Source organism: Mesorhizobium sp. P2_F7 (assembly GCF_056403695.1).
Genome location: NZ_JBFUFA010000004.1, coordinates 640,838 through 696,525, shown reverse-complemented (window position 1 = coordinate 696,525; position 55,688 = coordinate 640,838). Strand labels below are relative to the sequence as shown.

General features: G+C 61.5%; 58 protein-coding genes, 1 tRNA gene and 1 pseudogene (1 of these 60 cut by a window edge). 16 read left to right on the top strand and 44 right to left on the bottom strand.

Annotated elements, in window-relative coordinates:
* The 3 genes from AC1DZ8_RS17545 to AC1DZ8_RS17535 form a co-directional block, all read left to right on the top strand.
* A protein-coding gene (locus AC1DZ8_RS17545) for a GNAT family N-acetyltransferase (RefSeq protein WP_477304261.1) crosses the window boundary here: on the top strand, positions 1-544 show its 3' end. It extends 671 nt beyond the left edge of the window; the window shows 544 of its 1,215 coding nt (coding positions 672-1,215); its start codon lies off the left edge, out of view; it ends in the stop codon at positions 542-544.
* A gap of 98 nt (positions 545-642) precedes the next feature.
* The gene (locus AC1DZ8_RS17540; RefSeq protein WP_477304259.1) at positions 643-1,074 is read left to right on the top strand and encodes an HIT family protein; all 432 of its coding nucleotides are present in this window, start codon (positions 643-645) and stop codon (positions 1,072-1,074) included.
* A 104-nt stretch (positions 1,075-1,178) separates the two neighbouring features.
* A complete protein-coding gene (locus AC1DZ8_RS17535; RefSeq protein ID WP_477304257.1) occupies positions 1,179-2,288 on the top strand; it encodes a phosphatase PAP2 family protein in 1,110 nt (369 codons plus the stop codon).
* Positions 2,289-2,387: 99 nt separating this feature from the next.
* Here AC1DZ8_RS17535 and clpA read toward each other — a convergent pair whose 3' ends face one another.
* The 4 genes from clpA to AC1DZ8_RS17515 form a co-directional block, all read right to left on the bottom strand.
* Positions 2,388-4,856, bottom strand: a complete 2,469-nt coding sequence (gene clpA, locus AC1DZ8_RS17530) for an ATP-dependent Clp protease ATP-binding subunit ClpA (protein ID WP_477304255.1) — start codon at positions 4,854-4,856, stop codon at positions 2,388-2,390.
* A gap of 6 nt (positions 4,857-4,862) precedes the next feature.
* Entirely contained in the window at positions 4,863-5,189 is a 327-nt protein-coding gene (gene clpS / locus AC1DZ8_RS17525; protein ID WP_023671012.1) for an ATP-dependent Clp protease adapter ClpS, read from the bottom strand.
* A gap of 276 nt (positions 5,190-5,465) precedes the next feature.
* Positions 5,466-5,795: a phasin family protein gene (locus AC1DZ8_RS17520; protein WP_112561625.1), complete on the bottom strand. Its 330-nt coding sequence runs from the start codon at positions 5,793-5,795 to the stop codon at positions 5,466-5,468.
* Position 5,796: 1 nt separating this feature from the next.
* Positions 5,797-6,069 carry a hypothetical protein gene (locus AC1DZ8_RS17515; RefSeq protein WP_477304253.1) on the bottom strand — a complete coding sequence of 91 codons (273 nt, stop codon included), beginning with the start codon at positions 6,067-6,069 and terminating at the stop codon, positions 5,797-5,799.
* A gap of 68 nt (positions 6,070-6,137) precedes the next feature.
* On the opposite strand from AC1DZ8_RS17515, the gene AC1DZ8_RS17510 reads away from it, so the two are divergent.
* A complete protein-coding gene (locus AC1DZ8_RS17510) occupies positions 6,138-7,517 on the top strand; it encodes an SPOR domain-containing protein (protein ID WP_477304251.1) in 1,380 nt (459 codons plus the stop codon).
* Positions 7,518-7,564: 47 nt separating this feature from the next.
* On the opposite strand, the gene AC1DZ8_RS17505 is transcribed toward AC1DZ8_RS17510, so the two are convergent.
* The 4 genes from AC1DZ8_RS17505 to AC1DZ8_RS17490 form a co-directional block, all read right to left on the bottom strand.
* Positions 7,565-8,263 (bottom strand): DnaJ domain-containing protein, encoded by a 699-nt coding sequence (locus tag AC1DZ8_RS17505; protein WP_477304249.1) that lies wholly within the window; start codon positions 8,261-8,263, stop codon positions 7,565-7,567.
* Positions 8,263-8,994 carry a VWA domain-containing protein gene (locus AC1DZ8_RS17500; RefSeq protein WP_477304247.1) on the bottom strand — a complete coding sequence of 244 codons (732 nt, stop codon included), beginning with the start codon at positions 8,992-8,994 and terminating at the stop codon, positions 8,263-8,265. Before AC1DZ8_RS17500 ends, AC1DZ8_RS17505 begins: the two co-directional genes overlap by 1 nt.
* 103 nt (positions 8,995-9,097) lie before the next feature.
* Positions 9,098-9,535 carry a DUF1489 family protein gene (locus AC1DZ8_RS17495; protein WP_477304245.1) on the bottom strand — a complete coding sequence of 146 codons (438 nt, stop codon included), beginning with the start codon at positions 9,533-9,535 and terminating at the stop codon, positions 9,098-9,100.
* 78 nt (positions 9,536-9,613) lie between these two features.
* The gene (locus AC1DZ8_RS17490; protein WP_477304243.1) at positions 9,614-11,017 is read right to left on the bottom strand and encodes an L-serine ammonia-lyase; all 1,404 of its coding nucleotides are present in this window, start codon (positions 11,015-11,017) and stop codon (positions 9,614-9,616) included.
* Between the two features lie 206 nt (positions 11,018-11,223).
* Between AC1DZ8_RS17490 and AC1DZ8_RS17485 the strand changes: the two genes are divergently transcribed.
* Positions 11,224-11,919, top strand: a complete 696-nt coding sequence (locus AC1DZ8_RS17485) for a cysteine hydrolase family protein (protein WP_477304241.1) — start codon at positions 11,224-11,226, stop codon at positions 11,917-11,919.
* A 44-nt stretch (positions 11,920-11,963) separates the two neighbouring features.
* The gene (locus AC1DZ8_RS17480; protein WP_477304239.1) at positions 11,964-12,707 is read left to right on the top strand and encodes a DUF599 domain-containing protein; all 744 of its coding nucleotides are present in this window, start codon (positions 11,964-11,966) and stop codon (positions 12,705-12,707) included.
* On the opposite strand, the gene AC1DZ8_RS17475 is transcribed toward AC1DZ8_RS17480, so the two are convergent.
* Entirely contained in the window at positions 12,656-13,453 is a 798-nt protein-coding gene (locus tag AC1DZ8_RS17475; protein WP_477304237.1) for a YdcF family protein, read from the bottom strand. The genes AC1DZ8_RS17480 and AC1DZ8_RS17475 overlap by 52 nt on opposite strands.
* On the opposite strand from AC1DZ8_RS17475, the gene AC1DZ8_RS17470 reads away from it, so the two are divergent.
* Entirely contained in the window at positions 13,452-13,613 is a 162-nt protein-coding gene (locus AC1DZ8_RS17470) for a hypothetical protein (RefSeq protein ID WP_477304235.1), read from the top strand. The two genes, AC1DZ8_RS17475 and AC1DZ8_RS17470, sit on opposite strands and share 2 nt — an antisense overlap.
* A gap of 496 nt (positions 13,614-14,109) precedes the next feature.
* On the opposite strand, the gene AC1DZ8_RS17465 is transcribed toward AC1DZ8_RS17470, so the two are convergent.
* The 8 genes from AC1DZ8_RS17465 to AC1DZ8_RS17430 form a co-directional block, all read right to left on the bottom strand.
* On the bottom strand, positions 14,110-14,649 hold the full coding sequence (locus AC1DZ8_RS17465) for a hypothetical protein (protein ID WP_477304233.1): 540 nt from the start codon (positions 14,647-14,649) through the stop codon (positions 14,110-14,112).
* Between the two features lies 1 nt (position 14,650).
* Entirely contained in the window at positions 14,651-16,216 is a 1,566-nt protein-coding gene (locus AC1DZ8_RS17460) for an amidase (RefSeq protein WP_477304231.1), read from the bottom strand.
* Positions 16,216-16,671 carry a GNAT family N-acetyltransferase gene (locus AC1DZ8_RS17455; protein WP_477304229.1) on the bottom strand — a complete coding sequence of 152 codons (456 nt, stop codon included), beginning with the start codon at positions 16,669-16,671 and terminating at the stop codon, positions 16,216-16,218. Before AC1DZ8_RS17455 ends, AC1DZ8_RS17460 begins: the two co-directional genes overlap by 1 nt.
* A 7-nt stretch (positions 16,672-16,678) precedes the next feature.
* Complete coding sequence (gene gatC, locus AC1DZ8_RS17450; RefSeq protein ID WP_112618355.1) at positions 16,679-16,966, bottom strand: Asp-tRNA(Asn)/Glu-tRNA(Gln) amidotransferase subunit GatC; 288 nt, start codon at positions 16,964-16,966, stop codon at positions 16,679-16,681.
* A 95-nt stretch (positions 16,967-17,061) separates the two neighbouring features.
* Positions 17,062-17,631 carry a hypothetical protein gene (locus AC1DZ8_RS17445; protein WP_477401285.1) on the bottom strand — a complete coding sequence of 190 codons (570 nt, stop codon included), beginning with the start codon at positions 17,629-17,631 and terminating at the stop codon, positions 17,062-17,064.
* Positions 17,632-17,740: 109 nt separating this feature from the next.
* Positions 17,741-18,550 carry a radical SAM protein gene (locus AC1DZ8_RS17440; protein WP_477304225.1) on the bottom strand — a complete coding sequence of 270 codons (810 nt, stop codon included), beginning with the start codon at positions 18,548-18,550 and terminating at the stop codon, positions 17,741-17,743.
* Between the two features lie 238 nt (positions 18,551-18,788).
* Positions 18,789-19,154 carry a hypothetical protein gene (locus tag AC1DZ8_RS17435; protein WP_477304223.1) on the bottom strand — a complete coding sequence of 122 codons (366 nt, stop codon included), beginning with the start codon at positions 19,152-19,154 and terminating at the stop codon, positions 18,789-18,791.
* A gap of 43 nt (positions 19,155-19,197) precedes the next feature.
* Positions 19,198-19,905 carry a metal-dependent hydrolase gene (locus AC1DZ8_RS17430; RefSeq protein WP_477304221.1) on the bottom strand — a complete coding sequence of 236 codons (708 nt, stop codon included), beginning with the start codon at positions 19,903-19,905 and terminating at the stop codon, positions 19,198-19,200.
* 133 nt (positions 19,906-20,038) lie between these two features.
* Between AC1DZ8_RS17430 and ruvX the strand changes: the two genes are divergently transcribed.
* On the top strand, positions 20,039-20,545 hold the full coding sequence (ruvX, locus tag AC1DZ8_RS17425) for a Holliday junction resolvase RuvX (RefSeq protein ID WP_477304219.1): 507 nt from the start codon (positions 20,039-20,041) through the stop codon (positions 20,543-20,545).
* On the opposite strand, the gene AC1DZ8_RS17420 is transcribed toward ruvX, so the two are convergent.
* The 3 genes from AC1DZ8_RS17420 to AC1DZ8_RS17410 all read right to left on the bottom strand — a co-directional run bounded on the left by AC1DZ8_RS17420 (position 20,463) and on the right by AC1DZ8_RS17410 (position 23,149).
* Positions 20,463-20,804, bottom strand: coding sequence for a DUF6105 family protein (locus AC1DZ8_RS17420; protein WP_477304217.1), 342 nt, complete (start codon positions 20,802-20,804; stop codon positions 20,463-20,465). The two genes, ruvX and AC1DZ8_RS17420, sit on opposite strands and share 83 nt — an antisense overlap.
* Positions 20,804-21,391, bottom strand: a complete 588-nt coding sequence (locus AC1DZ8_RS17415) for a hypothetical protein (RefSeq protein ID WP_477401282.1) — start codon at positions 21,389-21,391, stop codon at positions 20,804-20,806. The genes AC1DZ8_RS17420 and AC1DZ8_RS17415 overlap by 1 nt, the downstream gene beginning before the upstream one ends.
* A 129-nt stretch (positions 21,392-21,520) precedes the next feature.
* Complete coding sequence (locus AC1DZ8_RS17410; RefSeq protein WP_477401281.1) at positions 21,521-23,149, bottom strand: DNA alkylation response protein; 1,629 nt, start codon at positions 23,147-23,149, stop codon at positions 21,521-21,523.
* Between the two features lie 158 nt (positions 23,150-23,307).
* Here AC1DZ8_RS17410 and AC1DZ8_RS17405 point away from each other — a divergent pair, with 158 nt between their 5' ends.
* From AC1DZ8_RS17405 to dprA, 4 genes are read left to right on the top strand one after another with little or no spacing between them, the layout of a single operon-like run.
* Positions 23,308-24,270 (top strand): aspartate carbamoyltransferase catalytic subunit, encoded by a 963-nt coding sequence (locus tag AC1DZ8_RS17405; RefSeq protein ID WP_477304211.1) that lies wholly within the window; start codon positions 23,308-23,310, stop codon positions 24,268-24,270.
* On the top strand, positions 24,267-25,553 hold the full coding sequence (locus tag AC1DZ8_RS17400; RefSeq protein WP_477304209.1) for a dihydroorotase: 1,287 nt from the start codon (positions 24,267-24,269) through the stop codon (positions 25,551-25,553). The genes AC1DZ8_RS17405 and AC1DZ8_RS17400 overlap by 4 nt, the downstream gene beginning before the upstream one ends.
* A 56-nt stretch (positions 25,554-25,609) precedes the next feature.
* On the top strand, positions 25,610-26,215 hold the full coding sequence (plsY, locus tag AC1DZ8_RS17395; protein ID WP_477304207.1) for a glycerol-3-phosphate 1-O-acyltransferase PlsY: 606 nt from the start codon (positions 25,610-25,612) through the stop codon (positions 26,213-26,215).
* The gene (gene dprA, locus AC1DZ8_RS17390) at positions 26,212-27,339 is read left to right on the top strand and encodes a DNA-processing protein DprA (protein WP_477304205.1); all 1,128 of its coding nucleotides are present in this window, start codon (positions 26,212-26,214) and stop codon (positions 27,337-27,339) included. The genes plsY and dprA overlap by 4 nt, the downstream gene beginning before the upstream one ends.
* Before the next feature lie 136 nt (positions 27,340-27,475).
* Here the strand turns inward: dprA and AC1DZ8_RS17385 are convergent, their stop codons facing one another.
* Positions 27,476-28,246, bottom strand: coding sequence for a hypothetical protein (locus AC1DZ8_RS17385; protein WP_477304203.1), 771 nt, complete (start codon positions 28,244-28,246; stop codon positions 27,476-27,478).
* 187 nt (positions 28,247-28,433) lie between these two features.
* On the opposite strand from AC1DZ8_RS17385, the gene AC1DZ8_RS17380 reads away from it, so the two are divergent.
* Complete coding sequence (locus AC1DZ8_RS17380; RefSeq protein ID WP_477304201.1) at positions 28,434-29,744, top strand: glycosyltransferase family 4 protein; 1,311 nt, start codon at positions 28,434-28,436, stop codon at positions 29,742-29,744.
* Between the two features lie 109 nt (positions 29,745-29,853).
* Here the strand turns inward: AC1DZ8_RS17380 and AC1DZ8_RS17375 are convergent, their stop codons facing one another.
* Both AC1DZ8_RS17375 and AC1DZ8_RS17370 read right to left on the bottom strand, forming a co-directional pair.
* Positions 29,854-30,519: an FkbM family methyltransferase gene (locus tag AC1DZ8_RS17375; RefSeq protein ID WP_477304199.1), complete on the bottom strand. Its 666-nt coding sequence runs from the start codon at positions 30,517-30,519 to the stop codon at positions 29,854-29,856.
* 88 nt (positions 30,520-30,607) lie between these two features.
* Positions 30,608-31,750 (bottom strand): hypothetical protein, encoded by a 1,143-nt coding sequence (locus tag AC1DZ8_RS17370; protein WP_477401277.1) that lies wholly within the window; start codon positions 31,748-31,750, stop codon positions 30,608-30,610.
* Positions 31,751-32,421: 671 nt separating this feature from the next.
* On the opposite strand from AC1DZ8_RS17370, the gene AC1DZ8_RS17365 reads away from it, so the two are divergent.
* A complete protein-coding gene (locus AC1DZ8_RS17365; protein ID WP_477304196.1) occupies positions 32,422-32,613 on the top strand; it encodes a hypothetical protein in 192 nt (63 codons plus the stop codon).
* A gap of 211 nt (positions 32,614-32,824) precedes the next feature.
* Here AC1DZ8_RS17365 and AC1DZ8_RS17360 read toward each other — a convergent pair whose 3' ends face one another.
* The 3 genes from AC1DZ8_RS17360 to AC1DZ8_RS17350 form a co-directional block, all read right to left on the bottom strand.
* The gene (locus AC1DZ8_RS17360; protein ID WP_477304194.1) at positions 32,825-33,067 is read right to left on the bottom strand and encodes a hypothetical protein; all 243 of its coding nucleotides are present in this window, start codon (positions 33,065-33,067) and stop codon (positions 32,825-32,827) included.
* 181 nt (positions 33,068-33,248) lie between these two features.
* Positions 33,249-34,634, bottom strand: coding sequence for a hypothetical protein (locus AC1DZ8_RS17355; protein ID WP_477304192.1), 1,386 nt, complete (start codon positions 34,632-34,634; stop codon positions 33,249-33,251).
* A gap of 1,499 nt (positions 34,635-36,133) precedes the next feature.
* Complete coding sequence (locus AC1DZ8_RS17350; protein ID WP_477304190.1) at positions 36,134-36,880, bottom strand: hypothetical protein; 747 nt, start codon at positions 36,878-36,880, stop codon at positions 36,134-36,136.
* A 366-nt stretch (positions 36,881-37,246) separates the two neighbouring features.
* On the opposite strand from AC1DZ8_RS17350, the pseudogene AC1DZ8_RS17345 reads away from it, so the two are divergent.
* Positions 37,247-37,470, top strand: a pseudogene (locus AC1DZ8_RS17345) (DUF768 domain-containing protein).
* Between the two features lie 145 nt (positions 37,471-37,615).
* Here the strand turns inward: AC1DZ8_RS17345 and AC1DZ8_RS17340 are convergent.
* Together AC1DZ8_RS17340 and AC1DZ8_RS17335 are read right to left on the bottom strand one after the other, a co-directional pair.
* Positions 37,616-37,786: a hypothetical protein gene (locus AC1DZ8_RS17340; RefSeq protein ID WP_477304188.1), complete on the bottom strand. Its 171-nt coding sequence runs from the start codon at positions 37,784-37,786 to the stop codon at positions 37,616-37,618.
* A 388-nt stretch (positions 37,787-38,174) separates the two neighbouring features.
* Positions 38,175-38,250 (bottom strand) — tRNA-Lys (locus AC1DZ8_RS17335).
* Between the two features lie 327 nt (positions 38,251-38,577).
* On the opposite strand from AC1DZ8_RS17335, the gene AC1DZ8_RS17330 reads away from it, so the two are divergent.
* Entirely contained in the window at positions 38,578-39,045 is a 468-nt protein-coding gene (locus AC1DZ8_RS17330) for a BA14K family protein (protein ID WP_477304186.1), read from the top strand.
* A gap of 69 nt (positions 39,046-39,114) precedes the next feature.
* Here AC1DZ8_RS17330 and glpK read toward each other — a convergent pair whose 3' ends face one another.
* The 16 genes from glpK to AC1DZ8_RS17250 form a co-directional block, all read right to left on the bottom strand.
* Complete coding sequence (glpK, locus tag AC1DZ8_RS17325) at positions 39,115-40,608, bottom strand: glycerol kinase GlpK (RefSeq protein ID WP_477304184.1); 1,494 nt, start codon at positions 40,606-40,608, stop codon at positions 39,115-39,117.
* Between the two features lie 89 nt (positions 40,609-40,697).
* On the bottom strand, positions 40,698-42,425 hold the full coding sequence (locus tag AC1DZ8_RS17320) for an ABC transporter substrate-binding protein (RefSeq protein ID WP_477401274.1): 1,728 nt from the start codon (positions 42,423-42,425) through the stop codon (positions 40,698-40,700).
* A gap of 77 nt (positions 42,426-42,502) precedes the next feature.
* Positions 42,503-42,790 (bottom strand): DUF2160 domain-containing protein, encoded by a 288-nt coding sequence (locus AC1DZ8_RS17315; RefSeq protein WP_477401272.1) that lies wholly within the window; start codon positions 42,788-42,790, stop codon positions 42,503-42,505.
* Positions 42,791-42,792: 2 nt separating this feature from the next.
* Positions 42,793-43,707, bottom strand: coding sequence for a carbohydrate ABC transporter permease (locus AC1DZ8_RS17310; protein ID WP_477304178.1), 915 nt, complete (start codon positions 43,705-43,707; stop codon positions 42,793-42,795).
* 1 nt (position 43,708) lies between these two features.
* Positions 43,709-44,575: a carbohydrate ABC transporter permease gene (locus tag AC1DZ8_RS17305; RefSeq protein WP_454574966.1), complete on the bottom strand. Its 867-nt coding sequence runs from the start codon at positions 44,573-44,575 to the stop codon at positions 43,709-43,711.
* Positions 44,576-45,652, bottom strand: coding sequence for an ABC transporter ATP-binding protein (locus tag AC1DZ8_RS17300; RefSeq protein WP_477284358.1), 1,077 nt, complete (start codon positions 45,650-45,652; stop codon positions 44,576-44,578).
* 10 nt (positions 45,653-45,662) lie between these two features.
* Positions 45,663-46,742, bottom strand: coding sequence for an ABC transporter ATP-binding protein (locus tag AC1DZ8_RS17295; RefSeq protein WP_477304173.1), 1,080 nt, complete (start codon positions 46,740-46,742; stop codon positions 45,663-45,665).
* A 38-nt stretch (positions 46,743-46,780) separates the two neighbouring features.
* Entirely contained in the window at positions 46,781-48,307 is a 1,527-nt protein-coding gene (glpD, locus tag AC1DZ8_RS17290) for a glycerol-3-phosphate dehydrogenase (RefSeq protein WP_477304171.1), read from the bottom strand.
* Between the two features lie 138 nt (positions 48,308-48,445).
* Positions 48,446-49,213, bottom strand: coding sequence for a DeoR/GlpR family DNA-binding transcription regulator (locus AC1DZ8_RS17285; RefSeq protein WP_023670971.1), 768 nt, complete (start codon positions 49,211-49,213; stop codon positions 48,446-48,448).
* Positions 49,214-49,328: 115 nt separating this feature from the next.
* On the bottom strand, positions 49,329-49,727 hold the full coding sequence (locus AC1DZ8_RS17280; RefSeq protein ID WP_477304169.1) for a hypothetical protein: 399 nt from the start codon (positions 49,725-49,727) through the stop codon (positions 49,329-49,331).
* A gap of 62 nt (positions 49,728-49,789) precedes the next feature.
* Positions 49,790-51,205: a pyridoxal phosphate-dependent decarboxylase family protein gene (locus AC1DZ8_RS17275; RefSeq protein WP_477304167.1), complete on the bottom strand. Its 1,416-nt coding sequence runs from the start codon at positions 51,203-51,205 to the stop codon at positions 49,790-49,792.
* A gap of 92 nt (positions 51,206-51,297) precedes the next feature.
* Positions 51,298-52,029 carry a proteasome-type protease gene (locus AC1DZ8_RS17270; RefSeq protein WP_477304165.1) on the bottom strand — a complete coding sequence of 244 codons (732 nt, stop codon included), beginning with the start codon at positions 52,027-52,029 and terminating at the stop codon, positions 51,298-51,300.
* Positions 52,030-52,061: 32 nt separating this feature from the next.
* Positions 52,062-52,856, bottom strand: coding sequence for a transglutaminase family protein (locus AC1DZ8_RS17265; RefSeq protein ID WP_477304354.1), 795 nt, complete (start codon positions 52,854-52,856; stop codon positions 52,062-52,064).
* Position 52,857: 1 nt separating this feature from the next.
* Positions 52,858-53,799, bottom strand: coding sequence for an alpha-E domain-containing protein (locus AC1DZ8_RS17260; RefSeq protein ID WP_352586879.1), 942 nt, complete (start codon positions 53,797-53,799; stop codon positions 52,858-52,860).
* Between the two features lie 21 nt (positions 53,800-53,820).
* Positions 53,821-55,233, bottom strand: a complete 1,413-nt coding sequence (locus AC1DZ8_RS17255; protein ID WP_477304164.1) for a circularly permuted type 2 ATP-grasp protein — start codon at positions 55,231-55,233, stop codon at positions 53,821-53,823.
* Positions 55,234-55,406: 173 nt separating this feature from the next.
* Positions 55,407-55,643, bottom strand: a complete 237-nt coding sequence (locus AC1DZ8_RS17250) for an Lrp/AsnC ligand binding domain-containing protein (protein ID WP_477284376.1) — start codon at positions 55,641-55,643, stop codon at positions 55,407-55,409.
* Positions 55,644-55,688: the final 45 nt, after the last annotated feature.

Sequence of the window (55,688 nt, the reverse complement as noted above, 5' to 3'; positions counted from 1 at the left end):
GGCGCTGGCAAACGATATCTCGATCGACCGGCTGACCGGCAAGGACCTGACCGAAAAGGCCTGGGACGATTTCTTTGCCTTCTACATGGACACCGGCAGCCGCAAATGGGGCCGGCCCTATCTCAACCGCAAGTTCTTCTCGCTGATCGGCGAGCGCATGGCCGACGACATTCTGCTGGTGATGGCCAAGCGCAATGGCCGCTATATCGCCGGCGCCATCAACTTCATCGGCTCCGACGCGCTTTACGGGCGCAATTGGGGCTGCATCGAGGACCACCCCTTCCTGCATTTCGAAGTCTGCTATCATCAGGCCATCGACTTCGCCATCGAGCGCAAGCTGAAGGTGGTCGAGGCCGGTGCGCAGGGCGAGCACAAGCTGGCGCGCGGCTACCGTCCGGTGACCATGCATTCGGCTCATTACATTTCGCATCCCGGCCTGCGCAACGCGGTGGCCGATTATCTCCGGCGTGAGCGGCGCGAGGTCGAGCGGATGGGCGAAATTCTGGAAGAGCACACGCCGTTCCGCAAGGATCTCGAGGAGTAGCGGTCTGTCGCGCCCAAGTGCGGCTCGATCCGGTCTGACCGACTTGCCGGTTTGGGGAGGCTTCGCTACACGGGGAGGCACAATTCCGGAGCACCGCCATGGCTGACGCCAGCTACGACCCCACCAATATCTTCGCAAAGATCCTGCGCGGCGAAATCCCCTCGCACCGCGTCTACGAGGATGACGCGGTGGTCGCCTTCATGGATGTGATGCCGCAAGGGCCCGGGCACACGCTGGTGGTGCCGAAGGCGCCGTCGCGCAACCTGCTCGATGCCGATCCGGCGACGCTCGGTCCGCTGTTCACGATCGTCCAGAAGGTCGCGCTGGCGGTCAAAAAAGCGTTCGGCGCCGACGGCGTCACCATCCTGCAATTCAACGAACCGGCCTCCGGCCAGACTGTCTATCACCTGCATGTCCATGTCATCCCGCGCTTCGACGGCGTCGCCTTGAAGCCACATACGGGACAGATGGAGAAGCCCGAAGTGCTGGCTGAAAACGCGGGCAAGATCCGGGCCGCGCTGAACGATTGAAGGCGGGGCGCGCCCCGAGGCGAGGCGCTCAGGCAGAATCCCCTACGTCGGTTAGGAAATATCAAACCACCCCGTGGTAGCGTGCCGTACCGAGGTGCGTTTGGGTGTTCAAAATCGTGGAAAATTCGGTCGCGACATCAGGGCCGTTGGCAAAAGCAGCTGCCGGGCGGGTCTTTCTGAGCATCTTGGCGGACGCATACCGGCGACACCGCCTGCTGCACGTGATGGCGATCGTTTCCTTGCTTCTGGCAGCCGCGGTCGGCCTGCGTACCGGAAACATGCCGGATTTCAGCGTGCTGGAAGACTATGCCCTATACCTTCTCTTCGCTTTCTGGATCGGCGGCTGTGCCTTCGCACTCGGCAGTTTTTTTCACCTTGCGCTCATCAAGCGGGATCGCGAACCGCTCGGCACTTTTCTGAGATCGATGGTTGGCTTCTTCGGCAACGCCGAGCGCAACGCCAACAGCCTGAATGGTCTGGCCGCCAGCATTGCGCTCATATCCGCTTTCGGTGTGTTGAAAGGCGCGATCGCGATCCTTTCGCCATTCGCATGGGACCACGCATTGGCTCAGGCCGACCGGGTGCTGCATTTCGGTCGAGCGCCCCATGAATGGCTATGGTTTATCGTCCAGTCGCCGCTCGCCGTAAGAGCGTTCAACCTGGCTTACAATTCTTGGTTCGTCGTCCTTATCGCCTCGGTCTTCATCGCCTGTATCACGCGCAAGGACACGAAGCTGCGCCACCAGTTCCTGATGAGCTTCATGCTCGTATGGATACTGGCGGGTTTCTTCCTGGCGATGGGCCTGTCTTCGGCAGGGCCGTGCTTTTACGAGCGACTGGGGCTGGGCAGCGACTACCATCCCCTGATGCAAGCGCTCGCTGCTGGCGATCGCATCTATCCGATCTGGGCGCTGAGCACGCAGGACATGTTGTGGAGCGGCTATATCGGGGCGACCAAAGGCAGTATCGGCATATCCGCCTTCCCGTCCATGCATGTGGCGATGGCGGTGCTTTTCGCGCTTTATGCAACGCGCCGCTCGCGGTTGGTCGGCTTGTTGATGTGGGCATTCGCCGCAATCATCATGGTCGGTTCGGTCATCCTTGGCTGGCACTACGCCGTGGATGGCTATGCGAGCGTGCTGATCTCGATCGCCATCTGGAAGGCGTGCGGGCATTTCCTGGCACGCTTTGCACCCGACGGCGTCGCCGCCTGACCTGAAAGCATCCGACCTGAAAGCAGCCGCCCTGCTTCGGCAAACCGGCCAGCCATGAAAAAAGGCCCCGTCACCGGGGCCTTTTCATTGGCGAACTTGTTAGCCCTTGCGTGGCAATTGCGGCACCAGGCTGCGCTTGCCGCCATCCTTGCCTTTGGGCTCAGGCTTTTGCGCCACAGCCTTCTTGGCGACCGGCTTCTTGGCCACCGCCTTGCGGGCGGCTTTCGGCGCCTCTTCGGGCTCCTGCTTCGGCTGCACTGGCGCTTCGTCGGCCAGCGATTCGAGCTTCAGGCCGGTTTCGCCGGTTTCCCTCTTCTCGACGGTGACGCGCACCGTGCCGCCCTTCTTGAGCTTGCCGAACAGCACCTCGTCGGCCAACGGCTTCTTGATGTGCTCCTGGATGACCCGGCCGAGCGGCCGCGCACCCATGCGCTCATCATAACCCTTGTCGGCGAGCCAGGCGATCGCGTCCGGCGACAGGTCGAAGGTGACGCCGCGCTCGGAGAGCTGCGCCTCGAGCTGCATGACGAACTTCTGCACCACCTGATGGATGACCGGCACCGGCAGCGAGCCGAACGGGATGATCGCATCGAGACGGTTGCGGAATTCCGGCGTGAACAGCCGGTTGATCGCCTCGACATCGTCGCCTTCGCGCTTGGTCGACCCGAAACCGATCGCCGCGCGCTGCGCATCGGATGCGCCCGCATTGGTGGTCATGATCAGGATGACATTGCGGAAGTCGATCTGCTTGCCGTTGTGGTCGGTCAGCTTGCCGTGGTCCATGACCTGCAACAGGATGTTGAACAGGTCGGGATGCGCCTTCTCGACTTCGTCCAGCAAAAGCACGCAGTGCGGATGCTGGTCGACGCCGTCGGTCAACAGGCCGCCCTGGTCGAAGCCGACATAGCCGGGAGGCGCGCCGATCAGCCGCGAAACGGTGTGGCGTTCCATATATTCCGACATGTCGAAGCGGATCAGTTCGACGCCGAGCGACGCCGCCAACTGCTTGGCGACTTCGGTTTTGCCGACGCCGGTCGGACCCGAGAACAGGTAGGAGCCGATCGGCTTTTCCGGTTCGCGAAGGCCGGCGCGTGCCAGCTTGATCGCCGAGGTCAGCGCGGTGATCGCGGTGTCCTGGCCATAGACGACGCGCTTCAGCTCGACATCGAGACCCTGCAGCACCTTCTCGTCGTCGGCCGAAACCGTCTTCGGCGGGATGCGAGCCATAGTGGCGATCGTGGCTTCGATCTCCTTGATGCCAATGGTCTTCTTGCGCTTGGCTTCCGGCACCAGCATCTGCGAGGCGCCAGTCTCGTCGATCACGTCGATCGCCTTGTCCGGCAGCTTGCGGTCGTTGATGTAGCGCGCCGACAGCTCCACCGAGGCCTTGATCGCCTCGTTGGTGAACTTCACCTTGTGGAACTCCTCATAATAGGGCTTGAGGCCCTTCATGATCTCGATGGCGTCCTCGATGGTCGGCTCGTTGACGTCAATCTTCTGGAAGCGCCGCACCAGGGCGCGGTCCTTCTCGAAGAACTGGCGGAACTCCTTGTAGGTGGTCGAGCCGATACAGCGGATGGCGCCCGAAGACAAAGCAGGCTTCAACAGGTTCGACGCATCCATGGCGCCGCCCGAGGTGGCGCCGGCACCGATGACGGTGTGGATCTCGTCGATGAACAGCACGGCGCCCGGATAGTCCTCGAGCTCCTTGACGACCTGCTTCAGCCGCTCTTCGAAATCGCCGCGATAGCGGGTGCCGGCCAAAAGCGTGCCCATGTCGAGCGCGAAGATGGTGGCGTCCTGCAGCACTTCGGGAACGTCGCCTTCGACAATGCGCTTGGCAAGGCCTTCGGCAATCGCCGTCTTGCCGACGCCGGGATCGCCGACATAGAGCGGGTTGTTCTTGGAGCGGCGGCACAGCACCTGGATGGTGCGGTTGATCTCGCTCTCGCGGCCGATCAGCGGATCGATCTTGCCGGCCTTGGCCTTGTTGTTGAGGTTGACGCAATAAGCGGTCAGCGCATCCTGCTGCTGCTTCTTCTTGCCGCCTTCCTCTTGCGGCTCGGCGCCGTTCTGGCCGCCCTGCTCGTCATCGGCGCCGCGCGGCGAGCGCGTCTCCGATGCGCCGGGGCGCTTGGCGATGCCGTGCGAGATGTAGTTGACCGCGTCGTAACGGGTCATCTGCTGTTCCTGCAGGAAATAGGCGGCATGGCTCTCGCGCTCGGCAAAGATGGCGACGAGCACGTTGGCGCCGGACACTTCCTCGCGGCCGGATGACTGCACATGGATCACGGCGCGTTGGATGACGCGCTGGAAGCCGGCGGTCGGCTTGGAATCCTCATCGTAACCGGTGACGAGGTTGTCGAGCTCGGTGTCGATATAGGTCAGAACGGTGTGCTTCAGCTCGTCGAGATCGACGTTGCAGGCGCGCATGACGGCGGCCGCCTCGGTGTCGTCGATGAGCGCGAGCAGCAGATGTTCAAGGGTTGCATATTCATGGTGCCGCTCATTGGCGAGCGTCAGCGCCTGGTGAAGCGCCTTTTCCAGGCCTTGGGAGAAAGCCGGCATGTTACCTCACTTCTTCTCCATCACGCATTGCAGCGGATGCTGATTCTGTCGGGCGAAATCCATGACCTGGGACACTTTGGTCTCGGCCACCTCGAATGTATAGACCCCGCACTCGCCCACTCCATGATTGTGAACATGAAGCATGATGCGTGTGGCGGCTTCGCGGTCCTTTTGAAAAAAACGCTCCAGGACGTGAACCACGAACTCCATGGGCGTGTAGTCGTCGTTGAGGATAAGGACCCGATAAAGGCTAGGCTTCTTGGTCTTGGTTTTCGTGCGCGTAATGACAGCCGTGCCGCGACCGGCCTCATTGCCGTCGCCGTCACTTTGCATCCGCACCACGCTTGCCGTGGCAGTCAAACCTGAAGTCACGTAATCCTGCCTCTTTCGAATCCCCATGCGAGTTCGACATGTAGGTGTTCGATGGACGATTTTAAGCCCTTCTTGTTAGCTGACAATATGGCTAGGTGGGCAAACCGAGGCGATTTTCAAAATCGTGAACCACTAAGGCCCCAGAATTGAAAACGGCATGAAAAAACCCGGCCGCGCATCCGCGACCGGGTCTGTTTTGCAAGCCCGAAAGGCCGTGCTTGGTATTTTGAGGCGAAATTACTTCGCCTTGGCGACAATCGATTCGAAGGGCTTGTAGGCCTCCTTGGCGAGCTCGGCATAGAGATCGCCGAACTTGGTCGCCTCGGCGACGAAGCTCTCATAGCTCTGCTTGGCGAAGTCGGACTGGATCTCGATCGCCTTTTCCAGCGACTTGGCGGAGATCAGCTTTTCGACCGCGGCGCTTCCGGCTTCGAAGCTCTTCTTGGTGTATTCGCCAGCTTCGGTGGCGATCGCCTGCGCGCCCTTGGAGAGCGAAGCGAAGCTCTTCAATCCGGTGTCGGCAAACTCTTTGCCGTATTTCGAGAAGTCCTCATAGGTCTGGGTCATTTCACGTCTCCCTTGGCGGTTTTAGAGCACCCCTTGCCTGAGCGCAGTTGTGCAATGCAGGAGAATATATTGTGCGCTGCACAAAAGTCAAGATTTCCGCGGCATCGGGCCGCGCTGCGCCGGCAAACGCTAAAATTCGAATAAAGAAAGGCTCAAGCCCGAGGAAAATGGTGAACGCGCCGGTTACCATAAACGGATTGGTAACGCAGGCCGCGATAGTTTGACGGCAAGTGAGGTCGGATCCCTTTGCCGCCTCCAGGGCAATGAGTTTCAAAGGAACTATCAGTGCGTCAGGCGTTGTCGGTCTTCGGTTCAAAATCCGCATCTTCCCTCAAAACGATCATGATCCTCGCTTTGGCGATGACATTCGTCGTTGCGGATGTCGCATCGTCGATGGCCGCCAGATCGTCGGCGATCGTCGTCGATGCCAAGACCGGCAAGGTGCTTTATTCGTCCGATGCCAATGGCCGGCGCTACCCGGCGTCGCTGACCAAAATGATGACGCTCTATCTGACCTTCGAGGCCCTGGCGAAGGGCAGGATCAGCAAGAACACGCCGGTGCCGTTTTCGGCAAAAGCAGCGGCCGAACCCCCGACCAAGCTCGGCGTCAAGGCCGGCGGAGCGGTTTCAGTCGAGACCGCCATCTTGTCGATGGTGACCAAGTCGGCCAATGATTCGGCGACCGCGCTCGGCGAACTGCTCGGCGGCAGCGAGAGCAATTTCGCCCGCATGATGACGGCCAAGGCGCGGCAGCTTGGCATGGACGGCACGGTGTTTCGCAATGCCAACGGCCTGCCCGATCCCGGCCAGTTCACCACCGCCCATGACATGGCGATGCTCGGCATCGCGCTCAGGGAACATTATCCGCAGTATTACGGCTATTTCTCGCAGCGCTCCTTTCTCTATGGGCGCCAGCGCATCAATGGTCACAACCGGCTGCTCGGCCGCATCAAGGGCGTCGACGGCATCAAGACCGGCTACACCCGCGCCTCGGGCTTCAACCTCGTCTCGTCGGTTTCCGACGGCAACCGCCGCCTTGTCGCCGTCGTCATGGGCGGCACTTCGGGCCGCAGCCGCGACAACCAGATGGCCGGGCTGATCAACGCCTACATGCCGCGTGCATCGACCCGCGGCGGCGGCGCTTTGATCGCCAAGGCCGGTGGCGACAATCCGATCAAGGCGCTGGCCAAGGTTTTCCTGCCCAAGCACGACGCACCGACGCCGGACGACAAGCCGGTGGTTGAAGACGATGCCGTGGCGTCCAATGACGACCCGACCTCTGCTGACGCGCAGCCTTCTGACGAACAGACGGTGGCCGCGGTCGAAGAGCCCGCCCCCGTCGTCAAGACCAGAAAGGTCAAGACCGTCATCGTAACGGCGCCCAAGGTCGAAACGGCGCAAATGGTTGCGGCCTACGCCGAGCCCACGCCAGCATCCCCTCCGGCAGTCGATCCGGTCAACACGGCCTCGGTGCCGTCGGGTTGGGCAGTGCAGGTCGCGTCTTCGCCCAAGCAGTCCGAAGCCCAGGCTTTCCTCGACAAGACCGCCAAGCAGGCGCCGAAGATACTTGCATCTGCCTCCGGTTTTACGGTCGCTTTCGACAAGGATGGCGAGACCTATTACCGCGCCCGCTTCGGCGGTTTCGGTTCGAAGGATGCCGCCTGGAATGCCTGCAACGCTTTGAAGAAGAAGAAAATTACCTGCTACGCCGTCCAACAGTAGGACGGCGTCGAGGACCATCTCCCGGAAATTTACTGCGTCGAAGGAGACTAGTTGTGATTGGAGAGCAAGACGTCCTTGGCTTCGTTGATCCGCGCCGCCAGGAAAGACGTGCCGCCGATGTCGGGGTGCAGGCGCTGCATCAGGCGGCGGTGCGCCTTGCGGACATCCGCCGCGGCGGCCCCCGCTTCAAGACCAAGGACCTTGTAGGCCTCCTCCTTAGTCATGGCGCCCGCACCTGGCGCAACACCCAGCCCTTCGCCACCGTTCGCCTCAGCGTCTTTGCGCCAGACGGGAAAACGGCCGTCAAGATACGTCTCTAGGAGTTGGCGGCTCTCCGGATCGCCGGGGAGCTCGCGGTAAAGCTGCTGCAGTTCGGCCAGGCCCATCGCGCCCAGCATCTTGCCTTCATGGCGGCCGGCCAGAACCAGGCCTTCAAGCCCACCTGTATCGTGATCCAGCTCCATCTCCAGTGCGGCGGTGCGCACCGTCGAGCGCTTGCCGGGCGCCAGCCCGACCGTGGGCCGCTTCATCCGCACCGAACCATACCAGGCAAGGGCCGCGGCCAGGATGAGACCGGCAATGCCTTCGCGGCCGACCACCAGCACCGCGAGGCCAAACAGCGCCAGAAGCACCGGGCCGAGCGTGCGCATGCCGCTTGCCAGTTTTTGCGGGTCGGCGCGGACGAAGATCGTCGCCGCGCCTAGCAGCACCAGAAACAGTGCAACAAGTGCAATGATAGCGCCCATCAATTCCCGCCGCCCTTGAGATGCTCGATCAACAGCCGGTCTCCCGGCCGGTCCCTTGCCACGAGCGCCTTCAATCCACCGGTCGCATAGACGGCGACGGCTGAAAGCAGTCCGGCCAGGGTCGCGGCAGCCCGCCGATCGAACCGGAACCAAGCCCCTTTGGACAGCCGCGCGATCTCCTTGAACGCTTTTTCTGCGCCGGAATCATGACCTTCCTGGAAGACGAAGACGGGAACGCCGTGCAGGCCGAGGCTGCCGGCCTTCTGCGCCAGGTCGTCGATATCCTCTTCCATGGCGTCGCCGATATAGACCAGCGCATTGACCTTGGCCGTCGCCGTTTCCTTCAGCGCATGCGCCAGCACCTTGCCGATCTGGGTGTGGCCGGCGCGGCAGTTGATCCGGGTCATCAATTGGTTCAGGGCATTGGTGTCGGCCACGAAGGCCGATGACCGGCATTCGCCCAGCCCGCGAAAATAAGCCAGTTGGACGCTGAGGGCTCCGGCCTTGCCGACGGCATCGAACATTTCGCCTTGCAGCTTGGTGGCGAGATCCCAGGTCGGCTGGCGGCTCATCGTCGCGTCGAGCGCCAGGATCAGCCGCCCGGAGCCGGTCGCGGACGCGGCAAGCGACCGCGCCTGGCGGATAAAGGCGTCGATCTCGCCGGCATTGGATTGAGGCTTGACCGGCGCAGGATTGGCCCTCGCGGGCACGGGCTGCTTCTTGTCGCTCATGAAATTCAAGATGTGGCGTTGCCGGCCCGCTTGCAAGTCCAGCTTTGGACAAGATGAAGGGCCAGCGATCAGTGCTGTGGGAGAAGCGGCCGTGCCCCTGGCCTTACAACAAGCCCAGATCGGCGAGTTCACGCTTCAGCTTTGGCGGCATCTCGACCATTCCGGCCTTGCCCTTGCCAATATCGGCCGGCGCATCCGACGGTTTCAGGTAGCGCCAGCCCTGGAATGCGCGGCGTGGCTGCCAGTTGGTACGAACGACTTCGAGGCCGAGCATCAGGCGGCAGCGGCCGATGCCCTCGTCATCGGTGAAGGGACGGATATCGGTAATTAGCTGACGGCACTGGACGCTGCCCTTGATCACCCAATAGAGCGAACCGCCATCGGTGACCTCGGTGCCGCGCGTCGGCACCATGCGGGTGGTGTGCCAGTGCTCGGCCGGCTCGCCGGCACGGCGTCGCTCGTCGACCCGAAAGGCGATCCACTCTTCGAGATCCTCGACGCTGTCGCAACCGACGCAGAGTTTTAGGAGATTGAGTGCCATCGCTTAAGGTTTAGTCCGGCGCGCGGTTGCGTCAACGGCCCTGCCCGACTTCTCCACAGTGCCAGCGGCGTTGAGCGTTCAACATTCCACGACATTGACAGCCAACCCGCCAAGGCTGGTTTCCTTGTACTTCTCGTTCATGTCGAGGCCGGTCTGGCGCATGGTTTCGATCGCCGCGTCGAGCGGCACGAAGTGGACGCCGTCGCCCTTGATGGCGAGCGAGGCGGCTGTCACCGCCTTGACGGCCCCGAGTGCGTTGCGCTCGATGCAGGGCACCTGGACGAGGCCACCGACCGGATCGCAGGTCATGCCGAGATGATGCTCGAGCGCGATCTCGGCCGCGTTCTCGACCTGCTCGGGCGTGCCGCCCATGACGGCGCAGAGGCCAGCCGCGGCCATCGCCGAGGCCGAACCGACCTCGCCCTGGCAACCGACTTCGGCGCCGGAGATCGACGCGTTGGTCTTGATGATGCCGCCGACAGCTGCCGCCGTCAGCAGGAAGTCGCGAATGCTCGGCTGGTCGGCTTCCGGGTGAAAATGCAGCCAGTAGCGCAGCACCGCCGGCAGCGTGCCGGCCGCTCCATTGGTCGGCGCGGTGACGACGCGCCCGCCGGCGGCGTTTTCCTCGTTCACCGCCATGGCATAGATCGACAGCCAGTCATTGGCGAGCAAAGGGTTGGGCTTGTTCTGCTGCCACTGCTCCTGCAGCTTGTCGTGCAGCATGCGGGCACGGCGTCGTACTTTCAGCCCGCCCGGCATGATGCCGTCCTGCGACAGGCCGCGGTCGATGCAGCCCTTCATGGCGCCCCAGATGGCATCGAGGCCGCTGTCGAGCTCCTCGCGCGACATATGCGACTCCTCATTGACGCGCTTCATGTCGGCAATGGAAAGCCCGCTTTTGCCGGCCATCTTGAGCATCTCGACAGCGTTCTTGAAGGGGTAAGGCACCTTCTTGCCTTCGGTCGTCACCGAGCCCTTCACCTTCATCCGCTGCAGCTCTTCCTCGGAGACGACGAAGCCGCCGCCGATCGAATAATAGATGCGCTTGAGCAGCAGCCGGTCGCCGGCGTCGTAGGCGTAGAACGCCATGCCGTTGGCGTGGCCGGTGAGCGGCGTCTTCCTGTCGAGGACCAGATCTGTCGCCGGATCGAAGCGGTAGGAGGGATGACCGGGAGGCGAAATCCGCTTCTCGGCGGCGATGCGTGTGGCAATGCCCTCGGCCTGATCGGGATCGACCGTCTGCGGCGTCAGGCCGGCAAGGCCGAGGACAACGGCGCGGTCCGAGCCGTGGCCGATGCCGGTGTAGGCGAGCGAGCCGTGCAGGCTGGCGCCGATGCGATCGACCTTCACGCCAGCCGGGCGTGGCCAGTCATCGCCGGCGATCTCGTCGAGAAACCGCCGCGCCGCCGTCATCGGCCCCATCGTGTGCGAGCTCGACGGCCCGATGCCGATCTTGAACAGGTCGAAAACCGAAAGGAACACGCTGCGCCGTCTCCGGGAATGGGATCAAGACCTACATATAGGACTTTCCATGATGTTTGTGCTGTTTTGAGAAATACGGCGCCGCACCCGCCGACCTTGTTTGCTCAGGCAGCGACATTGATTGCTCGACCATGACGGCGCGGCTATTCTGCCTATCGCAGGCCTGCCGCGTTTGGCCTCGCTTCTCATTTGCAAGGGAGGACGCCGTGCTGACGTTGAATGCCAGGCCGCAGCCGGTGCGCATCGCGCCTGCCGAGACCGCTGTCGTCGTCGTGGACATGCAGAACGCCTTTGCCTCGAAAGGCGGCATGTTCGACCTCGCCGGCTTCGACATATCCGGCGCCGCACCGGCAATCGACGCCAACCAGCGCCTGCTCAAGGCGGCACGCGAGGCCGGCGTCAGCGTCATTTACCTCCAGATGTCGTACAAGCCCGATCTCAGCGATGCGGGAGATGCCTCTTCCCCGAACCATCACAAGGAACTGGGGATGGTCATGATGCGCGAACGTCCCGAGCTCGCCGGCAGACTGTTGATCGACAACAGCTGGGACTGGCAGATCGTCGACGCGCTGAAACCCGAGCCGGGCGACCAGATCATCCGCAAATCGCGTTACAGCGGCTTTTGCAACACTGGCCTCGAAGCGTATCTGCGCGCCCGCAAGATACGAAATCTGCTGTTCACCGGGGTCGCCACCAACGTCTGCGTCGATGCCACCGCTCGCGACGCCTACATGCTGGAATTCTGGCCGATCCTGGTCGAGGACGCGATGAACCATTCGGGCCCCGATTTCAATCGTCAGTCGACGCTGTGGAATTTCGAACACGCCTTCGGATGGATCACCAGGACTGACAGCGTCGTCGAGGCGCTGCATAGGGAAGCCGCCACGCCTTTGCCGGCCTGAGCCAACCGTCGAAACTGGCGCCTGGCCTGTGGTAAAAGGGTTGCATGGGCGATTCCTTTCATCTGTCGACGGCTGATCTCGCGGCGCTGGCTTTCTTCCTCCTCGCATGGTGGCTGCACACGCTGGCGTCCGACGGCAAGCTGGTCAGCCGGGTATCGCTGACGATGGCCATGAATGTGCAGCGTGAGGCCTGGATGCGCACCATGGCCGAGCGCGAGATCCGCATCGTCGACACCGCCATCATGAGCGGCCTGCAGCAAGGCACCGCCTTTTTTGCTTCCTCGTCGCTGATTGCGCTCGGTGGCTGCTTCGCGCTGCTCGGCGCCTCCGACCGGGTGCTTGACGTGCTGAATGACCTGCCGTTGAACGCGACCTCGTCGCGCTCGGCCTTCCAAATGAAGGTTTTCGGCCTGGTGCTGATCCTGGCCTTCGCCTTCTTCAAGTTCGGCTGGGCCTATCGTCTCTTCAATTATTGCACGATCCTGATCGGCGCGGTGCCGATCCCGCATGGCGAGGCCTCGCGCAATCCGGTCAGCGAAACGGCGGTGTGGCGCGCGGCGCGCATGAACATGTTGGCCGGCAAGCATTTCAACTCGGGCCTGCGCGCCGTGTTCTTCTCGATCGGCTATCTCGGCTGGTTCGTCGATCCGATTGTGTTCGTTATGTCGACGCTGCTGCTTCTGGCGGTGCTGGTGCGGCGCCAGTTCTTCTCGGCGGCGCGCCAAGCGGTGATCGGTCAGCCGCCGGGGCCTGGGAAAAGCTGGTCGATCCGGCCCGACAGCCAATAGGCGGCAAGCCCGATCCATTCGCGGATCGCCGTCGTCGTGGTCTGCAGCGAATCCGGTGCATTGTCTCGAAACAGACCAAAGCCTTCCTTTCCCGAGGTGCGATAGTCGACGGGCCACGGGATCGTCGGAAAGCCGGCCTTGTCGAACAGCGCCTTGGAGCGCGGCATATGGAAGGCCGAGGTCACCAGCAGCCAGGTCTCGCCCGGTTTCGGCGTCACCAATTCCTTGCTGAAGACTGCATTCTCATAGGTGTTGCGGGATTTGCTCTCGAGCACCAGCCGGTTCGCACTGACGCCAAGCGCGCCAAGCAGCCGCGGCGCGGTGGCTGCATCGCCCTCGCCCTCCAGCAACAATTCGCCGGTTCCGCCGGAGACAACCACCTTCGCCTCGGGGAAGCGGCGGGCAAGGATCGCCGTCTCGACCATGCGGTCGCCGCCGGAATTCAGCTCGTAACCGCCGCGCACCAGATTGATGGCGCCCTCGAAACCGCCGCCGAGCACGACGATGCCATCCACCTTCTGCGGCAGCGGTGGCTTGGGAAATCGCTCTTCGAGCGGATTGAGCATCATAGCGCCGAGCGACGTCCAGGCCGACAGTGCGAGAATCAGGAAGGCGAGCACACTGCCTGTCGCCGCCAGCCGCCGCCGGCCGATCAGCGCCGCAAGCAAACCTACCAGCAGCAGGAAGATCGCCAGGTTGAGCGGCTGCACGAAGAACCAGAAGATCTTGGAGAGATAGAAGAACATGGTCCTACTCGACCGTGAAACTATGCCGACCGGCGAACCGCTTGATGGCTTCGACTACCGTTTCAGCTTCGGTTCGATCCAACTCGCGGCCAAAATTGAAGCTTTTTCCCGAGGATTGAAAATGGACAACCCCACCATCATCCGGGCCTTCGCTATTTGAGTCTCCGAACGTTATTCCAAGCTTGGATATGTGATGGGGGTCGGCCGAATTGCTCTTCACGAAAGGCCACCGCTTGACCGTTTGATCCAGTGAGTCGCTGGTGATCTCCAGAGTTTCAATGCCAAATCTATTCCAAGCAATCGTCTCAAAGCACTTGTAGAGAATAAGTACGAAGAAAAACCACAAGGTGAAAAATTGGAGGTTCAATTTTGCGTCTGGCGACGACACCGATGCAATCAGTGCAGGTCCCCAGAAATAGCAATACAGACCGATAACTGCGACTGATATCAATATCTCAGGGATTGAGTAACGCGACGGATTGCTGATCGTTAGCCTGTCATCTGTCTCGACGATCGAAATCCGAGAAGGAGCAGTCATTCCTACCACCACTTTTCCGGCTGGAACGTGCCCGCCGCCTGGTCGATGACGGCAGCGGTCTGGAACAGGCTTTCCTCGTCGAAGGGACGGCCGATCAGCTTGGAAAGATAGAAAAACATTACCTGCCTATCGCCAGCATGAATTTTTGACGGCCGATGAAATCCTGGATCGCATTCGCCACAACCTCCGCCTCCTCACGGCTCAACTCCCTGCCGAAAACAAGGGTGCCGTTCGCGTTGGTCAAACGGATGACTTCCGACAGCCCGACTTCGTCCGTCGGATAGGTATGATCGAGGATTTCGACGTTAAGGTGCCCTTTCAAAGGCAATGACGAACGATTTTGCAACGAACCCCTGACATCGCGCATGGCGGCGGCGTTGGTCAGCCGCAGGGTTTCCTTGCCGAACACCAGCCAGATGAAATCCTTGCCGAGGAAATAGGTGAACAGGGCGATGATCGCAACGAACGACAGCAGGCCGAGAGTGCCGCTGCTGACCGTCGCGGGCGACGTGTCTCTCAGTCCCATGTAGCCGGTATAGGCAACGATCGCGGCCCCAATCAGGACAAAGCCTGTCCTGAAATCCGAGGTGCGTGGCGGGTTTGTGATCAGCAGTTCGTTTCCCGTCTCGACGATGGAAATGCGAGACGGGGGCGGCATGCTACCACCACTTCTCCGGCTGGAAGGTTCCTGCCGCCTGCTCGATGACGGCAGCGGTCTGGAACAGGGTTTCCTCGTCGAAGGGACGGCCAATCAGCTGCAGGCCGAGCGGCAGGCCTTTGGCGTCGAGGCCGGCTGGAACCGCGATGCCCGGCAGGCCGGCCATGTTCACGGTCACCGTGAAAATGTCGTTGAGGTACATTTTTACCGGGTCGGCTGCCATGTCCTCGTCGGCGATGCCGAAAGCGGCGGACGGCGTCGCCGGCGTCAGGATGACGTCGACGCCCGCAGCAAAGACGGTCTCGAAGTCGCGCTTGATCAGATTTCGCACCTTCTGCGCCTGCAGATAGTAGGCATCGTAGTAGCCGGCCGACAGCACATAGGTGCCGATCATAATGCGGCGCTTGACCTCGCGGCCGAAACCGGCGGCGCGGGTCTTTTCGTACATGTCGACAATGTCCTTGCCCGGCACGCGCAGGCCGTAGCGGACGCCGTCATAGCGGGCGAGATTCGACGACGCTTCGGCGGGCGCGACGATATAGTAAGCCGGCAAAGCATATTTGGTGTGCGGCAGCGAAATGTCGACGATCTCGGCGCCGGCATCCTTCAGCCAGGCAATGCCCTTCTGCCACAGCGCCTCGATTTCTTCCGGCATGCCGTCGACGCGGTATTCCCTGGGAATCCCGACCTTCATGCCCTTGATCGGCTTGCCGATCGCCGCTTCGTAGTCCGCCACCGGACGGTCGACCGAGGTGGTGTCCTTTGCATCGACCGAGGCCATCGACTTCAGCATGATGGCGGCGTCGCGCACGTCGCGGGCGATCGGGCCGGCCTGGTCGAGCGACGAGGCGAAAGCGACGATGCCCCAGCGCGAGCAGCGGCCATAAGTCGGCTTGATGCCGACAGTGCCGGTGAAGGCGGCGGGCTGGCGGATCGAGCCGCCGGTGTCGGTGGCGGTGGCGCCGGCGCACAGGAAGGCCGAGACGGCGGAGGCCGAGCCGCCCGACGAGCCGCCCGGAACGAGCTGTGCATTGTCCAGCGTACGCGCGGTCTTGGTGCCGCCGGCTGAAACAAAACCGCCATCGCCCTGATGCGTGGTCGGCATCACCACCGTGTCGAGGCGCGAACGCCGCCACGGATTGACGACCGGGCCGTAATAGGAGGTCTCGTTGGACGAGCCCATGGCGAACTCGTCCATGTTGAGCTTGCCCAGCATGACGGCGCCGTCGGCCCACAGATTGGCGGTGACGGTCGATTCGTAGCGCGGCTTGAAGCCGTCGAGCACATGGCTACAGGCCTGGGTGTGGACACCTTCGGTGCCGAACAGATCCTTGATGCCGAGCGGGATGCCTTCCAGCGCACCGCCCTCGCCCTTGGCGAGCTTCGCGTCGGAGGCCTTGGCCATGTCGCGCGCCTTGTCGCCGGTGACGACGATATAGGCGTTGAGCACCGGATTGGCGCGCTCGATGGCCGAGAGATAGGCCTCGGTGATCTCGGCGGCGGAAATCTCTTTGCCGCGCAGCTTGGCGCGGGCCTGCGAAATCGTCAGATGGGTCAGTTCGCTCATCAAAGGCTCTTTTCGTAAAACACCGACCACTCGGAATCGGGATAATCCAGCACCGGGCCGCAGCGCGAGAAGCCGGCGCGTTCGTAGACGGTCCAGGCCGCGGGATGACGATCGCCGGTTTCCAGCACCAACCGCTTCAGCCCTTCGCTGCGCGCCAGCGTTTCGACCCGCTCGACGATTTTCGCGCCGATCTTTTTTCCGCGATGCGAAGGCCGCGTGTACATGCGCTTGACCTCGCCGACGCTGGCATCATGACGCTTCAGCGCGCCGCAGCCGATGGCCTGCCCGTCGTCGCGGGCGATGAAGACCGTGGTGTCGTCACCCGCCATCTGCTCGACCGTCAAATGATAGCAATGTTCCGGCGGCGTCAGTTCGAGCAGCGTCGCGTTCAGCTCCTCGACCAAAGCGCGGACATCGTCCTGCAGCGGTGTCTCGATGGCGATCTCGATTGCCATCGGCCGCCTACTCCACGACCTTCGGCACGAGGAAGAAATTCTCTTCAGTGGCCGGCGCGTTGGCGACGATGTCGGCAGCCTTGTTGCCGTCGGTGACGATGTCCTGGCGCTTCTTCATCTCCATCGGCGTCACCGAAGTCATCGGCTCGACGCCGGAGACATCGACCTCGTTCAACTGCTCGACAAAGCCCAGAATGGCGTTCAATTCGCCGGTCATGCGCTCGGCATCCTCCTCGCTCACCGCAATGCGGGCGAGACGCGCGACGCGCTTCACTGTCTGCAGATCAACGGACATTTTGAAACCTTCGAAAAACCAGCCCGCGCTATAGCGGCGCAGAGCCGCGGGCGCAACATATCGGGCAACATTTGACGCCTCAGCCAGGCAAGACCTTACTGGAAGACGTAACCCATGTGCTTGCGCCTTTGCGCCGAAATAGCATCGGTGACCGCTTTCCGGTTGTCGGGGGTATCTTCAAGGATCATTGCCGGCGCGCAAGGTTGCTGAACAAGCTGAACAAATGGCATTCCGTGACGGTCTATGGCAGCGCGCAAACCCACGATCACATTTTCCGGGCCTTCCCAGCGCTCCGGCATGGCATATGTCGAGTGGACCCAATTGGCCTCCAAGTTGTCTAATGGTGGAGAGCCGGAAATCATTTCTACAACCTCGAACGTGATCCGAATGCCATTGGCGGAACGATCCGACAGCTTGCCTACCAGTTGCTCCCCGCCATTCTTGCTCAAAGCCTCGCGAAACTTGCGCCGCCGCTCCTGAAGTTCCGGGTCGAATACCGGTTGATAGGATATCATTCTGGCGCGGACGACGATTTGTGCATTGCTGAGGTAATTCAGATCTTGCTCATGAAGAGTTGCGCATGCCGTTGCTGTTCCGGATAGCGAAAAAAGACTCAAGAAAGCCGCGCATGCCAGCACAACGTTCAGCTTCAAGGGCCTGTTCACATCGCTCTCCATTCCGCCTCAGAATTAGAGAAGATCGTCATCGATCAAGGCAATTTCACGCTCTCGCAGCTAACGGCTGCGGCCGTTGCCGCTTCGTCGTGCAGCAGACTTAGATCGTGGGGCTGATCGGAGCCTTCCGCTGGCGCAACGGAAGCGGCAACTCGAACAGCCGTTCCTTGGCCGGGCACATGCCGCAGGCTGCTTCGTCCTCTAGCGCGGCGAAGGCCTTCAACTCGGAGCTGGAGCAATCCGGGTCGAGCGGTTGGTAGGCGAGATAGCGATCCCATTTGTCGGCAAGGCGGTATTTTGCCTTCTGCATCGGCAGATAGGCCAAGGGTGCACATTTCCAGACGCGCCCATCGAGAAGCTGCTTGCAGTGGCGGGCCGGACAGGCCTCCCAGCTGGCGCGCGGATCGCCGTCCTCGAATGGCAGCATGGTGTCGCCAAAACCTTCGTAGCGCCGGGTCCAGTTCTTGTGCGCGGGACGCACCTTGGCGACGAAGCCGTGCTCCTGCCGCCATTGCTCCAGCACAGTGAAAACTGGTTTCAGCCGGTCGCGGTACTCTTCCGAATCGTGATGCACGGAGATGACAAGGCGGGCATCCGGGTCCGCCGCAAGGATGGTGGGCAAGGACGGGTGGCGGTGCAGGAAGAAGCCGTTTGAGACGATCTCGATCTGGGTATGCGGCCAATGCCGCCGCACCAGACCCACAAATTGCGGCAATTGCGGATGGATGGTGGGTTCGCCGCCAAGCAGGGAGAACCGGGTGACCGACACACGCTGGCTCCACAATCCCATCCAGCGGTCGGCATCCTCAAGCGACACAGTGCCGGAATGGGCGTGGTTGGAATAGTGCGAACAGCTTTCGCAGGCCAGGTTGCAGCCATGCGCGACATGCAGTTCGAGCTTCCGGAACACCGGCCGCTCTCCCTGCAGTAGCAATCCCATCCGTTTCAGCATCCCCATAGGGTCACGCTAGCATGCGGATGTGTGCGGTGCATCTGCCGCCGACGGCAAATTTCAGCTCTTTGTTTTACGCAATTCCCAAGGGAAAGCGCTATGCGCTTTCCCGGGAAAACCGCTTCACACTTTTCCTGGAATTGCTCTAAGGCAGGGACACGCCGTCGCAGAGGTAATAGCTGCCGCCATTGCCGGCCTACTCGCCTTCGTCAGCGGTTGGGCGTACCGAGACGATGTCGATTTGCGTCGCGTTCATCTGCGTGATCGAAAGCACGTCGGGAAAGAGAAAGCCCGGCTCCTGGCAGATGGCGGTGACCGCCCAGCTCGGCGAGCGCGTCGCCTTGGTGATCTGGACGAACTCGCAATTGTACTCGACGCTTTGCAGGCCGTCCGCCGACAAGATGACATTGCCGGCGTCGATCAGCGTCTGCAGCGTGTCCTTTTTGGCTTGCGCACAAAGCTCCTGAGTTTGGAGATAAACGCCCTTGATGAAGTCCTCGGCGGCCGATGCGGGTGACGCCGCAACCAGCATCGAAACGCAAAGAGTCCTTCTCAAGCCCATGGTTTCATTCCCTTTTGCGCAAGGGATCGTCCAAGCGATCGCTCTACAGTGTGATCGTTTGGCCGATTGCTGGCAAGGCCACCTTGACATCGGACCCTTCTAGTCCGGCGACGAACTTTTCCGCTGTCGGGTCGATGATCGGGAAGGTGCCAAAGTGACAGGGCACGACCGTGTCAAAGTGGAAGAAGCGCCGACAGGCAAGGGCCGCCACCGCACCGCCCATGGTGAAGCGGTCGCCGACCGGCACGATGCCGATCTTCGGTTCATGCAATTCGTTGATCAGCGCCATGTCGGAGAAGATGTCGGTGTCGCCCATGTGATAGAGCGTCTTGTCATCCGAAAAATGCAGGACCAGCCCGCCGGGATTGCCGAGATAGACGTTCTGGCCGCCATCGAGGCCAAACGACGAGGAATGCAGCGCCTGCACGAAGGTGGTGGTGAAGGCGCCGCAATCGACGGTGCCGCCGAGATTGCCGGGGTTGATCTTGTTGCCGTCGACGCCCTGGCCGACCAGATACATGCAGATCTCGTAGTTGGCGACCAGCTGGGCGCCGCTCTTCTTCAGCACCTCCACCGCGCCGCTGACATGGTCATTGTGGCCGTGGGTCAAAAGCACATGGGTGACGCCTTCCGCCGGCCCTTCCCAGCCGCCCGTCCAGGACGGATTGCCGATGAGATAGGGGTCGATCAGGATGGTCGCTCCCGATGTCTCGATGCGAAAGGCGGAGTGTCCGTACCAGGTCAATTTCATCGATCATGTTCCTCGATTTTGGTTGCGGCGGAAGATAGAACGCCGGCTGCAAAATTAAAGTGACATAGTGTGCACTTGGGTCAAAAGAACGTGTCACGCCCGTTGCGGGTCAGAATTGGTCTGGAGAAAGCCGTTGGGCATCATAGCGATCGAGGATCTGCCGGCACTCCTGGAGGGCGGCAGGACGCTGGCCGGGCTCGACCTCGGCGACAAGACCATCGGCGTCGCCGTTTCCGACCGTGGCCTGTCCTTCGCCCATCCGCGCCCGGTGATCTTGCGCAAGAAATTTTCGCTGGATGCGGCAGCGCTGCTTGCCCAGTTGCAGAAGGACAATATCGGCGCATTCGTGCTCGGCCTGCCCATCAACATGGACGGGTCGGAAGGTCCCCGCGCCCAGAAATCGCGCGCCTTCGTGCGCAACATGGCAGGCATAACCGACCTGCCCTTCGTGCTGTGGGACGAGCGCCTGTCGACGGTCGCGGCGGAGCGGACGTTGATCGAAATGGATTTCTCGCGCGCCAAGCGCGCCGGCAAGATCGATTCGGCGGCCGCCGCCTTTATTCTGCAGGGAGCTTTAGATCGACTCCAGTCGCTTGGCTCATCCGATCGGAGGGGACCGGATTCCCCACCTTCCGCCTGATCCAGGCGGCGATGATGCGTCGGCGACGGAACGCCCACAGCGCCATCAGCAGGAAGCCGTCAAAGACGCAGGCTCTTGCCACCATGCCCGGAATGATCGCCGGATCGATGCCAAGCATCTGGCCGTAGAGCTGGAACACGACGTCATGCAGCTGCCGGCTGAGCATGACGTAGCCGAAATTGATGTCGTTGAGCGACAGGAAGAACCAGCCCCAGAAGAGAGCGAGTGGGGCGGCCCACAATGCGAACAGCGTACGCATCAGTGACCGTCCCTGCGGCTGGAGCCGTCTCTGTGACCGCTGTGACCAATGTCGGGCCGGCCGGAAATGCGTGACAGCAAGGACCCATGCGCGGCGCCCTTGGCCATGGCATGCGCGGTGGCGCGGCTCTCGGCCTCCCGCGAAACCGCGACGGCGAAAACCGACCTCTGCTCGGCATGCATGGCAACGTAGGAGGCCAGAAGTGCCGCCAACTGCACGGCGACAACCAAAAACAGGCCGTTGATGCCTTGCGCCGCTCCGCCGATCAGGATCAGCGACATCACTGCGGATGCGGAAATAAAGGCGGTCCGCGCCACGCTGTCGGCTCCCTCCGGGTTCGCTGCGGCATTAACCAAACTCTCGACGAAGACCCAGCAAAACAGCACGGCGACGACCAGCAAGGCGACGGCGAGCGGCGCCACGACGGCAGCGTTGTCGAGATCGGCCAGACGGGTGTTTTCCACGGCCACTCCAAGCGCGCCCAAAGCGCCCGCAACGCCGCGGTTTCCATCGACGCAGATGAACGCCAGCAGGGCGAAAACCGCTGCCCAGTGCAAGGCCAGAAAAGAGGTCAAAATGGGCCGCATGGCATTCCTGCTTTGGTGACAAAGACAGTGGGCTTTGCGGCCCGCCGCTGCAACGGAAACCATTTGTTAAGGTTAACGTCCATCCACAGGCGGCAGTAAACTCTTGGGCGAAAAGCTGTCCAGCTGGCCTCAGTTCACCGGCGGATAAAGCGTGTCGATGATCATGCGCGCATCGTGGCGCGAATCGAGCATGCCATAGGTGTTGCGCCACTGGCCGGCGAGCCGCGTCTCGACGAAGGCATCGGCAATCCGCCCGGCCCCCAGCCGGCGCAATTCGGCGGCTGCCGCCGACAGCGCCAGTTGCTCGGTGAGCAGGCGCGCCGACCCCTCATCGGTGCCGGCGACCTGCATGGCCGCTTTCAGCACGCCGATGGTGCCGCGACCGCCGGCGCCGAGATCGCGGTCGATGCCGGCCAGCACCTCCTCGAACAGGCCCGGCGCGCGGCCAAGCACGCGCAGCACGTCGAGCGCCATGACGTTGCCCGAGCCTTCCCAGATCGCATTCACCGGGGCTTCGCGATAGTAGCGGGCGAGCGGCGCTTCCTCGACGTAGCCATTGCCGCCAAGGCACTCCATCGCCTCATAGAGCAGCGGCGGCGCGATCTTGCAGACCCAGTATTTGACCACCGGGGTCATGGCGCGGGCAAAGGCGGCCTCACCGCGGTCGCTGGCCGCCTCGTCGAAGGAACGCGCCAGCCGGAACGAGAGTGCCGTGGCGGCGGCGACATCGAGCGCCATGTCGGCCAGCACGCGCTGCATCAGCGGCTGTTCGATCAGCGTCGAACCGAACACCTGGCGGTGGCGGGTGTGATGGACGGCCTCGGCAAGACCGGCGCGCATGATCGCCGACGAAGCGACGGCACAGTCGAGCCGGGTCAGCGTGACCATGTCCATGATCGTCTTCACGCCGGCGCCGGGCTCGCCGACCATCTCGCCGATGGCACTGATGAACTCCACTTCCGAGGATGCGTTGGAGCGGTTGCCGAGCTTGTCCTTCAGCCGCTGGAAACGGAAGCCGTTGCCGGATCCATCGCCGAGGATGCGCGGAACAAGAAAGCAGGAAAGCCCTTCCGGCGCCTGTCCGAGCACCAGAAAAGCGTCCGACATCGGCGCCGACATGAACCATTTGTGGCCGGTGAGGCGATAAAAACCGCTGCCGGCGCGCTCGGCCCTAGTGGTGTTGGCGCGCACGTCAGTGCCGCCCTGCTTTTCGGTCATGCCCATGCCGAGTGTCAGCCCGGTCTTTTCGACAGGTGGCTTCTGGCTCTGGTCATATTTGCGCGTCGTCACGCGCGGCGCCCATTCGCGAAACAGCTTTGGGCTGGCCATCAGGGCGGCCAGCGACGCACTGGTCATGGTGATGGGGCAAAGGTGCCCGGTTTCAAGTTCGGCGGTCAGATAGAAACGCGCGGCGCGCACCTGATGACGACGACCGATCTCGCTGTCGCCGTTTTCCCAGATCGAGGAATGCAGGCCGCCGGCGACCGAGCGGCGCATCAGCGCATGATAGGCCGGATGGAATTCAACCTGATCAATGCGCCGGCCTTGGCGGTCGTGCGTCCTGAGCTTCGGCGTCTCGACATTGGCCAGACGCGCCAGCTCCTGCGCTTCCTGCGTCAGGACGAATCGACCAAGCCCGTCGAGATCCTTGCGCACCGGATCGGAAAAGCGCTCGGCGAGCTGGATCAGCAACGGATCGCCCCGCCAGGCGTTGCCGCCCGTCAGCGGCGGCGGCTGGTTGGTCACGTCGTCGGTCACGCACTGTCCCTATGTTACGAAGGCTTCGAATCCGAGGCCATCGGCTAGATATAGCCCAAGGTTGCCGGCGCGCGCGACGAAAATACCGGGGAGAAAGGCCGCAATCCCAAGCTGGCGCTTGCGGCAAGGAATTCTCCCCCCTATAGCAGCGCCTTGAGATGACCGACGCTTCGTCCCTGCCGCTTTATCCTCATCGCCATCTTCTGGGCATCCGCGATCTTTCCCCCGCCGATATCGAGCTTTTGCTCGACCGGGCCGATCGCGCCGTCGCGATTTCGCGACAGTCCGAGAAAAAGACCTCGACGTTGCGCGGTCGCACCCAGATCAACCTCTTCTACGAGGCATCGACGCGCACGCAATCGTCGTTCGAGCTGGCCGGAAAGCGGCTCGGCGCCGACGTCATGAACATGTCGGTCGCAAGCTCTTCGGTGAAGAAGGGCGAAACGCTGATCGATACGGCCATGACGCTCAACGCCATGCGCCCCGATATCCTCATTATCCGCCACCAGTCGGCGGGTGCTGCCGCCCTTTTGGCGCAAAAGGTCGGCTGCTCGGTGGTCAATGCCGGCGACGGTGCGCATGAGCACCCGACGCAGGCGCTGCTCGACGCGCTGACCATCCGCCGCGCCAAAGGGCCGCTGTCGAAGCTGATCGTGGCGATCTGCGGCGACATCCTGCATTCGCGCGTCGCGCGCTCCAACATCATGCTGTTGAACGCGCTCGGCGCGCAGGTGCGGGTCGTGGCGCCGTCCACACTCTTGCCGTCCGGCATCGAGAAAATGGGCGTCATTGTCACACGTTCGATGGCTGAGGGCCTCAAGGGCGCCGACGTGGTGATGATGCTGCGCCTGCAGCGTGAGCGCATGGAAGGCGCCTTCGTGCCTTCTATCCGCGAATATTTCCGCTATTTCGGTCTCGACGCCGAGAAGCTGAAGGCAGCCAAGGATGGCGCGCTGGTCATGCATCCCGGACCGATGAACCGCGGCGTCGAGATTGCTTCCGAAATCGCCGATGGCCCGCAGAGCGTCATCCAGGAACAGGTCGAAATGGGTGTCGCCGTGCGCATGGCGGTGATGGAAGCGCTGCTCGACCCGCGCCGCAACGAGGGTCGCGGCGCATGAGCACGACGGTCTTTGAACGCGCCCGCATCGTCGACCCATCGCGAGGCATCGACGAGATCGGCACGGTTATCGTCGAGGGCAAGAAGATCGTTGCCGCCGGCAAGGCCGCCCTGAATCAGGGCGCGCCGGCGGGCGCCGCCATTGTCGACTGCGCCGGCAAGGCGATCATTCCCGGCCTGATCGACGCGCGCGTCTTCATCGGCGAGCCCGGCGGCGAACACCGCGAGACCATTGCTTCGGCAAGTGTCGCGGCGGCGGCCGGCGGCGTCACTTCCGTCATCATGATGCCCGACACCGACCCGGTGATCGACAATGTCGCGCTGGTCGAATTCGTGCTGCGCACCGCGCGGGACACCGCAATCGTCAACATCTTTCCGGCCGCCGCGATCACCAAGGGCCTTGCCGGTCGCGAGATGACCGAGTTCGGCCTGCTGCGCGAAGCCGGCGCGGTTGCCTTTACCGATGGCCGCCACACAATATCCAGCGCGCTGGTGATGCGCCGGGCGCTGACTTATGCCCGCGATTTCGGCGGCGTCATTGCGCATGAGACGCAGGATGGCGACCTCGCCTCGGCCGGCGTCATGAATGAAGGCCTCTATGCCAGCTGGCTCGGCCTTGCCGGCATTCCACGCGAGGCCGAATCCATCCCGCTGGAGCGCGACCTGGCGCTGGCGCGCCTGACGCGCGGCGCCTATCATGCGGCCAAGATCTCGACAGAAATGGCGGCACAAGCGGTGACGCGGGCGAAAGCCGACCAGGCCAATGTCACGGCGGGTGTGGCGATCCACAATCTGTCGCTCAACGAGAACGATGTCGGGGAATACCGCACCTTCTTCCGGCTGACGCCGCCTTTGCGCGCCGAGGAGGACCGGCTGGCGATGATCGAGGCGGTCAAGGACGGCACGATCGACATCATCGTCTCCTCGCACGACCCGCAGGATGTCGACACCAAGCGCTTGCCCTTCGCTGACGCCGCTGCCGGCGCGATCGGGCTGGAGACGCTGCTCGGCGCAGCGCTGCGCCTTTACCACAATGGCGATGTGCCGCTGCCCAGGCTGATCGAGACGCTGTCCACCGCGCCGGCCAAACTGTTCGGACTGCCCGGCGGCTCGTTGAAGCCGGGCGCGCCTGCCGATCTCGCCGTCGTCGACCTCGAAGAGCCCTGGATCGTCAGCGAAAGCGGCATCCGATCGCGTTCGAAAAACACCTGTTTCGAAGGTGCACGCCTGCAAGGCATGGTCTTGCAAACGCTGGTGGCGGGCCGCACAGTGTTTTCGGCATAAGCTGATCGCGGCACATCGAACGCAGATCTGCGTCAGGGGAAATGCGGGGGGAAACAATGAGTTACAACGTCATCCTGGCATTGCTGTTCGGCTATCTCCTCGGCTCGATTCCCTTCGGCCTGCTGATTACGCGCGCCGCCGGCCTTGGCGATGTGCGCAAGATCGGCTCCGGCAATATCGGCGCCACCAATGTGCTGCGCACCGGCAACAAGGGCCTGGCCGCCGCGACGCTGGTGCTCGACGCGCTGAAGGGTACGGCGGCGGTGATGATCGCGCGCCATTTTGGACACGACTACGGACTGTGGGCCGGCCTCGGACTCTGGGCAGGCCTTGGCGCCTTCCTTGGCCATCTGTTTCCGGTCTGGCTTGGTTTCAAGGGCGGCAAGGGCGTGGCGACCTATCTCGGCGTGCTGATCGCACTTGGCTGGCATGTGGCGCTGATCTTCATCGTCGTGTGGCTGGCGATGGCCTTCCTGTTTCGCTACTCCTCGCTGGCAGCACTGACGGCAGCGGTCATCGTGCCGATAGCGCTTCATTTCTGGAGCACACCCGAGACTGCCGGACTGTTCCTGGTGATGAGCCTGATCATCATCTTCAAACACCGCGCCAACATTTCGCGCCTTCTTGCCGGCACTGAAGGCAAGATCGGAGCCAAGGGGTGAGCAAGCCTGCCGCCGGGCCGCGCCTCAGCGACCGGCAGCGGCTGAGCTGGCTGCGGCTGATCCGCACGCAAAATGTCGGCCCGGCCTCGTTTCGAGAACTGATCAACCGCTTCGGTTCGGCCGAGGCAGCGCTTGAGATGCTCCCCGAACTGATGCTTTCGGGTGGCGCCAAAAGGATCGTGCGCATTCCCTCGGTCGAGGAGGCCGAAGCGGAACTGGAAGCGGCCGGCAAGAACGGCGCCCGCTTCGTCGGCATCGGCGAGGCCGACTACCCGCCGATGCTGAAAAACATGGACAACCCGCCGCCGCTGATTGCCATGAGGGGCGAAGCGGCGGTGTTCCGCCTGCCGGCGGTCGCCATTGTCGGTGCCCGCAACGCATCGCTGGCCGGCATCAAGATGGCACGCATGCTGGCGGCGGATCTTGGCCGCGACGGCTACGCCATCATCTCCGGTCTGGCGCGCGGCATCGACACGGCGGCACACCAGGGCAGTCTCTTGACAGGCACGGTTGGGGTGCTGGCCGGCGGGCTCGATGTCCCCTACCCGCCTGAAAATATCGGCCTGTGCGACGACATCGCCGAGCGCGGCGGCGCCGTTATTTCGGAAATGCCGTTCGGCTGGCAGCCGCGGGCGCAGGATTTTCCGCGCCGCAACCGGCTCGTCGCGGGCGCGGCGCTCGGACTGGTGGTGATCGAAGCGGCGCAACGCTCCGGCTCGCTGATCAGCGCGCGCCTGGCCGGCGAAATGGGCCGGCTGGTGTTTGCCGTGCCGGGTTCACCGCTCGATCCGCGTTGCGCCGGCTCCAACGGCCTGCTCAAGGACGGCGCCACCCTGGTCACCGAGGCATCCGATGTTTCCGGAGCGATCGCGCCCTTGGCCGGGACGCGAACGCCAAGGGCCATTGCGGCGCAAAAGACGCCCGACTTTTCGGCAACGCCGCCGCCCGGCGAAGACGAACGCAGCGGCGTGCTCGAAGTGCTGGGGCCAACGCCGGTGGCGGTGGACGAGATCATCCGCCACACCGGCCTCAACGCCGCGCAAGTGTCCATGGTGCTCTTGGAACTCGACCTCGCGGGCCGTATCGAGCGCCATGCCGGCGGCAATGTCTCACTGATTTCGTGAAGCCTGAGATTTTAGAGCGTTTCACCGTTTCACGGAAACGGCGAACCGCTCTATCTCTTTGTTTTTACGCAATTCCCAAGGGAAAGCGCTACGCGCTTTTCCCGGGAAAACCGTACACACTTTTCTTGGAATTGCTCTAGTCTGCGGCCGCAAATATCGCGGCACTTTCAGATATGAGGCGCAGCGCGGCGGGCTGCACATTATCCCTGTAGGTAATGCATTTGCGATAGCGGCCATCGGCAACGCGCTGTTTGCCGATGCGCTCCCATTCCGGTGTCCAGGAGGAATTCCAGTCAAAATCCTGGGAAATCAGACTTTCGCGGTCGAAGCAGTGCGGATCCCGCTCGAGTATCCGGCGCGCTTCATCGGCGAGCGGGCTGTAGTTTTCAACAGCCGCCATCTTCCTCGTCCGCGCAGCAGGCGGGAGCTGAATTTCCAATTCGACACGTCCCGCAACGTTTGGAACCGCAGCGGAGCAAAGCTGCTTGCCGACTTTTGCCGTCTTTCCCAGTCCTCGGCTGAGGGCCTGCCCAAAGGCATAGGCCAAGTCATGTATGGGATTATAGCCGTCGACCGCGTCCGATACGATCTGGACATTCCCAGCAGTCGCCAGATCGGCGCGCATTCTCGAGAACACACCGGCCAGGAAATCGTGGTCACCGGCCAGCAGCGCCTCGTACCAGGCGCCATCGGGAATATCTCCAAACACCGCGCCGCATGTCGCGCCCGTCGCATCGACCACATCGCGTGAATAGCCGGTTCGCGACGTTTCCTTGCCGCCCGATCCGTCGGTCAGAAGATAGACCCTTGGTTTGGCGATCTCGAGCCAATGATGGATTCTGAGTTCGTGCCCGGGATGGGCGAGAATCAGCACGTTTTCCAGTTTTTCTTCTGGTTTTTCAGGCAACAATGGCTCCAATCCCGGTTTTTGTTCAATCGAGCCGGATGGGCTGGGAACGATCCCGGCCTAAACGTTGGTTGCGGCGACGCCGACGAAGCTTGTTTGGCCACCGGCTTCAAACTAAGACGCTGCTAGAAACTCGTGCGTCTTCATTTCTCACTGCAGACATAGTGCGCAAGCAAGGAATCGCCCATTGCGAATTCTTATTACCAATCTCTTCCTGTCGCACAACAGCGGATCGGAGGCGGTCGTCGAACTGCTTGCCGACGGACTTCGCGGCGCCGGCCATCAGACCATGCTGCTGGCTCCCACTCTGGGCGACATGGCTGATAGAATGCGCCGGCGCGGGCATCATGTCGTCGACCGGATTGCCGAGATCGTCGAAAAGCCCGATGTCATTCACGCCCAGCATCTGACGCCCTGCCTGACTGCGCTCGCCAGGTTTCCCGACGTGCCGGCGGTATTTTCCTGCCACGAAGCGCCGATGCTGCATCCCCAGATACGCCATTGGATTGCGGTCGACGAAGCGTGCCGAGCCAAATGCCTGTCGAGGGGCATACCGGCCGATCAAATGAGCCTCGTCTACAACGCGGTCGATCTCAATCGCTTCAAGCAGCGCCCACCGCTCCCCGCCAGGCCCGCGCGAGGCCTGCTGCTCACCAAGAATTTCGAGCATCAGGCGGCGGTTCGTGAAGCCTGTGGCCGGAGCGGCATCCAGTTGGACGAGCTAGGCCCAGCCACCGGCCGGTTTTCGTATCAACTGGAGCAAGACCTGCTCGATTACGATATCGTCTTCGCAACCGCCCGAATGGCGATCGAGGCGGCTGCGGTCGGCTGTGCTGTCGTCGTTTGCGACGCGCGCGGCTTTGCGGGATTGCTCAGCAGCGCAAACATGGAGGCTTGGCGTCGCTTCAACCTGGGCGTGGGGCTTTTGACCAGGCCGACCACGGTCGAAAATCTTCTCGACGCGATAACCGGTTTCGATGCGAACGATGCCGCGGTCGTGTCCACCTATTTTCGCAAGGTGGCGGATGACGCGTATTTCGTCGAGGAACACCTGCGCATCTATGATCAGGCGATGCGATCGGACAAAGGGCTGGATCCCGATGAGTGCGCCCTGGCGACCGCAGCCTGGATCGAGGAGATCGGCGTCTCGCTCCCGCGCCGAAGATGGTTCCACATCGTGAAGGAATTGCACGGCTGGCCGGATTCGCCCGAACCGGCAACGCTCCTCGCGCAGTTGCAGGCGAACTCAAGAACTCTGGAAAACCTTGGCCAGGAGATCCGTGCGATCGGGCCGGAAATTGCCAGAAGCCAGCAGGCTGTCCTGAACGAGTCCGCCTCGCGCGTTGGCGCGCCGGAGGGCAATCAGGTTGTTTTGAACCGTGTCGAAGAGCAGCTTTCGAACCTTTCGAATTTTGTGAACGAGATAAAGCGACTGTACAACGGCATGGTCCCTCTGTTCATCAGGAAGATTCTGCTTCGAGCGCGCAGACGAGCCTGACAGTTGAGTCGCGCGCATTCTCGGTCAAATGGCGCATGCGAAACAAGCTTCGGGGTAGTCGGACAGTCAAAAACCTGGGCCCGTCGGTTGCCGATCAACGGCGCGCTTGTCAGATCCATTCCAGATTGATGTTGCGGATGTTTCCCTCGGCGATGCGTTGACGAATGCGATCCAGCCGATGCGCTATGTCTGGCGACACCCGGTCATGCGTCTCGACCAGGAGTGCGCCGATGGAGTTCTGCAGCCCGGCGTCGAGGATGGCATCCAGGCATTCGGCTTCACTGCCTTCGATATCCATTTTCACTATGGATGGCATGGTCGGTTGGCTTTTCAGGAAATCCACGAGATCGACCACCTCGACGCCGATTTGCGTTCCGCCGAGATGATATGACGTTGCGAACATCGAGGACGCCTGAGTATTCCCTTTGTCGGCACGGGGATGACGGTGGAATGTCGCTAACCTTGCCCCGGCGCCGACGGCTTTCGGAACGATTTCGACATCAGGGTGACTTCCGAACCGGGCTGTGAGCGCAGCCAGCGCATGCGGATCCGGTTCGAACGCCACCACTTTGAAGCCAAGCTTGAGGGCGGCACAGGTGATCTGGCCGACATTGGCGCCAAGGTCAAGGAAAGTGCCGCCCCTGGGTACCCGCGACGCGACATCGTAGAGCATCCGTTCCGCGATGCGACGAGGGTCACGCCGGCGTCGCCAACGCCGGTACAGATGCCAGCGCACGGTATTTTCCAGGCGGCTCTCGGAAAAGAACTCCGCCATTCCAGGACTCTCCGTTGCACTGACGATCACGCTCGCAATGGCATATTCGACAGTTGATGAAAACCGCGCTCGACAGCCTGCGTATCAGCTAGCGGAACAGATACTTCGATACCTCGGGATTGCCGCGCCGCCACATGACATTGTCCAGAAAATAATGGTGCACGTTGATGAAGATCAGCACGATGAAGAAGAACAGCGATGATCCGAGCACTTGCTTGTCATAGGGGATCAAAGCCGTCAGTGCGGATGGGATCAACCAGAAACCGAGATAGCCAAGGGCGGTGCCGCCGACGATGAAGCCGAGGAGCCGAAACCTGTAGAGAGGGCCGAGAAAGGACAGGATCTTCGGCTGCGGATCGCTTTCGGCATCGGAGCTGTCACGCTCGACATTGGTCTGATAGCGCCAGACCACAGCGAGGTACTGCAGCGAGTGGAGCGCGGGCACGATCAGCAGCCAGAGCGGGTTTATCCTGGCAATCAGGATCCACAGATAGAGCGATGCCACGTAAGCCACGAGGCCGTTATAGGGCAGACCGCCGCCGTTCTTTCGCCAGCGATTGACCAGCATCAAAAGCGTGGCCACCGTCGACGCAACGGCCGCCAGCAGGGAAATGCCGGTGATCCAGGACGGAGCAGCGAATGTGTAATAGTCCAGGCCGTAATATTTGCCCTGGGTGACCGCCGTGTTGGTCTGCAGCCACGCCAGGATCCACACGGCGTAGGAGTTGAACAGCAACACCTTCTTGTCGCGATCGTCGAAGAATTTGCGCTTCAGCACCGCATCCACCATCAGCATGCCGTAGCCCTGCTTGACGTAGTGCCAGCCGACAAAAAAGAACATGGCGTTGGTTGCATAGCCAAGCAGGCGCGTGTTCGCCGCCGCCGCGCCATAGGCAAAGAACCCGGTCATGACCAGCGGCACGACAATGCCCGCGAAGATGTAGCGGAACTGCAGGCTGCGGTCGTAGCCGTTGCCGGACACCTTGCGTCCGAAATTGCGGTAGAAAAGCTGGTAGGAGTGCGCGAAGTGGGGATAGTTCACGAGATAGGCCACGAAGACCATCGTTGCGGCCACCGGCCCCTCATACGCGAGCGGCACCAGAAACAGCACCGGCAGGATGAGAAACGCGCTGCCACCCAGCATCAAGAAGTCGGCGACGGGGCCGAAGAGGTACTTTTGAGGTGTCGCCGCCTTAGGGGCTACAGCATCCGCCGAAAGCTGAAGTGTCATGTCGAACCCTCCCCTGGGAAGGCCCGAGTTTAGCCAGCGGCGGGTGTGGCGACAAGGTTGGAAGCTGCGCTCTGAGTCGATCGGGGCACCACGTTCGTCGTGTCATTTTGCGAGTGCTGCTGATGAGCGCGACGGGATCAGGACCTCAACGCAAAAACGAATGCAAGCACCACGACTTCGACGCGGCGAGCGGCAAAGCCCCACTCGCAAGCCATTGGCCGATGCCGAGACCGGGAGCTGAAGCAAGGTTCAAGCGGCAGACGAGAGGACGCGGCCGACAAGTTTAGGCGGGTTGAAGGTTTCCGACCGAATGCTCGCGCATCCGCAATACGAGCAGGCGCGTAGCTGCGAACGGCGCCATAGCGATAAACGCCATCGTGACACTGACGAAGACCGACAGGAGACAGATCCCGCCGGGAACGGAGCAAACAGTTTCCATGACGTACCCTTTCCACCCTTAAGCTGGTGGCCTCCTCCGCGCGCGTCTGTAAGCATGCCCCCGCCTCAAGAGAAATACAAGCTTGCGCTAAAATACGTGAGATGGAAGGGACTCCATTGCCCGAGCATTGCCAGCTGGCTCGTGAGGCACGGCAGCGCGCTCTTGCGGGCCACAAGAAACTAAATCAAAGCTCAATCGTTCAAATAGGGTATGGCGCCAATCGGGAGTGCGCATGAACCCTCGTGACAACGCTGTTTCTCCGTTTGAGGAGGAACAAGACCAAACGCTGCTCGCAAAGAATGCTCGCCTCAGAGAGCTTCGATCTCATGCGTCCTGGTTGGCTTTCGACCCCCATGCTCCGTTTCATGATGAGATAGACCTCTCAGCCATTTTTGAGGAAAACGCGTTGCGCAAACGCTTTTAGAGCGGGACAAGTCCCAGGGACTTCAGTCGTAATTGAGTAAATTCTAATATGCCTATAGCTTAGGCAGTGCGGGGGACCCCCGAATTCCAAACCCGCAATTGGCCGGTGCGCCTGCTTGCCCAAGCAACCCCCGCACCGGCCATCCCTGTTTTCTAGGGACCCTATGGCTGGCGGTATCGCATTGAGGCGATGGAACGGAAGGTGCTGCAACTCAGCGTTGCGAGCCGTTGGCTTCCCATGCACCCGATGTCGAGTGCTGGTGGTCGAAGCCAGTTCGACCGTCAATTGGCCGAGACGCTGACAGCACTCGACGCACATAACCGGCAGGTCCGGTCGCGGCGGCGGCCTGTTGGATGCTGCGTGCAACCTGATGCGTATAGGGGCCATCGTTTGCCACAAGGTCCAGTGCGAAGAACGCGGCAACCGCGACGAGGATCAACACAAATGGTCGCATCGGAACCCCTCCCTCAAGAGGGAATTAGGCCGGCTGAAGATTCCAAACAGCGTGTTTGCGCATCCTCAACACCAGCAAGCGCGTGGCTGCGAATGGTGCCAACACGATACACGCCATCGTGACGTTGGCGAAGAGCGACAAACGCGCCCAACAGCGATCATTGCCGCTCGACGCAAGCCCGTTAGGTTGACGCTCCAGGGAGCATAGCAAACGAGAGGGCTGTAGCGCCTAAGCCGTACACAAGACACGCAGCGATCAAAGTCACCCTGTAAAGATTGGGAGCTGTTCGCAGTGTGACCATGCCCCAAATAGCGAGGGGTCCGGCGACAAGATAGATCAGCATTCCGAAGCGCGTTTCCACGATAGCAACGCTGTTGGTCAATACAGTGACGACAACCACCATCAGCGTGAAGATTGCTGCGCAATCCACCCGGCGCTCTCTAGTGGCTGCCACCGTCCATCCGACAGCAGCGGTCCCGGCGGCGAAAATCGTGACGTGACCCACGAAATTTATCGGCGCACCGAGCCAAGCGTTCCGGTTGTGAATATAGGTGAAAAAGTAGTCGTGATTGACCGACTGGAAGAGATGAGCCAGCGCCGTTGCTGCGCCGCGGAGAGGCTGGTGCACATATATCCATATCCCATACTGCGCGATGTCCTGGTCCCTAAACATCGGGTTGGGATAGAAGACTTTAACGGCTGATCTATCGGGCAAAACCACCGTCGCATATTTGAGGTTTTTCAGACCGAGAAGCGTCTGGTACTGGCTCATACTGGTGGATGGTCCCAGTCCCCTGGTCGGTAAGAAGCCAATCGTGTCGTAGAAAAAGTAGTTGATGGCCATTTGCGGCAAAAGCGGGAGCAGCATCCCTGCGCCTGCGGCTATGCAGATCACCTTCCAATCGTTCTTGTTTCGCCACAGCAAGCAGACGACGAGAACGCCCCATGCGGCAAAGAGGCTTAGATTGGCAGGGCGAACCATCATCGCGAATCCAGCAAGCAGGGAGCCACCGAACAGGATCCTCGCAAATCTGCCAGTCGAACTGGAGCGACATAGGAGGACAGCGCTGGCGGCAAGGAACACCGCCATCGAAGCCGTCAATCCTTCCGTCAAGCGGAGCGGCACGTAGTTGAGCACAAACGGGTTGCACATCAGGCCCGAAGCGACGCACCAGGCAAATGTCCGGTTGACCGGAAGGACGGCGAAGAAGAGCGTCAGGCACGCCGCCAGATAGAGCGCCGTCTGGGCAATCGCCACGCGCGGACTGAAGATGCCCCAGGCCGCGTCCCAATGATAGCCGGCGAAAACGATGCTGAGAAACACCGGATAACCGTACGTGCGCAGGCCGTTAGACGGCATGCGGACCGCAAGGCCGTGACGCTGAACGACTGATGCATCGAGGCCGTACCTCACTGAATCGCAACCTGCGCAAGGTGGATAGTTCACCCCGTGAAGAAAGAGCGCCACACAAGATGCGACGACAACAAACAACATGGCGGCCAGTCCAAGTGCACAGGTGCTGCGGTACAGCGGGATGTCGTGGGGAACCTGTGACTGAGCGGTCAAGGTTTACCGTCGCGTGTGAGAAACACAGCCAAGGGGACCGTCAGCAGCGCGAGCAGATACTGAGGTCGGAAACGTGCCGGACGCGCGCTCGCGGGTAACGTCATCCCATACCATCCAAGCGCCGGTCGGCTCAAGAATGCAGCTAAACCTGTCTGGGCCCACTTCCATCGCCCCATACCCCAACAGGTAGGAGCGTTTCATTGTTTTAGCAATCACGCAATTAATGGTCGGCGCGATATCATTGGCTCATTTGGTCAAGGCTAATTGAGGTGCAGAGGAAGCCTAACGCTCCACCTCGTTCACTGGCATTTTATTAAATGTCATTCAATCGCTATTTGCGGAGTCTCTTACTACAGCTGCAAAGCAAATCACCATCGCAGCGTCGGACACAAGGCTCGCCAGGCGCGGGAAGCGTCCTCATCTGTTCGGCCGATGTGCCAGGCAAAGGAAGGCGCCAAATTGCACATGTGATCCTCCCCGGGTCACACCGCCGATCAGCCCCTTCAGCCAGTGCCTAGTGGGCTGTTCTAAGAGCCCCACCGGCTGATTCCGGTGGGGCACCTTACCTTGAGGCGGGTTTTTTCGTTTCGAGAACTATTTTCTATCGTGTGCAGATGAGTGGCCGGCAGGTTTGGGTTGCCTTGGGCTAATGTCATGCCGGCCATGGCGCGCCTCTACTTAAGAATGAAGTACAGCGGAACGAATATCGAGAATGCCGCGACCGCGGCCAAAACAGGTGAGTGATCATGAGCCCCCGCTCGCCAGACCGAGAAAAAAAGAAAAACCCGCCGACCAAAGTCAGCGGGCCATCTTCCCTCGTACTACGCCAGGGGTTTCAGGGATTGGCCCCCGCCAACAACCCGTCGTCCCAGCGCTGCCAAATGTTATATTAGCTTGCCAAAAACTTCGCTGTAGCGAACTGGCAACAGCGATTAAAATTTTACCGATTGCGCTCTTTGCAACCGCTCAAAACGCCCGCGGGCGCCCTGGCGGGCTTTTTTGCGTCCCCTCGTTCCCCTTTTGAAAACCACGTGTCGTAACCGTTGATTCAACCATTGCTGGTATTAAGAAAGGTGTGGGGGCGGCTCCGACAGTGCGGCGGGGGTAGGGTTGCCGGAGCCGCCTGCGCAGCCGGTTGGCATTTGACCGCGCCGTTCTATTTTGGGACAGCGCGGTCAATGATTCGTTAAAATCTTCCGGAACTAATTAAGCGCATGCTAATTGAATCCGCCGGGCGTGGGTCAGTTCATGCGTTTGAAATTTGTTGCGCCGTTGATGCCGACTCTCGTGGAGAGGCCTCCAGAGGGCGAAGAACGAAATACAGCGGCACGAGGATATGCGGCGCCGATCATGCAATCAATCAATGAGCAGATCCTCAAGGCGCGCGCGAAAGAGGCGGAGGCCATGATGGGTCGGGCTTAAGAGATCGACGTGAAGGACAAGCCGGCCTAGAACCACTGCTTCTCGATTGATCCGGCAAGAGCGGAAGCTCGATCCCGTCAACGAGTATATCGACCCAGATACCATCGAGGCTCGAACCATCTACGGGGACGACGTGTATCCGGCCGAGTAGGTGGGGCGGGTATTAAGGCGCCTCGACATACATCTCTGTCGTTTCCAAATGTCTCTCCTTTAAGTTTGGCCAGAGGCATGCCAACACTTCCGTAAACTCTCGTTTCGACCGACGCCCACGCAGGGTTGTTGTCGTAAAGCGTGGCGAGGTCGTGATCCGTAAACCAGAACGCGATGTCCCTGATATGAGTTGTTGCGACGTTGGTTCTGTGCCGCTCCAGCGCCTCGGAAACATCAATTAGGTCTAGATTGAACGCCGTTGCCACATCCAAGGCGAGGTGTTCGATCCTGATCCACTGGTTCACATCACCGCTGAAAAGGTCCATGAAAAAGTCGGCTTGGTTGACTTCGCTGCCGTTGTAGCACTGACCGCGAACGATCATTTCTCGGGTTGGTATGTGCCTTGGATTGCGCTCGGCCTCGAAGAGCACCAGGCTCATCAGCCAAGACGGGAGGCGACGGATGCATGAGATGATGCGTTTACCTGATGGGTCAAAGCTTTGATCGGCTCGCTTCCGCTCTGCGATGGTGTGGTGCCAGTAGCCAGATTGGTGATCGACTTCATCGAACGTAATGCCCGGCCGACCGGCGAGCAAATCGCGCAACGCGAGGTCCAGCGTCGTCCCTGCACACTTCGGGAAATGAAGCCAAACAAAATCAGGGCCTATGATCATCTTACCGCCCCCCCAGCGTTTAAAGCGCCCTCACGTTCCTGTTACTTCCGGTGATGACTCGCGTCAACGGGCGCCGAAGTCCCCTCCAACGTTATCAAGGGTGTGGCTGCGTAAGGCGAGGTCTATGCGGCCTACGCCTTGTCTACAAGCGAGGTTTTCCGCCAGATAGCTCTCAACCAGGCGGACAAGGTGACCATCAGTCTCCGGCCGCTAGTGACGGTCGCCGAGCATGTGGAGGGGATGCGATCACAGCGACCTCATCGCCTACTTTTGATATTTCCCCGAGCCATGTCCAGATTCTGGAGCAGCCGGCGCCGGCGTCAAGATAAGCGGAACCTAATATAACGCCACACGCTTATCCCACTCATGAGCACACGCGGCACCAACTTCCTTCACAAATGGCTTTCCAACAACGTCCCCGAGACGGTCGGCGCCGACGTGATCTCCGTGGCCGAGCTTACGCAAAAGCTATTTGCCGACGCCAAAGCGGTCGAGGCAGTGTCGAGATCGAGGAAGACACCGGCAATGTCTACGAAACTATCCTGGACGCGATCGTCCACCGCGACGGTGGCTTGGCGATTTGGCCGTGACTATCAGGGCCGGCCCGGCGCTTAGAATTGTCTGGAACCCAGCCGGCATTTACGGGTTGTAAATGCGGCGGTCGATTCCCCTAGGGGATGTAGCCGCTCCCATCGGGAAGCCCGCTGCCTGACCGCGCAGCGGGCTTTTCCATGCCTAGAGCTTCTTGAGCATACGCGCTTCGCGCAAGAGCGAGGGCCAGTTGTGCGGGCCAAGGAATCTAACAAGCTCTGCGGCTTGCGCTTCGGCAATGCCGCTTTCTTTCACCAAACGCTGAACAGCCATGCCGGTGGCTGGCCCCGGCGGCTTGCCTGCTTCCTCAACCATTTTGGAAATCCCCTTCCGGCTGACCCAACGGCACCAGAGAGGAAATGGTTCCGTGTTAGCCAGGATAGTAAATGGCCGGCGCCGGTCTAGGCTCTTGGGGCGTAAGGCCGCGCCGGCCACTGCGGGTTAGATTCTCCCTCGTCCCCCGCGATGCTCAGCCTATAGGCACATTAGAAGTCGCTCAATTACGACTGAAGTCCCTAACCAGCCGCAAGAGGCCGCTGCACCGGCCCTGTCAGGTTCCACTGGATGAACGGTGCCCGTTTGCCGGTGATCGTCTCTATCGATTTCAGCAGCGGCTCATGCACCTCACGAAGCGCCCGATAGTGCTCGCAGCGGTGCAAGAAGCGGGCTGATGATAATATCGGTTTTATTTTGCTTGGCAATTTGGTGAGCGCGATGGGATTCGAACCCATGACCTACTGATTAAAAGTCAGTTGCTCTACCGGCTGAGCTACGCGCTCCCGCGGGCTCTAAAAGGCCGCCCTCGAAATTGCGCGGAACATAGGGAGAGTGCCGCGAGCGGTCAACCGGAAAAAGATGGCTCGTTTGCCTGGGTTCCTGCCATCGCCTGATGCCCTGCAAATTGCCACTGGCAGGAGGCCGGTGAGCCGCTCCTGTGCCGAGGTAATCACTTCAAAATCTGCAGGCGCGAGATGGGTCTCTTTTTCTCCGGTTGACTGGAGAAACATTGCAAATCAGCAACTTAATGTTTTGGCGGGAACCTTCGCACCAACGAGCCGTTGTCTCCGCACAAGGGACGTCAACCACCCCCTTCAAAGGAGTAGATCGTGAACAAGATCGTATCGGGTATGCTGGCGGCCACATTGTCAGCCTCTTTCGCAGTTTCCGCGGCCGTGCCGGCCGGCGCCACGCAAATGATTGCGCCGCAGGCCCCATCGGCGTCGTCCGATGTGCAGGCGGTCGACTACAAGCCGTGGATGAAAAACCGCAACTTCAACGGCGACCGCAATTTCTCGCGCAGCAACAATGACGGCGCCTACTGGAACGGCCATCGCGGCTCGCGCCATTACCGCCACGGCTATCGCCGTCACGGCGATTTCTGGTTCCCGGCCGGTGCATTCATTGCCGGCGCGCTGATTACCGGCGCGATCGTCAACAACAACCAGAACCGCGTCTACCGGGGCGGCGATTCGCATGTGCAGTGGTGCTATGACCGCTACCGCTCGTATCGCGCGTCGGACAACACCTACCAGCCGAACTACGGTCCTCGGCGGCAGTGCAATTCGCCCTATTGATGAGTTCAGGGCGAAGCTAGAGTGATGGAACCTGCGCCGCAACGGCGCAGGTTTCGTATTTTAGCGCATTCAGGACGTGCTCAACGTCCTGCGCACCGCATCGCGCCAGCCCGCCAGTTTTGCCGAGCGCACAGCGGCATCCATGTCCGGTTTGAACCGGCGCTCAAGTGCCCAGCTTCTGGCAAAATCCTTCGCCTTCGGCCACACGCCCGCCTTCGAGCCGGCAAGCCATGCGGCGCCCAGCGCCGTCGTTTCAAGAATGGTCGGACGGTCGACCGGCGCATCGAGGATGTCGGCCAGTCGCTGCATCGTCCAGTCGGAGGCCACCATGCCGCCATCGACGCGAAGCACGGTTTTGGCCGACGCCCCCTTCCAGTCCTTGCGCATCGCATCGAGCAAATCGCGCGTCTGGTAGGCGACGGATTCGAGCGCGGCGCGGCCAAACTCCGCCGGGCCTGAATTGCGGGTCAGACCGAAGATCGCGCCACGCGCGTCGGCGTCCCAGTGTGGCGCGCCGAGGCCGACGAAAGCCGGCACCAGATAGACGTTTTGCGTCGGGTCGGCGGTCGCCGCCAGCACGCCGCTATGCTCTGCCTTGCCGATTACCTTGATGCCGTCGCGCAGCCATTGCACGGCAGCGCCCGCGATGAAGATCGAGCCTTCCAGCGCATAGGTGGTCTTGCCGTTCAGACGGTAGGCGATGGTGGTCAGCAGCCGGTTCTTCGAGCGCACCAGATCGGCGCCCGTGTTGAGCAGCGCGAAGCAGCCTGTGCCGTAGGTCGATTTCATCATGCCCGGCTCGAAACAGGCCTGGCCGATGGTCGCCGCGTGCTGGTCGCCGGCCACGCCGAGGATCTTTATCTCGGCGCCAAAGAGGCCTTTCTCCGTCACGCCGTAATCGTCGGCGCAGTCCTTGACCTCAGGCAGCATTGCCGCCGGGATGCGCAGGATCGACAGCAGTTCGTCGTCCCAGACATTTTTCTCGATGTTGTAGACCAGCGTGCGCGAGGCATTGGTGGCGTCGGTGGCGTGCACCTTGCCGCCGGTCAGCCGCCAGATCAAAAAACTGTCGATGGTGCCGGCGAGAAGCTCGCCCTTTTCGGCGCGTTTTCTCGCACCCTTCACCTTGTCCAGCATCCAGGCGATCTTGGTGCCGGAGAAATAGGGATCGAGCAGCAGGCCGGTCTTTTTGCTGAATTTTTTCTCCAGCCCCTGCTTCTTCAGCTTCTGGCAGAGCGCCGCGGTGCGGCGGTCCTGCCAGACGACGGCATTGTGGATCGGCTTGCCGGTCGCCTTGTCCCAGATCACGACGGTTTCGCGCTGATTGGTGATGCCGATCGCCGCGACATCTGACGCCTCGCGGCCGGCGGCCTTCAGCGCGCCTTTGACCGTGGCGACGACGGTTCCCCAGATTTCTTCGGGATCGTGCTCGACCCAGCCGGAGGCCGGGTAGTGCTGGGTGAATTCCTGCTGCTTGCTGCCGGCAACTTTCATCTCTCCGTCGAACAGGATCGCCCTGGTCGATGTGGTGCCCTGGTCGATCGCAAGGATGTGTCCGGTCATTCGTCCTCCCGGTAGCTCGCTTATACAAACAGGGGAGACGGCAAGATGCCGCCTCCCCGTTCACTATGATCCTGGCGCGTACGCCAAGCTTACTTCTGCCAGCTCTTCACCAGTTCGTCGTAGTTGATGGTGATCGGCTTTTCCTTCTCGTTCTCGATCTTCAGCTGAGGCGCGAGATTGCCCTTCTTGACCGCGTCGGCGTTCCAGTAGGCGAGGTCATGCTCTTCGGCCATCTTCGGGCCGATATCGCCCTGGACGCCCGACTTTTCGATACGGCTCATGACCTTTTCCTGTTCGCCGCAGAGCGAGTCCATCGCCTCCTGCGCCGTCTTGGCGCCCGAGGACGCGTCGCCGATCGCCTGCCACCAGAGCTGTGCCAGCTTCGGATAGTCAGGCACGTTGGTGCCGGTCGGCGACCACTGGACGCGGGCCGGCGAGCGGTAGAACTCGATCAGGCCGCCGAGCTTCGGAGCACGTTCGGTGAAGCTCTTGTCGTGGATCGTGCTCTCGCGGATGAAGGTGAGACCAACATGGCTCTTCTTCACGTCGACGGTCTTCGACGTCACGAACTGCGCATAGAGCCAGGCGGCCTTGGCGCGGTCGGTCGGCGTCGACTTCATCAGCGTCCAGGAACCCACGTCCTGATAGCCGAGCTTCATGCCGTCCTTCCAGTAGACGCCGTGCGGCGACGGGGCCATGCGCCACTTCGGCGTGCCGTCGTCGTTCATCACCGCCTTGGCGCCGGCGTCGACCATCGAAGCGGTGAACGCGGTGTACCAGAAGATCTGCTGGGCAACCGCACCCTGCGCCGGAACCGGGCCGGATTCGGAGAAGGTCATGCCCTGTGCCTCGGCCGGAGCGTAGGCCTTCAGCCAGTCGAGGTACTTCTGGATCGAGTAGACGGCAGCCGGGCCGTTGGTGTCGCCGCCGCGCGCCGTGCAGGAGCCGACAGGACGCGAATTCTCATCGACCTTGATGCCCCATTCGTCGACCGGCAGACCGTTCGGGATGCCCTTGTCGCCGTTGCCGGCCATGGACAACCAGGCGTCGGTGAACCGCCAGCCGAGCGACGGATCCTTCTTGCCGTAGTCCATGTGGCCATAGACCTTCTTGCCGTCGATCTCGCGACCGGTGAAGAATTCGGCAATATCCTCATAGGCCGACCAGTTGACCGGCACGCCGAGGTCGTAGCCGTACTTCGCCTTGAAGTCGGCCTTGTTTTTCTCGTCGTTGAACCAGTCGTAACGGAACCAGTAGAGGTTGGCGAACTGCTGGTCGGGCAGCTGATAGAGCTTCTTGTCCGGCGCCGTGGTGAAGGAAGTGCCGATAAAATCCTTCAGGTCGAGGTTCGGATTGGTGACGTCCTTGCCGTCGCCCGCCATCCAGTCGGTCAGGTTGCGGACCTGCTGGTAGCGCCAGTGAGTGCCGATCAGGTCGGAATCGTTGACCCAGCCGTCATAGAGGTTCTGACCGGTCTGCATCTGGGTCTGGATCTTCTCGACGACGTCGCCTTCCTGGATGACGTCATGCGTGACCTTGATGCCGGTGATGGCGGTAAAGGCCGGCGCCAGCACCTGCGATTCATACTGGTGGGTGGCGATGGTTTCGGAAACGACCTTGATGTCCATACCGGCGAAAGGCTTCGCGGCATCGATGAACCATTGCATTTCGGCTTCCTGGCCGGCGCGATCAAGCGTCGACAGCGGGCCGATTTCCTTGTCCAGGAACGCCTTGGCCTCGTCCATTCCGGCGTAGGCATTGCCTGCCCCGAGCAACAGGACAAGCGCGGTTGTTGATGTTAAAAATTGCCGTCGCATAGGTTTCCTCCACATTTAGGTTTCAAGTGCGATCTGGAGCGGCCGCCGGCACGCGGTCGCTCCAACAGTTTCCCCCTCTATACGTAGCGGAACACGCCGACGGCGTAGACCACGGAGAGAGCGAGAGCCCACCACAGGTTGGATCCGACAAGACCCAGCCAAGCGAGATGGATAAAGGCGCTGCCAAGCAGCGACAGGAAAAGACGGTCGCCGCGCGTCGTCTCGAAGCGCAGGATGCCGACGCGCGGATTGCCGCCCGGCGAGGCAAATTCCCAAAACGCCATGCCGCACAGCAGCAGAAGAATGGTGCCGAAGAACGCCGCCGTCGGCCACGTCCACGCCATCCAGGAGAGGTCGAGGTTCATGGTCACACCCTCCCCAGGGCGAAGCCCTTGGCGATGTAGTTGCGGACAAACCAAATGACGAGCGCGCCGGGGATCAGAGTCAGCACACCGGCGGCGGCAAGCAGGCCCCAGTCCATGCCGGCGGCCGAAACGGTGCGGGTCATGGTGGCGGCAATCGGCTTGGCGTCGGTGGTGGTCAGCGTACGCGCGATCAACAGTTCCACCCATGAGAACATGAAGCAGAAGAAGCAGGCGACGCCGATGCCGCTGGCGATCAGCGGCATGAAGATCCTGACGAAGAAGCGCGGGAAGGAGTAGCCGTCGATATAGGCGGTCTCGTCGATCTCCTTCGGCACGCCCGACATGAAACCTTCGAGGATCCACACCGCCAGCGGCACATTGAACAGGCAGTGCGCCAGCGCCACGGCAATGTGGGTGTCGATCAGGCCGAAGGCCGAGTAGAGCTGGAAGAACGGCAGCGCGAAAACGGCCGGCGGCGCCATGCGGTTGGTCAACAGCCAGAAGAACAGGTGCTTGTCGCCGAGGAAGCGGTAGCGTGAAAAGGCGTAAGCCGCCGGCAGCGCCGCCGCCACCGAAATCACCATGTTCATCACCACATAGGTGATCGAGTTGATGTAGCCCGAATACCAGGAGGCATCGGTGAAGATGGTGACGTAGTTGGCGATCGTAGGCGCGTGCGGATAGAGCGTCAGCGACGAGACGATCTCGGCATTGGTCTTGAAGCTCATATTGATGAGCCAGTAGATCGGCAGCAGAAGCACGATGATGTAGACCGTCGGCACGATCCACCACCAGCGCGATTCCTCGCCGCGCTTGCGCATCAGCCGGGCGACCTGGTCCTGCGAGAGCGTGCTCGCCAGTTTTCCCGCGGCTGTCGTCTCGCTCACTCGGTCAGCTCTCTCATTGGCGCCGCTCATCTCAGCGCTCCGCGTCGTAGTTGGTCATCACGGTGTAGAACACCCACGACAACAACAGGATGATCAGGAAGTAGACCAGCGACATCGCCGCCGCCGGACCGAGGTCGAACTGGCCGAGCGCGGTCTTGACGAGGTCGATCGACAGGAAGGTCGTCGAGTTGCCGGGGCCGCCGCCGGTGACGACGAAGGGCTCGGTGTAGATCATGAAGCTATCCATAAAGCGCAACAGCACGGCGATGAGCAGCACGCGCTGCATCTTCGGCAGCTGGATGTAGCGGAACACCGCCCAGCGCGAAGCGCCGTCGATCTTGGCCGCCTGGTAGAAGGCGTCGGGAATCGAGACCAGGCCGGCGTAGCAAAGCAGCACGACGAGGCTGGTCCAGTGCCAGACATCCATAATGATGATGGTGACCCAGGCGTCGTACGGGTCCTGGACATAATTGTAGTCGATGCCGAGCGCGTTGACGTAGTAGCCGAGCAGGCCAATGTCGTTACGGCCGAACACCTGCCAGATGGTGCCAACCACGTTCCACGGGATCAACAGCGGCAGCGCCATCAGCACCAGGCAGACCGGCACGCCCCAGCCCTTCTTCGGCATGTTGAGCGCGATGAAGATGCCGAGCGGCACTTCGATGGCCAGGATGATGAAGGAGAAGATCAGGTTGCGCACCATCGCTTCCCAGAAGCGGTCGGACGACAGCAGCTCCTCGAACCATTCGGTGCCGGCCCAGAAGAACTGATTGTTGCCGAACGTGTCCTGCACCGAATAATTGACGACGGTCATCAGCGGGATGACGGCCGAGAACGCCACCAGCACCAGCACCGGCAGCACCAGGAACCAGGCCTTGTTGTTCCAGGTCTTTTCCATCTATGCCCCCATCTCGACGCGCCAGGAATCGGCATAGATGTTGATGCCGGCCGGATCGAAGCGCACTTTCGGTTCGGCGGGAACGCTCTCATCCTCGCCGATGACCGCCGCGATCTCGCGGCCTTCGAGGCTGGCGCGCACAACCTTGTGGCGGCCGAGATCCTCGACCTTGCTGATCTTCACCGCCATGCCGTCGCGGCCGAGCCTGACATATTCGGGGCGGATGCCGAGTTCGATGGCGCCGGTGTTCCCAGCGGCGGTCTTTGGCGCGCCGGGCAGCTCGATGCGCTGGCTGCCGATGGTCGCGGTCTTGCCGTCGATCGCCACCGGCATGACGTTCATGCCGGGCGAGCCGATGAAGTAGCCAACGAAAGTGTGGCGCGGGCGCTCGAACAGTTCGGCCGGCGTGCCGATCTGGACGATGCCGCCGTCGTACATGACGACGACCTGGTCGGCGAAGGTCAGCGCTTCGGTCTGGTCGTGGGTGACATAGACCATGGTGTAGCCGAAGCGGCGGTGCAGCTGCTTCAATTGCGAGCGCAGCACCCACTTCATATGCGGGTCGATGACGGTCAGCGGCTCGTCGAACAGGATGGCGTTGACGTCGGATCGCACCAGGCCGCGGCCGAGCGATATCTTCTGCTTCTGGTCGGCGGTCAGGCCCCTCGCCTTCTTCTTCGCCCATGACGCCAGGTCGATCATCTCCAGTGTCTCCCGCACCTTGCGGTCGACATCGGCTTCCGGCACGCCGCGGTTGCGCAGCGGGAAGGCCAGATTGTCGTAGACCGTCATGGTGTCGTAGATGACCGGGAACTGGAACACCTGCGCGATGTTGCGCTCCTGCGTCGACAAATTGGTGACGTCCTTGCCGTTGAACAGCAGCTCGCCGTGCGAAGGATGCAAAAGCCCCGAAATGATGTTGAGCAGCGTGGTCTTGCCGCAGCCCGACGGCCCAAGCAGCGCATAGGCGCCGCCATCCTCGAAAGTGTGGTGCACTTCCCTGAGCGCGAAATCGGCATCCTTCTGCGGGTTGGGCAGATAGGAGTGCCGGACATGGTTGACGTCGATGCGCGCCATCTCTTCCCCCTCAAGCCGCCAGCTTCGATGCGGCCACGGCGCGGCCGTTGCCGTCGAAGACCATGATGTGGCGCGGATCGATGAACACCTCGATCTCGGCGTCGGGCTCGAAATCGCGGATGCCGTGGGTCAGCATGACCCAGCGCGCATCGGCGAAATCGAGATGGATGAAGCTTTCCGAGCCGGTGATCTCGGTGATCGTCACCTTGGCGCGCACCGGCACAGCGGCGGCGTTGGGCCGCTCCAGCGACAGATGATGCGGCTGGAAACCGATCGTATACATAGCGTCGGCAATGCCGGCGAGCTCGGCCGGCACCGGCAATTTGACGCCGCCCTCGAGCAGGAAATCCGGGCCCTTCTTGGCCAGCACGATGGTGTTGAGCGGCGGATCGGCAAAGGTCCTTGCCGTCACCAGGTCGATCGGCTTGCGGAAGACGTCGATGGTCGGGCCGAACTGGGTGATGCGCCCTTCCGAAAGCGTCGCCGTGTTGCCGCCGAGCAGCAGCGCCTCGTGCGGCTCGGTCGTGGCGTAGACGAAAATGGTGCCGGCGGCGGCGAAGATCTTCGGCAGTTCGGCGCGCAGCTCCTCGCGCAATTTGTAATCGAGATTGGCGAGCGGCTCGTCGAGCAGCACCAGGCTGGCGTTCTTGACGATGGCGCGGGCGAGCGCGGTGCGCTGCTGCTGGCCGCCCGACAGGCTGAGCGGCGTGCGGTCGAGATAGGGCGTCAGCTTCAGCAGGTTTGCCGCGTTGCGGACTTCCTTGTCGATCTTGGCCTGATCGGTGCCGGCGACACGCAGAGGCGAGGCGATGTTCTCGTAGACCGTCATGGCGGGGTAGTTGATGAACTGCTGGTAGACCATGGCGATCTTGCGCTGCTGCACCGGCATGCCGGTGACATTCTGGCCGTCGAACCAGACCGAACCGGAGGTCGGCACGTCGAGCCCGGCCATCAGCCGCATCAGGCTGGTCTTGCCCGACAGCGTTGGCCCGAGCAGGACATTGAGCGAGCCGTGCTGAAGCGTCAGCGAGACGTCGCGGATGTGCTCCGCGGCACCGACCGTCTTCGTCACGTTTCTCAGTTCCAGCATGATGCCTCCTCCCAGGCTTTTCGCATCAATCGCCTTCCCTATTCCGCTGCAACAACATGGCGCCGGCTGATCCCGCGCATGAATTCGTCGAGGGCCGAGACTTGCTCGCGGCTGAAATGCAGGCCGCGCTTGGTGCGACGCCACAATACATCTTCGGCGGTCAGCGCCCATTCGTTTTCGCAGAGGTAACGCACCTCGGCCTCATAAAGATCGGCGCCGAAATTGCGGCCGAGATCGGCATTCGACTTGGCAAGGCCGAGCAGCACTTGCGCGCGCGTGCCGTAAAGCCTGGTCAGCCGGCGCGCCAGGCGCTGATCGAGGAACGGATAGGCGCTCTTCAGCTTCGCCACCTGCGCGTCGAAACCGGTGGCCGGGAAATCGCCGCCGGGCAAGGACGCGTTCGCCGTCCACGGCTTGCCACGCTTGCCCAGAAACCCTTCGATCTTTTCCAGCATCGACTCCGACAGCCGGCGATAGGTGGTGATCTTGCCGCCGAAGGCGTTGACGATCGGCGCCTTGCCCTCGCCGCCATCGGCCTTCAGCACGTAGTCGCGGGTTGCTTCCTGCGCCTTCGAGGCGCCGTCATCGTAGAGCGGGCGCACTGCCGAATAGGTCCAGACGATGTCGGAGCGCGTCACGGGTTGGGCAAAATATTCGCTCGCCGCCGCGCAGAGATAGTCGATCTCGGTGTCGCTGATCTTCACGTCATGCGGATCGCCGGGATAATCGCGATCGGTGGTGCCGATCAGCGTGAACTCTTCCTCGTAGGGAATGGCGAAGATGATGCGCCCGTCCTTGTTCTGGAAGAAGTACGCGCGCGGATCGTCGAACTTCTTCTTGATGACGATATGGCTGCCCTGCACCAGGCGGACATTGTGGACGTCGTTCTGGCCGACAGCCGTCGACAGCACGTGGTCGACCCACGGGCCGGCGGCATTGACCAGCAGCCGGGCCTTGACCTCCTCGGTCGCTCCGCTCGCCAGATCTTCCAGGCGGATTGCCCACATGTCGCCTTCGCGCCGTGCCGAGACCACCTTCGTGCGGGTGCGAATGATGGCGCCGCGGTCGGCGGCATCACGTGCGTTCAGCGCCACCAGGCGGGCATCGTTGACCCAGCCGTCCGAATATTCGAAGGCCTTGTGAAACAGCGGCTTCAGCGGCTTGCCGGCCGGATCCTTGGCCATGTCGAGCGTGCGGGTCGCCGGCAGCAATTTGCGGCCGCCAATATGATCGTAGAGGAAAAGGCCGAGCCGGATCAGCCAGGCCGGGCGCAGGCCCTTGGCATAGGGCAACACGAAGCGCATCGGCCAGATGATGTGCGGCGCGTTCTTCCACAGAACCTCGCGCTCCATCAGCGCCTCGCGCACCAGCCGGAATTCGTAGAATTCGAGGTAGCGCAGGCCGCCATGGATCAGCTTGGTCGAGCCCGACGAGGTGCCGCTGGCCAGGTCGTTCATCTCGGCGAGAAACACCGAGAAGCCGCGGCCAACCGCATCGCGGGCAATGCCGCAGCCGTTGATACCGCCGCCAATGACAAAGATGTCATGGATCGGAGATGCGTCCAAGAATTCCTCCACCGATTTCGCATTGCAGCATTTTTGGTGTTTTGCGAAACCGTGGCGGAATTATTTCGAAATGATAACGAATGTCAAACGAAATATCACGGCCACGTGAGAAGCCCGTATTGGAGGCCCCGAAAGCCGCTAGCCGAGCGACGTTTCGATCAATTGAACCTCCGCTTCCTCGCAGATCTTGCGCACCGAAGGGATGTCGCAACGGTCGGTGATGAAGGTGTTGACCTGCGACAGATGGCCGATGCGAACCGGCGCGGTGCGCTCGAATTTGGTCTGGTCGGAAACCAGGATAACATGCCGGGCATTGGCGATGATGGCTTGCGCCACCTTCACTTCACGAAAGTCGAAATCGAGCAGCGCGCCGTCATGGTCGATCGCCGAGGCGCCGATGACCGCATAGTCGACCTTGAACTGCCTGATGAAATCGACCGCCGCCTCGCCGACCACGCCACCATCGGAGCCGCGCACGACACCGCCGGCGATCACCACTTCGATCGAAGGATAAATGCGCATCCTATTGGCAACATTGATGTTATTGGTGATGACCATGAGCCCGGTATGGTCGAGCAGCGCCTTGCTGACCGACTCGGTCGTGGTGCCGATATTGATGAACAGCGAGGCGTTGTCGGGGATCAATCTGGCCGCAGCGCGGCCGATCGCTTCCTTCTCGTCGGCCGCGATCTTGCGGCGCGCCTCATACTCCATGTTCTCGATGCCGGACGGGAACAAGGCGCCGCCATGGATGCGGGTGAGCAGCCGCTGGTCGCAGAGATCGTTGAGGTCCTTGCGGATGGTCTGCGGCGTCACGTTGAAGTGCGTGGCGAGATCGTCGACCAGCACGCGGCCATGGTCTTTCGCCATCTGGATGATTTCGGCATGGCGCGGCGACAGATACACTGAGAACCTCCCGTTTTCGTTTTTCTTGTTTGTAGCTCAAAACGAAAGCAATGAAAAGGGAGAAGCCGGCTAATGAAATATCGATGATTGCAAAGGCGAACCGGGCAGATACAGCTCAGACCCGCTCCGCCACCTTGCGGGTGACGGCAGCGACTTTGCCCGGCGAGCGGATCATCAGGAATTTGCCGGACCAGCTTCCATGGATTTGCCAGGTGCCTTCGATCTCGGTGGCATCGCCGTTCAGGATGCCGCTGTAGTGAATCGGGTACGCCTGCAATTCGGCGTTGTCGTATGTCTTGATGAAGGAGACGGCGTTGCCGTCGCGCTGCCCCTGCAGGCTAGCGTATCTTGCGGTGCCGGTCGCCGCCGGTTCGTGGGTCATCCCCGTCAAGCTGGCAGCCGTCTCGATCAGCGTTGCAACGAAGGAAACCGGCGGCAGTTCGCGCGGATAGAAATAGCGCCCGCTCCAGACGCCCGTCAGATTCTGGCTAACCCGTTCGCCCCTTCCGGCCATATGCTTGCTCGCAAGTCCTTGCTGGCTTGCCTCGGCGGCGGCAACCGCCCGGACAATCCCTGTCAGTCCTTCGGGGATCTTGCACACTCGCAGATGACAGTGAAGGCGGTATCGATATCGGCCGCGGTCGTCTCGAACTGTCCTGCCTGGAAGCGGATGGCGACCCGGCCATCGACACGCGTCTGCGTGAGATAAATGCGGCCATCATTGTTGATGGCGTCGACCAGACGCAAATTGTGCTCATCGGAGTCGGCGCCGGATGCGGCGCGATGCCGGAACGAGAACAGCGACAGCATCGGCTGGCTGGCGAGCTCGAAATCCGGCTCCCTGGCCAGTCTGGCTGCAATGCCTTCGCTCCAGGCAACGTGGTTGCGGATCATGGTACGCAAAGCTTCGAGGCCGTGAGCGCGCAACAGGAACCAGAGTTTAAGCGCTCTGAAGCGACGGCCGAGCGGCACCGACCATTCGGAATAGTTGATGATGCCGTCATGGCCACGGGTCTTCAGATAGTCCGGCTTGATCGCCAGCGTGCGCACCAGATCCTCCGGCTGGCGGACGAACTGGATCGAGCAATCGAACTGTGCCCCCAGCCATTTGTGCGGGTTGAAGACGATAGAATCAGCACCTTCGACGCCGGTCCAGAAATGCCGGTACTCCGGGCAGATCATCGCCGATCCGGCCCAGGCGGCGTCGACATGCAGATAAAGCCCATGGCGTTTGGCCACTGCGGCGACGTCGGCGATGTCGTCGGTGCCGCCAGTGCTGGTGCCGCCGACGCAAGCGATGATGCCGGCCGGCAAAAGGCCAGCCGCGCGGTCGGCAATGATCGCCGCTTCCAAGGCTGCAGTATCCATGGCGCGGTAGGTGCCGGCGACGGGAATGCGGACGAGGTTTTCCTCGCCTATGCCCGCCACCCAGATGGCGCGGTCGATCGAGGTGTGAACCTGGTCGGAGGAGTAGACGCGCAGCCTGCCCTGCCCGGAAAGGCCCTTCTTGTTGCCCTGCCAGTCGAGCGCGCGCTCGCGCATGGTGAGCACGGCGGCTAGCGTTGCCGACGAGGCCGAATCCTGGATGACGCCTGAAAAGCCGTCGGGCAGCCCGAGCGCCTGGCGCATCCAGTCGACAATGCGCGTCTCAAGCTCTGTCGCCGCCGGCGAGGTCTGCCACAGCATGCATTGCGCGGCCATCGCCGAGACCAGATATTCTGCCACCACCGAGACAGGTGCTGCATTGGCCGGGAAATAGGCAAAGAAGCGCGGATGCTGCCAATGCGTCATGCCCGGCACGATCTTGGCTTCGAAATCGGCGAAGATCGTCTCCATCGGCTCCGCGGCCTCCGGCGGAGACGCTTCGATGCTTCTGAAGATTTCGCCCGGCGCGACGGCCGGCCGCACAGGCCGATCGCGCAGACCGGCGCGATAGTCTGCACCCCAATCGGCGGCGCGCTTCGACCAGTCGCGGAATTGCTCATTATCCATGTGTCCTCCCCACGCGCCGGTCAGCCCGGTCGTTTCGATTATTGATTAACATGTTAAATAAAAGGAGGCAACTGCGACGCAAGACGCCTGCCCTACCCCGGAAAATCCGGCAGGCTGGCAAAGGCCGTCTTCAACGCATTCGACCATCCCTCGGAAATGGCGCGGTAATACTGGTCGTCCTGGCCAATGCGCCTTTTGAGACCGACCTTGAAAGCGTCCTTCTCCAGGAAGAGCAGGTCGAGCGGCAGGCCGACGGAGAGGTTCGATTTCAGCGTCGAATCGAACGACACGAGCAGCAGCTTGACCGTTTCGGCCAGGCTCATCGTCTTTTCATAGGCGCGGATGATGATCGGCTTGCCGTATTTGGTCTCGCCGATCTGGAAGAACGGCGTGTCATCGGTGGATTCGATGAAATTGCCTTCGGGATAGATCATGAACAGGCGCGGCGCGCTGCCCTTGATCTGGCCGCCAAGAATGAAGGAGGCATTGAAATAGGAGTCCGCCTTCTCGCCGGCCGGTGACGCCTGGGCGATGACCTCCTTGACGGTGTCGCCGACCAATCGCACCGTCTGGTACATGGACGGGGTTTCGAGCAGCGTCGCATGGCGTTCGCCGATCGCCTTGTTGCGTTCGTCGAGCAGGCTGACCACGGCCTGCGTCGTCGCCAGATTGCCGGCCGACATCAGCACGATGACGCGCTCGCCCGGCTGTTCCCAGACGTGCATCTTCTTGAAGGTCGAGATCGAATCCATGCCGGCATTGGTGCGCGTGTCCGACATGAACACGAGCCCTCGATCGATCTTGAGGCCGACGCAATAAGTCATGGAATCTCTTCAGGCAGCAATCTTGCCGAGAACTACTGCTCTACCGTGACGGTGACCGCAAGCTGTTCCTCCGCCTGTCCCAGTCGAATTCCCGACACCGGCGAGGCGTCGCGATAGTCGCGGCCGGTGGCCACCCTGACATAGCGTTCGTCAGGGGAAATGCCATTGGCGGCGTCGAAGGCGACCCAACCGAGACCCTGGACATGGGCTTCGGCCCACGCATGGCTCGCCGCTTGTTCGATGGCCGCATCCATCATCAGATAGCCGCTGACATAACGGGCCGGGAAGCCCATGGCACGGGCCGTGGCGACAAAGATATGGCTGTGATCCTGGCAGACCCCGGTCTTCAGCGCCAACGCCTCTTCCGCCGGCGTCGTCACGCTGGTGGTGCCCGGCGTGTAGGCGACGCGCTCGACGATCAGCGCCATCAGCCGATGCAGCCTTTCGATGTCGGGGCCCTTGCCGACGGCCGCGGCAAGCTCGCGGATGCCGTCGCCGGGGATGGTCAAAGCGGTCTCCTGGCTGAACAGCCAGAGCGGCGCAAAGCCGTGATGCGGGCCGGAGACACCGGCCGTGTCACGCGTGACAACCTCGCCGGAGGCCTCAACGGTGATGAAGTCGCGCTCACCTTCGACGCTCAACAGCCTGTTGTCGTTGCCGAAATGGTCGCTGAAGCGCACTTCCTCGCGCGCGCCCTCGATCTTCAGCGCCCACGACAACACGGTCTGCGTTGGGCCGCTGGCCGGCAACAGCCGCAGCCGCTGCAGCAGATAGTGTACTGGCGCGTCGTAGCGGTATTCGGTCCGGTGGGTGATCTTGAGCCGCATATCAGTTGAACCGGTAATCTTGAGCGATCTCGTCGCCAAGCTTGGTGTTGTCCTGGATGAACCTGGCCAGGAATTCGTGCAGGCCGGCGTCGAATATGTCCTTGATCGACCCCGCCCGCAGCATCGCCTGGGTCCTGTCGACCGTCGCATGGCAGGCATGGCGTTCGCCATAGTCGTCGCCGAGGAACTTCAGATGTTCGGCGAGAAAGCGATAGCAGAAGGTCAGCGAGCGCGGCATGCGGACATTGAGGATCAGATAGTCGGCAATGTTGGTCGGCTTGTAGTCGGCCTCGTAGACCCAGCGATAGGAGCGATGCGCCGACACCGAGCGCAGGATCGATTCCCACTGGTAATTGTCGAGGCTCGAGCCGACCCAGGAGATCGACGGCAGCAGCACATAATATTTCACGTCGAGGATGCGTGCCGTGTTGTCGGCGCGCTCGACATAGGTGCCGAGCTGCGAGAAATCGAAGATCTCGTTGCGCAGCATGGTGCCGTAGAACGAACCGCGGATCAGCGCCGTCTCGCGCTTGATGGCGTCGAGCACACTCGGTAGGTCGCGCTCGTCGATGGGTTTTGCCAGCATCCGCTTCAGCGCCATCCAGGCTTCGTTGATGCTCTCCCAGGTTTCGCGTGTCAGCGCGGTGCGCACCATGCGGGCATTGTTGCGGGCGGTTTCGATCGCCGACATCGTGCTCGACGGGTTCGACGTGTCGCGCAGCAGGAAGTCGGCGACATTAGCGGCGGTATAGTCTTGGTATTTCTGCGTGAAAGTGACGTCGGAGCCGGCGCTGAGCAGCACCGAATTCCACTCTTCCGAGGCGCTCTGGGTACGGGTCAGCGCCATGCGCAGGCCGGCATCGACCAGGCGCGCCATGTTTTCCGCCCGCTCGATATAGCGGTTCATCCAGTAGAGCCCGTTGGCGGTGCGGCCTAAAAGCATCAAAAATCCTTCAGGTGAAAATCAGTCATCGAGCACCCAGGTGTCTTTGGTGCCGCCGCCTTGCGAGGAGTTGACGACCAGCGAACCCTCCTTCAGCGCCACCCGCGTCAACCCGCCGGGCACTATCTGGATGCGGTCGGACACCAGCACGTAGGGCCTGAGATCGACGTGGCGGGGCGACAGGCCTTTTTCAGTCAGGATCGGGCAGGTCGAGAGCGCCAGCGTCGGCTGGGCGATGTAGTTGGAGGGTTTCGACTGCAGCTTCTTGGCAAACTCCTGGCATTCCTTCTTGGTCGCCGCCGGTCCGACCAGCATGCCGTAGCCGCCGGAGCCGTGCACTTCCTTGATGACCAGCTCATGGATGTGTTCGAGCACGTATTTCAGGCTGTCGGCTTCAGAGCAACGCCAGGTCGGGATGTTGCCGAGGATGGCCTTGCGGCCGGTGTAGAACTCGACGATCTCGGGCATGTAGGAATAGATCGCCTTGTCGTCGGCGATGCCGGTTCCCGGCGCGTTGGCGATGGTGATGTTGCCGGCGCGGTAGACATCCATGATGCCGGGCACGCCAAGCGCCGAGTCAGGCCGGAAGGTCAGCGGGTCGAGGAAGGAATCGTCGACACGGCGGTACAGCACGTCGATCTGCTTGTAGCCTTCGGTCGTGCGCATGGCGACATGGCCGTCGACGACGCGCAGATCCTGGCCTTCGACCAGCTGCACGCCCATCTGATCGGCAAGGAAGGCGTGTTCGAAATAGGCGGAGTTGAAGCTGCCGGGCGTCAGCACGGCGATGGTCGGCGCGCCCTTGGTGCTTTGCGGCCGGACCGCCGCCAGCGACTGGCGCAGGAGCTGCGGATAGTTCTCGACCGGCCGCACCTTGATCTGCTGGAACAGCTCGGGGAAGAGCTGCATCATCGTCTCGCGGTTCTCCAGCATGTAGGAGACGCCCGACGGCGTGCGCGCATTGTCCTCCAGCACGTAGAACTCGTTCTCCGAGATGCGGACAATGTCGACGCCGATAATGTGGGTGTAGACGCCGGCCGGCGGCCTGACCCCGATCATCTCCGGCAGGAAGGCCTCGTTCCTGGCGATGAGCTCTCTGGGAACACGCCCGGCGCGCAAAATTTCCTGGCGATGGTAAATGTCGTCGAGGAAAGCATTCAGCGCCTGCACGCGCTGCTCGATGCCTTGGGTGAGGCGCCGCCATTCATTGCCCGAGATGATGCGCGGAACGATGTCGAAGGGGATCAGTCGCTCGGAGGCTTCCTGCTCGCCATAGACGGCGAAGGTGATGCCGGTCTTGCGGAAGACGCGCTCGGCGTCCTGCATCTTTTCGGTAAGCCTGGCCGGGTCCTGCTCCTTCAGCCAGCGGTCGTAAGCCGTATACGGTTTTCTCAGTCCGGAAACTTCCGGAAGCATTTCATCGAACGCTGCCAATCGCATACTCCCCTGTGACGCCATTTCACTGGCGTCGCGGGAGAAAATCAAGCGCAATCGGTGATTTCCGGGATATCGGCGATCAGTATGTTACGACTGCCCAAAATTAGGGCAATCGAAACAGGGGCGTAATCAGGCTTTGCCTCGTCGCCGGGCAAGTGCCTGATGTGGCTTTAGAAAGCGCGGAAAGTGACGACCGTGAAGGTGTCCTTGATTCCGGGAATAATCTGCACCTTCTCGTTGACGAAGTGCCCGACATCGTCTTCGTCGTCGATATAGAATTTGGCGAGCAGGTCGTAATGGCCGGCGGTCGAGTAGATTTCCGAGGCGATCTCGGCGTCGGCGAGCGCGCTGGCGACCTCATAGGACTTGCCGAGGTCGCACTTTATCTGCACGAAAAACGTCTTCATTGCCGGTCCCGATCAAGCTTCAGCACACAAGCGGCCCTTGTGGCA

Bases quoted from the DNA above. Each gene is read 5' to 3' on its own strand.
- AC1DZ8_RS17475 (WP_477304237.1), bottom strand. From the start codon at position 13,453: ATGTTCTTCTATCTCTCCAAGATCTTCTGGTTCTTCGTGCAGCCGCTC.
- AC1DZ8_RS17320 (WP_477401274.1), bottom strand. From the start codon at position 42,425: ATGCGACGGCAATTTTTAACATCAACAACCGCGCTTGTCCTGTTGCTC.
- AC1DZ8_RS17435 (WP_477304223.1), bottom strand. From the start codon at position 19,154: ATGGGCTTGAGAAGGACTCTTTGCGTTTCGATGCTGGTTGCGGCGTCA.
- clpS (WP_023671012.1), bottom strand. From the start codon at position 5,189: ATGCAAAGTGACGGCGACGGCAATGAGGCCGGTCGCGGCACGGCTGTC.
- AC1DZ8_RS17315 (WP_477401272.1), bottom strand. From the start codon at position 42,790: ATGAACCTCGACCTCTCCTGGATGGCGTGGACGTGGCCGACGGCGGCG.
- AC1DZ8_RS17270 (WP_477304165.1), bottom strand. From the start codon at position 52,029: ATGACTTATTGCGTCGGCCTCAAGATCGATCGAGGGCTCGTGTTCATG.
- AC1DZ8_RS17250 (WP_477284376.1), bottom strand. From the start codon at position 55,643: ATGAAGACGTTTTTCGTGCAGATAAAGTGCGACCTCGGCAAGTCCTAT.
- AC1DZ8_RS17350 (WP_477304190.1), bottom strand. From the start codon at position 36,880: ATGATCATAGGCCCTGATTTTGTTTGGCTTCATTTCCCGAAGTGTGCA.
- AC1DZ8_RS17370 (WP_477401277.1), bottom strand. From the start codon at position 31,750: ATGACACTTCAGCTTTCGGCGGATGCTGTAGCCCCTAAGGCGGCGACA.
- AC1DZ8_RS17280 (WP_477304169.1), bottom strand. From the start codon at position 49,727: ATGGCCGGAAGGGGCGAACGGGTTAGCCAGAATCTGACGGGCGTCTGG.
- plsY (WP_477304207.1), top strand. From the start codon at position 25,610: ATGAGTTACAACGTCATCCTGGCATTGCTGTTCGGCTATCTCCTCGGC.
- gatC (WP_112618355.1), bottom strand. From the start codon at position 16,966: ATGTCCGTTGATCTGCAGACAGTGAAGCGCGTCGCGCGTCTCGCCCGC.
- AC1DZ8_RS17540 (WP_477304259.1), top strand. From the start codon at position 643: ATGGCTGACGCCAGCTACGACCCCACCAATATCTTCGCAAAGATCCTG.
- AC1DZ8_RS17465 (WP_477304233.1), bottom strand. From the start codon at position 14,649: ATGCCGCCCCCGTCTCGCATTTCCATCGTCGAGACGGGAAACGAACTG.
- AC1DZ8_RS17265 (WP_477304354.1), bottom strand. From the start codon at position 52,856: ATGCGGCTCAAGATCACCCACCGGACCGAATACCGCTACGACGCGCCA.
- AC1DZ8_RS17480 (WP_477304239.1), top strand. From the start codon at position 11,964: ATGGGCGATTCCTTTCATCTGTCGACGGCTGATCTCGCGGCGCTGGCT.
- AC1DZ8_RS17310 (WP_477304178.1), bottom strand. From the start codon at position 43,707: ATGAGCGGCGCCAATGAGAGAGCTGACCGAGTGAGCGAGACGACAGCC.
- AC1DZ8_RS17460 (WP_477304231.1), bottom strand. From the start codon at position 16,216: ATGAGCGAACTGACCCATCTGACGATTTCGCAGGCCCGCGCCAAGCTG.
- clpA (WP_477304255.1), bottom strand. From the start codon at position 4,856: ATGCCGGCTTTCTCCCAAGGCCTGGAAAAGGCGCTTCACCAGGCGCTG.
- AC1DZ8_RS17420 (WP_477304217.1), bottom strand. From the start codon at position 20,804: ATGCGTACGCTGTTCGCATTGTGGGCCGCCCCACTCGCTCTCTTCTGG.
- AC1DZ8_RS17365 (WP_477304196.1), top strand. From the start codon at position 32,422: ATGAACCCTCGTGACAACGCTGTTTCTCCGTTTGAGGAGGAACAAGAC.
- AC1DZ8_RS17520 (WP_112561625.1), bottom strand. From the start codon at position 5,795: ATGACCCAGACCTATGAGGACTTCTCGAAATACGGCAAAGAGTTTGCC.
- AC1DZ8_RS17505 (WP_477304249.1), bottom strand. From the start codon at position 8,263: ATGGGCGCTATCATTGCACTTGTTGCACTGTTTCTGGTGCTGCTAGGC.
- AC1DZ8_RS17260 (WP_352586879.1), bottom strand. From the start codon at position 53,799: ATGCTTTTAGGCCGCACCGCCAACGGGCTCTACTGGATGAACCGCTAT.
- AC1DZ8_RS17275 (WP_477304167.1), bottom strand. From the start codon at position 51,205: ATGGATAATGAGCAATTCCGCGACTGGTCGAAGCGCGCCGCCGATTGG.
- AC1DZ8_RS17470 (WP_477304235.1), top strand. From the start codon at position 13,452: ATGGTCCTACTCGACCGTGAAACTATGCCGACCGGCGAACCGCTTGAT.
- AC1DZ8_RS17400 (WP_477304209.1), top strand. From the start codon at position 24,267: ATGAGCACGACGGTCTTTGAACGCGCCCGCATCGTCGACCCATCGCGA.
- AC1DZ8_RS17360 (WP_477304194.1), bottom strand. From the start codon at position 33,067: ATGCGACCATTTGTGTTGATCCTCGTCGCGGTTGCCGCGTTCTTCGCA.
- AC1DZ8_RS17295 (WP_477304173.1), bottom strand. From the start codon at position 46,742: ATGCTGGAACTGAGAAACGTGACGAAGACGGTCGGTGCCGCGGAGCAC.
- AC1DZ8_RS17415 (WP_477401282.1), bottom strand. From the start codon at position 21,391: ATGCGGCCCATTTTGACCTCTTTTCTGGCCTTGCACTGGGCAGCGGTT.
- AC1DZ8_RS17455 (WP_477304229.1), bottom strand. From the start codon at position 16,671: ATGGCAATCGAGATCGCCATCGAGACACCGCTGCAGGACGATGTCCGC.
- AC1DZ8_RS17510 (WP_477304251.1), top strand. From the start codon at position 6,138: ATGATCCTCGCTTTGGCGATGACATTCGTCGTTGCGGATGTCGCATCG.
- AC1DZ8_RS17340 (WP_477304188.1), bottom strand. From the start codon at position 37,786: ATGGTTGAGGAAGCAGGCAAGCCGCCGGGGCCAGCCACCGGCATGGCT.
- AC1DZ8_RS17495 (WP_477304245.1), bottom strand. From the start codon at position 9,535: ATGGCACTCAATCTCCTAAAACTCTGCGTCGGTTGCGACAGCGTCGAG.
- glpK (WP_477304184.1), bottom strand. From the start codon at position 40,608: ATGACCGGACACATCCTTGCGATCGACCAGGGCACCACATCGACCAGG.
- AC1DZ8_RS17375 (WP_477304199.1), bottom strand. From the start codon at position 30,519: ATGGCGGAGTTCTTTTCCGAGAGCCGCCTGGAAAATACCGTGCGCTGG.
- AC1DZ8_RS17500 (WP_477304247.1), bottom strand. From the start codon at position 8,994: ATGAGCGACAAGAAGCAGCCCGTGCCCGCGAGGGCCAATCCTGCGCCG.
- AC1DZ8_RS17405 (WP_477304211.1), top strand. From the start codon at position 23,308: ATGACCGACGCTTCGTCCCTGCCGCTTTATCCTCATCGCCATCTTCTG.
- AC1DZ8_RS17300 (WP_477284358.1), bottom strand. From the start codon at position 45,652: ATGGCGCGCATCGACGTCAACCATGTCCGGCACTCCTATCTGCCCAAC.
- AC1DZ8_RS17430 (WP_477304221.1), bottom strand. From the start codon at position 19,905: ATGAAATTGACCTGGTACGGACACTCCGCCTTTCGCATCGAGACATCG.
- AC1DZ8_RS17305 (WP_454574966.1), bottom strand. From the start codon at position 44,575: ATGGAAAAGACCTGGAACAACAAGGCCTGGTTCCTGGTGCTGCCGGTG.